Annotated in this window: 51 protein-coding genes (2 of these 51 cut by a window edge); 24 read left to right on the top strand and 27 right to left on the bottom strand. The window is 72.1% G+C overall.

Translation table 11 applies throughout. From position 1 onward, the window contains the following. Positions 1-1,392 carry the 5' portion of a BACON domain-containing protein gene (locus DN051_RS17950; RefSeq protein ID WP_199314949.1) on the bottom strand. It extends 375 nt beyond the left edge of the window, so the window shows 1,392 of its 1,767 coding nt (coding positions 1-1,392); the start codon lies at positions 1,390-1,392; its stop codon lies beyond the left edge, outside the window. A gap of 239 nt (positions 1,393-1,631) precedes the next feature. Between DN051_RS17950 and radA the strand changes: the two genes are divergently transcribed. Together radA and disA are read left to right on the top strand one after the other, a co-directional pair. Beyond that, positions 1,632-3,041, top strand: coding sequence for a DNA repair protein RadA (radA, locus tag DN051_RS17955; RefSeq protein ID WP_053762943.1), 1,410 nt, complete (start codon positions 1,632-1,634; stop codon positions 3,039-3,041). Between the two features lie 80 nt (positions 3,042-3,121). Beyond that, positions 3,122-4,246 (top strand): DNA integrity scanning diadenylate cyclase DisA, encoded by a 1,125-nt coding sequence (gene disA / locus DN051_RS17960; RefSeq protein WP_053762929.1) that lies wholly within the window; start codon positions 3,122-3,124, stop codon positions 4,244-4,246. 249 nt (positions 4,247-4,495) lie between these two features. Here the strand turns inward: disA and DN051_RS17965 are convergent, their stop codons facing one another. After that, a complete protein-coding gene (locus tag DN051_RS17965; RefSeq protein ID WP_079001828.1) occupies positions 4,496-5,335 on the bottom strand; it encodes a hypothetical protein in 840 nt (279 codons plus the stop codon). Positions 5,336-5,710: 375 nt separating this feature from the next. On the opposite strand from DN051_RS17965, the gene DN051_RS17970 reads away from it, so the two are divergent. The 5 genes from DN051_RS17970 to cseC all read left to right on the top strand — a co-directional run bounded on the left by DN051_RS17970 (position 5,711) and on the right by cseC (position 10,615). Further along, the gene (locus tag DN051_RS17970; RefSeq protein WP_053762930.1) at positions 5,711-6,646 is read left to right on the top strand and encodes an HhH-GPD family protein; all 936 of its coding nucleotides are present in this window, start codon (positions 5,711-5,713) and stop codon (positions 6,644-6,646) included. A 577-nt stretch (positions 6,647-7,223) separates the two neighbouring features. Next, the gene (locus tag DN051_RS17975; RefSeq protein ID WP_053762945.1) at positions 7,224-7,763 is read left to right on the top strand and encodes a SigE family RNA polymerase sigma factor; all 540 of its coding nucleotides are present in this window, start codon (positions 7,224-7,226) and stop codon (positions 7,761-7,763) included. 35 nt (positions 7,764-7,798) lie between these two features. Next, on the top strand, positions 7,799-8,500 hold the full coding sequence (locus DN051_RS17980; protein WP_420709232.1) for a hypothetical protein: 702 nt from the start codon (positions 7,799-7,801) through the stop codon (positions 8,498-8,500). Between the two features lie 44 nt (positions 8,501-8,544). After that, positions 8,545-9,252 carry a two-component system response regulator CseB gene (gene cseB, locus DN051_RS17985; protein ID WP_053762931.1) on the top strand — a complete coding sequence of 236 codons (708 nt, stop codon included), beginning with the start codon at positions 8,545-8,547 and terminating at the stop codon, positions 9,250-9,252. 13 nt (positions 9,253-9,265) lie between these two features. Then, complete coding sequence (cseC, locus tag DN051_RS17990) at positions 9,266-10,615, top strand: two-component system sensor histidine kinase CseC (RefSeq protein ID WP_053762932.1); 1,350 nt, start codon at positions 9,266-9,268, stop codon at positions 10,613-10,615. 170 nt (positions 10,616-10,785) lie between these two features. Here the strand turns inward: cseC and DN051_RS17995 are convergent, their stop codons facing one another. Continuing rightward, entirely contained in the window at positions 10,786-12,366 is a 1,581-nt protein-coding gene (locus DN051_RS17995; protein ID WP_053762933.1) for an MDR family MFS transporter, read from the bottom strand. Positions 12,367-12,478: 112 nt separating this feature from the next. Here DN051_RS17995 and DN051_RS18000 point away from each other — a divergent pair, with 112 nt between their 5' ends. Further along, a complete protein-coding gene (locus tag DN051_RS18000) occupies positions 12,479-13,066 on the top strand; it encodes a TetR/AcrR family transcriptional regulator (RefSeq protein WP_053762934.1) in 588 nt (195 codons plus the stop codon). Positions 13,067-13,139: 73 nt separating this feature from the next. Here DN051_RS18000 and DN051_RS18005 read toward each other — a convergent pair whose 3' ends face one another. After that, the gene (locus DN051_RS18005) at positions 13,140-13,838 is read right to left on the bottom strand and encodes a M23 family metallopeptidase (RefSeq protein WP_053762935.1); all 699 of its coding nucleotides are present in this window, start codon (positions 13,836-13,838) and stop codon (positions 13,140-13,142) included. A gap of 374 nt (positions 13,839-14,212) precedes the next feature. On the opposite strand from DN051_RS18005, the gene DN051_RS18010 reads away from it, so the two are divergent. Further along, a complete protein-coding gene (locus DN051_RS18010) occupies positions 14,213-17,314 on the top strand; it encodes an NACHT domain-containing protein (protein WP_112439068.1) in 3,102 nt (1,033 codons plus the stop codon). 128 nt (positions 17,315-17,442) lie between these two features. Further along, the gene (locus tag DN051_RS18015; protein ID WP_112439069.1) at positions 17,443-18,078 is read left to right on the top strand and encodes an HAD family acid phosphatase; all 636 of its coding nucleotides are present in this window, start codon (positions 17,443-17,445) and stop codon (positions 18,076-18,078) included. Positions 18,079-18,179: 101 nt separating this feature from the next. On the opposite strand, the gene DN051_RS18020 is transcribed toward DN051_RS18015, so the two are convergent. Then, complete coding sequence (locus DN051_RS18020; RefSeq protein WP_053762938.1) at positions 18,180-20,708, bottom strand: ATP-dependent Clp protease ATP-binding subunit; 2,529 nt, start codon at positions 20,706-20,708, stop codon at positions 18,180-18,182. Between the two features lie 430 nt (positions 20,709-21,138). On the opposite strand from DN051_RS18020, the gene DN051_RS18030 reads away from it, so the two are divergent. Further along, positions 21,139-21,765, top strand: a complete 627-nt coding sequence (locus tag DN051_RS18030) for an SCO3374 family protein (RefSeq protein ID WP_053762939.1) — start codon at positions 21,139-21,141, stop codon at positions 21,763-21,765. Here DN051_RS18030 and DN051_RS18035 read toward each other — a convergent pair. From DN051_RS18035 to DN051_RS18080, 10 genes are all read right to left on the bottom strand, one after another. Then, positions 21,744-22,079: a histone-like nucleoid-structuring protein Lsr2 gene (locus tag DN051_RS18035; RefSeq protein ID WP_030872805.1), complete on the bottom strand. Its 336-nt coding sequence runs from the start codon at positions 22,077-22,079 to the stop codon at positions 21,744-21,746. The two genes, DN051_RS18030 and DN051_RS18035, sit on opposite strands and share 22 nt — an antisense overlap. Before the next feature lie 247 nt (positions 22,080-22,326). Next, positions 22,327-22,860, bottom strand: a complete 534-nt coding sequence (locus DN051_RS18040) for an amino-acid N-acetyltransferase (protein WP_053762940.1) — start codon at positions 22,858-22,860, stop codon at positions 22,327-22,329. A 9-nt stretch (positions 22,861-22,869) separates the two neighbouring features. After that, on the bottom strand, positions 22,870-23,343 hold the full coding sequence (locus DN051_RS18045; protein ID WP_053762947.1) for a BlaI/MecI/CopY family transcriptional regulator: 474 nt from the start codon (positions 23,341-23,343) through the stop codon (positions 22,870-22,872). Positions 23,344-23,545: 202 nt separating this feature from the next. Continuing rightward, positions 23,546-23,725 (bottom strand): hypothetical protein, encoded by a 180-nt coding sequence (locus DN051_RS18050; protein WP_053762941.1) that lies wholly within the window; start codon positions 23,723-23,725, stop codon positions 23,546-23,548. 141 nt (positions 23,726-23,866) lie between these two features. Then, positions 23,867-24,550 carry a hypothetical protein gene (locus tag DN051_RS18055; RefSeq protein WP_112439070.1) on the bottom strand — a complete coding sequence of 228 codons (684 nt, stop codon included), beginning with the start codon at positions 24,548-24,550 and terminating at the stop codon, positions 23,867-23,869. Between the two features lie 739 nt (positions 24,551-25,289). Then, positions 25,290-26,087, bottom strand: a complete 798-nt coding sequence (locus tag DN051_RS18060) for a type III pantothenate kinase (protein WP_053756448.1) — start codon at positions 26,085-26,087, stop codon at positions 25,290-25,292. Between the two features lie 10 nt (positions 26,088-26,097). Further along, a complete protein-coding gene (gene nadC / locus DN051_RS18065) occupies positions 26,098-27,072 on the bottom strand; it encodes a carboxylating nicotinate-nucleotide diphosphorylase (protein ID WP_112439071.1) in 975 nt (324 codons plus the stop codon). Between the two features lie 5 nt (positions 27,073-27,077). Beyond that, complete coding sequence (locus DN051_RS18070) at positions 27,078-28,847, bottom strand: L-aspartate oxidase (protein WP_112439072.1); 1,770 nt, start codon at positions 28,845-28,847, stop codon at positions 27,078-27,080. Then, positions 28,844-29,857, bottom strand: a complete 1,014-nt coding sequence (panC, locus tag DN051_RS18075; protein WP_112439073.1) for a pantoate--beta-alanine ligase — start codon at positions 29,855-29,857, stop codon at positions 28,844-28,846. Before panC ends, DN051_RS18070 begins: the two co-directional genes overlap by 4 nt. Beyond that, positions 29,854-30,786 carry a Rossmann-like and DUF2520 domain-containing protein gene (locus DN051_RS18080; RefSeq protein WP_053756451.1) on the bottom strand — a complete coding sequence of 311 codons (933 nt, stop codon included), beginning with the start codon at positions 30,784-30,786 and terminating at the stop codon, positions 29,854-29,856. The genes panC and DN051_RS18080 overlap by 4 nt, the downstream gene beginning before the upstream one ends. Positions 30,787-30,989: 203 nt before the next feature. Here DN051_RS18080 and DN051_RS18085 point away from each other — a divergent pair, with 203 nt between their 5' ends. Together DN051_RS18085 and DN051_RS18090 are read left to right on the top strand one after the other, a co-directional pair. Continuing rightward, positions 30,990-32,150, top strand: a complete 1,161-nt coding sequence (locus tag DN051_RS18085) for a threonine aldolase family protein (RefSeq protein ID WP_425471777.1) — start codon at positions 30,990-30,992, stop codon at positions 32,148-32,150. Positions 32,151-32,296: 146 nt separating this feature from the next. Beyond that, on the top strand, positions 32,297-33,403 hold the full coding sequence (locus DN051_RS18090; protein WP_053756453.1) for a DUF5937 family protein: 1,107 nt from the start codon (positions 32,297-32,299) through the stop codon (positions 33,401-33,403). A 45-nt stretch (positions 33,404-33,448) separates the two neighbouring features. On the opposite strand, the gene DN051_RS18095 is transcribed toward DN051_RS18090, so the two are convergent. From DN051_RS18095 to DN051_RS18105, 3 genes are all read right to left on the bottom strand, one after another. After that, positions 33,449-34,108 (bottom strand): AAA family ATPase, encoded by a 660-nt coding sequence (locus DN051_RS18095; protein ID WP_053756454.1) that lies wholly within the window; start codon positions 34,106-34,108, stop codon positions 33,449-33,451. A 31-nt stretch (positions 34,109-34,139) separates the two neighbouring features. Beyond that, the gene (locus DN051_RS18100; RefSeq protein ID WP_053756455.1) at positions 34,140-34,811 is read right to left on the bottom strand and encodes a response regulator transcription factor; all 672 of its coding nucleotides are present in this window, start codon (positions 34,809-34,811) and stop codon (positions 34,140-34,142) included. Between the two features lie 73 nt (positions 34,812-34,884). Beyond that, the gene (locus DN051_RS18105) at positions 34,885-36,087 is read right to left on the bottom strand and encodes a sensor histidine kinase (RefSeq protein ID WP_112439075.1); all 1,203 of its coding nucleotides are present in this window, start codon (positions 36,085-36,087) and stop codon (positions 34,885-34,887) included. Positions 36,088-36,205: 118 nt separating this feature from the next. Here DN051_RS18105 and DN051_RS18110 point away from each other — a divergent pair, with 118 nt between their 5' ends. Further along, positions 36,206-37,201 (top strand): SAM-dependent methyltransferase, encoded by a 996-nt coding sequence (locus DN051_RS18110; RefSeq protein ID WP_053756457.1) that lies wholly within the window; start codon positions 36,206-36,208, stop codon positions 37,199-37,201. 16 nt (positions 37,202-37,217) lie between these two features. Here DN051_RS18110 and DN051_RS18115 read toward each other — a convergent pair whose 3' ends face one another. Continuing rightward, complete coding sequence (locus DN051_RS18115) at positions 37,218-38,369, bottom strand: NADH-quinone oxidoreductase subunit D (protein WP_053756458.1); 1,152 nt, start codon at positions 38,367-38,369, stop codon at positions 37,218-37,220. A 31-nt stretch (positions 38,370-38,400) separates the two neighbouring features. Here DN051_RS18115 and DN051_RS18120 point away from each other — a divergent pair, with 31 nt between their 5' ends. Then, positions 38,401-38,904 carry a PH domain-containing protein gene (locus tag DN051_RS18120; protein ID WP_112439076.1) on the top strand — a complete coding sequence of 168 codons (504 nt, stop codon included), beginning with the start codon at positions 38,401-38,403 and terminating at the stop codon, positions 38,902-38,904. Continuing rightward, positions 38,901-40,235 carry a PH domain-containing protein gene (locus DN051_RS18125; RefSeq protein WP_112439077.1) on the top strand — a complete coding sequence of 445 codons (1,335 nt, stop codon included), beginning with the start codon at positions 38,901-38,903 and terminating at the stop codon, positions 40,233-40,235. The genes DN051_RS18120 and DN051_RS18125 overlap by 4 nt, the downstream gene beginning before the upstream one ends. A 117-nt stretch (positions 40,236-40,352) precedes the next feature. On the opposite strand, the gene DN051_RS18130 is transcribed toward DN051_RS18125, so the two are convergent. Beyond that, positions 40,353-41,993, bottom strand: a complete 1,641-nt coding sequence (locus DN051_RS18130; protein ID WP_112439078.1) for a hypothetical protein — start codon at positions 41,991-41,993, stop codon at positions 40,353-40,355. A 273-nt stretch (positions 41,994-42,266) separates the two neighbouring features. Here DN051_RS18130 and DN051_RS18135 point away from each other — a divergent pair, with 273 nt between their 5' ends. From DN051_RS18135 to DN051_RS18160, 6 genes are all read left to right on the top strand, one after another. Then, positions 42,267-43,793 carry a phosphatidylglycerol lysyltransferase domain-containing protein gene (locus DN051_RS18135; protein WP_162624949.1) on the top strand — a complete coding sequence of 509 codons (1,527 nt, stop codon included), beginning with the start codon at positions 42,267-42,269 and terminating at the stop codon, positions 43,791-43,793. Between the two features lie 132 nt (positions 43,794-43,925). Continuing rightward, positions 43,926-44,879, top strand: coding sequence for a dihydropteroate synthase (gene folP / locus DN051_RS18140; protein ID WP_246041059.1), 954 nt, complete (start codon positions 43,926-43,928; stop codon positions 44,877-44,879). Then, positions 44,876-45,379, top strand: coding sequence for a nuclear transport factor 2 family protein (locus DN051_RS18145; RefSeq protein WP_053756463.1), 504 nt, complete (start codon positions 44,876-44,878; stop codon positions 45,377-45,379). Before folP ends, DN051_RS18145 begins: the two co-directional genes overlap by 4 nt. A 269-nt stretch (positions 45,380-45,648) precedes the next feature. Continuing rightward, positions 45,649-46,008 carry a dihydroneopterin aldolase gene (folB, locus tag DN051_RS18150; protein WP_053756464.1) on the top strand — a complete coding sequence of 120 codons (360 nt, stop codon included), beginning with the start codon at positions 45,649-45,651 and terminating at the stop codon, positions 46,006-46,008. Continuing rightward, positions 46,005-46,616 (top strand): 2-amino-4-hydroxy-6-hydroxymethyldihydropteridine diphosphokinase, encoded by a 612-nt coding sequence (gene folK / locus DN051_RS18155; protein WP_112439079.1) that lies wholly within the window; start codon positions 46,005-46,007, stop codon positions 46,614-46,616. Before folB ends, folK begins: the two co-directional genes overlap by 4 nt. Before the next feature lie 94 nt (positions 46,617-46,710). After that, positions 46,711-47,199, top strand: a complete 489-nt coding sequence (locus DN051_RS18160; protein ID WP_053756466.1) for a DUF3180 domain-containing protein — start codon at positions 46,711-46,713, stop codon at positions 47,197-47,199. A 23-nt stretch (positions 47,200-47,222) separates the two neighbouring features. Here DN051_RS18160 and folE read toward each other — a convergent pair whose 3' ends face one another. From folE to dacB, 6 genes are all read right to left on the bottom strand, one after another. Next, positions 47,223-47,828 carry a GTP cyclohydrolase I FolE gene (folE, locus tag DN051_RS18165; RefSeq protein WP_053756467.1) on the bottom strand — a complete coding sequence of 202 codons (606 nt, stop codon included), beginning with the start codon at positions 47,826-47,828 and terminating at the stop codon, positions 47,223-47,225. Between the two features lie 142 nt (positions 47,829-47,970). Then, complete coding sequence (gene ftsH / locus DN051_RS18170) at positions 47,971-50,010, bottom strand: ATP-dependent zinc metalloprotease FtsH (protein ID WP_053756468.1); 2,040 nt, start codon at positions 50,008-50,010, stop codon at positions 47,971-47,973. 187 nt (positions 50,011-50,197) lie between these two features. Continuing rightward, complete coding sequence (gene hpt, locus DN051_RS18175) at positions 50,198-50,758, bottom strand: hypoxanthine phosphoribosyltransferase (protein ID WP_053756469.1); 561 nt, start codon at positions 50,756-50,758, stop codon at positions 50,198-50,200. Positions 50,759-50,821: 63 nt separating this feature from the next. Continuing rightward, positions 50,822-51,871 (bottom strand): tRNA lysidine(34) synthetase TilS, encoded by a 1,050-nt coding sequence (gene tilS, locus DN051_RS18180; protein WP_112439080.1) that lies wholly within the window; start codon positions 51,869-51,871, stop codon positions 50,822-50,824. 193 nt (positions 51,872-52,064) lie between these two features. Beyond that, entirely contained in the window at positions 52,065-53,198 is a 1,134-nt protein-coding gene (locus tag DN051_RS18185; protein WP_112439081.1) for a zinc-dependent metalloprotease, read from the bottom strand. Between the two features lie 46 nt (positions 53,199-53,244). Then, complete coding sequence (dacB, locus tag DN051_RS18190) at positions 53,245-54,831, bottom strand: D-alanyl-D-alanine carboxypeptidase/D-alanyl-D-alanine endopeptidase (protein WP_112439082.1); 1,587 nt, start codon at positions 54,829-54,831, stop codon at positions 53,245-53,247. Between the two features lie 79 nt (positions 54,832-54,910). On the opposite strand from dacB, the gene DN051_RS18195 reads away from it, so the two are divergent. After that, positions 54,911-55,402, top strand: a complete 492-nt coding sequence (locus DN051_RS18195; protein ID WP_053756473.1) for an inorganic diphosphatase — start codon at positions 54,911-54,913, stop codon at positions 55,400-55,402. Positions 55,403-55,507: 105 nt separating this feature from the next. Beyond that, positions 55,508-57,169, top strand: a complete 1,662-nt coding sequence (locus DN051_RS18200) for a threonine/serine exporter family protein (RefSeq protein WP_053756474.1) — start codon at positions 55,508-55,510, stop codon at positions 57,167-57,169. A gap of 17 nt (positions 57,170-57,186) precedes the next feature. On the opposite strand, the gene DN051_RS18205 is transcribed toward DN051_RS18200, so the two are convergent. Beyond that, positions 57,187-57,671 carry the final stretch of an IS630 family transposase gene (locus DN051_RS18205; RefSeq protein WP_112438359.1) on the bottom strand. The gene runs 574 nt beyond the window's last position, so 485 of the gene's 1,059 nt are visible here — the last part of the coding sequence; the start codon falls outside the window, past its right edge; it ends in the stop codon at positions 57,187-57,189.

Raw genomic sequence — 57,671 nt, forward strand, 5'->3', positions numbered from 1 at the left:
GGTCAGCGACTCGCCGGGGCGGAGCGTTCCTGCGGACTGGCTCAGATACAGCCAGGGCGCGTCCGTGGTCGCGGACCAGCGCACCGGGGCCTGCCCGGAGGCGGTGAGCGTGATCAGCGTGGTGTCCCCGCTGTTGTCGGCGCTCACCGCGAGCTGCCCGGCTCCCTTGCGTCCGGCGCCGGCGACGCTGACGACCTCGACGGAGACGTCGGGTCCGTGGTCGTGGGAGAAGCGGCCACCGGGGCGGGTGCTGGCGTTGCCGGCGTTCTCGTAGCCGCCGCCCGCCGTCTCGCCGTCCAGCGTCGCGGCGCCGTCGTCGCGGCTCGCGGTGGCCGCACGGCCGTCCTCGCCCTCGCCGGTGAGCGGCGCCCCCCGGTAGGCGGACCACAGGGCCAGTACGGGCGCCGCCACGACGGTGGCCACCACGGTCGTGGTGACGGCACGCGCGCGCAGCCGGTCCCTGCGGGCGGCGCGGTCCTTGGGGTCCATGGGGAAGCCACGCCGGTCGAAACGCGGCGCGGCGGCGCCCCGCGCGCGCGGGTGGTGCGCCATGACCATGTGCAGCGCCGCGCGGGGCGCCTCCAGGACGTGCAGCTCGGCGGGTGTGACCCCGGCGCCGGGCCAGCGGCCCGCGGCGGCGCGCTCGGCGGTCCGCCGGCAGCGGGGGCAGTCGTCGACGTGCCGGACGAGCTCACGGCGGACCGCGGCGCTGAGCACGAGCTGGTTGTCGCCGGCCAGCCGCGCCACGCCCGGACAGCCGCTGGTCTCGACGACCGCGAGAGCGGCCCGGGTGCGTTCGACCTCGCAGGCGGCGGAGGCGAGCAGTTCGCGGGCGGCGGCGAGTTCCATGCCGAGGACGGCGCCGACCTCGTGGACGGCCAGATGGTGGCGTACGGCCAGTTCCAGCGCCTCGCGCTGCTCGGGGGTGGTGCCGGCCGCCTCCGGCCAGGCCAGCAGCCCGAGTTCGCGCCGGCGCCGCTCCTGGACGTCCTCGGATACGGGCGGCGCGTAGGGCTGTCTGCCGTGCTGCCGGTCGGTGCCGGGCCGTCCCGCGGCGTGCGTGGCCTGACGTTTCTGCTTGGCCTCGGCCAGTTTGCGCAGACACGCCCAGCGGGCCAGTGCGTACAGCCAGGCCCTGCGGTCCCCGGCGGCCTCCGGGGCGCGCTGGCCGCGGCGCTCGGCGAGCGCGAGCACCTCGCCGAGGGCGCCGGTCGCGGCCTCGTGGTCGCACAGCACGGAGAGGCAGTAGGTGAACAGGCCGTCCAGGTAGGGCTCGTAACGGGCGGGGGGACGCTGCGCCAGGGTGCGCGCCGCAGCGCGGTCGCGCGCCTCGCGTCGCGTCCGGTGTGCGCCGGTCGTGCGGGTCGAGGTGTCCTGGCTGCTGCTCATCACCCGGTGACCGTAGGCGGCGGCGGACGGCGCCTTCCGCCGCGTCGAGCTCTTTTAATTCGTACGGGTGAAACGATCCCTCATAAGAGGACAGGAACCTTCCGTTCCGTGGCCCGTTCGTGGCGGGCGTCACCGGTTCGGGGCGGGCCGGGCCCCTCCGCCGGGGCGGCTCCGGCACGGCACCGGAGGCGGCACCGCACCGCCCTTCCCCGGCTGTCGGTGGCGGGGGCTACGGTTCGTCCATGGCTGCCCGTACGAAATCCACCAAGGACCGCCCGTCCTACCGCTGCACCGAATGCGGCTGGCAGACGGCCAAGTGGCTCGGCAGGTGCCCCGAGTGCCAGGCCTGGGGGACCGTCGAGGAGTACGGCGCGCCCGCGGTGCGCACCACGGCACCCGGCCGCGTGACGAACTCCGCGCTGCCCATCGGCCAGGTCGACGGCCGGCAGGCCACCGCCCGCTCCACCGGTGTGCCCGAGCTGGACCGGGTGCTCGGCGGCGGGCTCGTGCCCGGCGCGGTGGTGCTCCTCGCGGGCGAGCCCGGCGTCGGCAAGTCCACCCTGCTGCTGGACGTGGCGGCCAAGTCGGCCAGCGACGAGCACCGCACCCTCTATGTGACCGGCGAGGAGTCCGCGAGCCAGGTCCGGCTGCGCGCCGACCGGATCGGCGCCATCGACGACCACCTGTATCTCGCCGCCGAGACCGATCTGGCCGCCGTCCTGGGCCACTTGGACGCGGTGAAGCCGTCGCTGCTGATCCTCGACTCGGTGCAGACGGTCGCCTCCCCGGAGATCGACGGCGCGCCCGGCGGCATGGCCCAGGTCCGCGAGGTCGCCGGCGCCCTGATCCGCGCCTCCAAGGAGCGCGGCATGTCGACGCTGCTGGTGGGCCATGTCACCAAGGACGGCGCGATCGCGGGCCCGCGTCTGCTGGAGCACCTGGTGGACGTGGTGCTGAGCTTCGAGGGCGACCGGCACGCCCGCCTGCGCCTGGTGCGAGGCGTCAAGAACCGCTACGGAGCCACCGACGAGGTCGGCTGCTTCGAGCTGCACGACGAGGGCATCACCGGTCTCGCCGACCCCAGCGGCCTGTTCCTGACCCGCCGCGCCGAACCGGTGCCGGGCACCTGCCTGACGGTCACCCTGGAGGGCCGCCGCCCTCTGGTCGCCGAGGTCCAGGCCCTGACGGTCGACTCGCAGATCCCCTCCCCGCGCCGTACGACGTCCGGTCTGGAGACCTCCCGTGTCTCCATGATGCTGGCGGTCCTGGAACAGCGCGGACGCATCAGCGCCCTGGGCAAAAGGGACATCTACTCCGCGACGGTCGGCGGAGTGAAGCTGTCCGAGCCCGCCGCCGACCTCGCCGTCGCCCTCGCGCTGGCGTCGGCGGCCAGCGACACCCCGCTGCCGAAGAACCTCGTCGCGATCGGCGAGGTCGGCCTCGCGGGCGAGGTGAGACGCGTCACGGGCGTGCAGCGCAGACTCTCCGAGGCGCACCGCCTGGGCTTCACGCACGCGCTCGTGCCGGGCGACCCGGGCAAGATCCCCGCCGGGATGAAGGTGCTGGAAGTCGCGGACATAGGGGACGCGCTCAGGGTCCTCCCCCGCTCCCGTCGCCGAGAGGCCCCCCGGGACGAGGAGGACCGCCGGTAGACTTTGCCCTGGTCTCGCCCGTCCGTACGAACCGAGTGCGCATACGGGAGCGCCCCAGAACCTGCGACCGGAGGAGTGCAGTGGCAGCCAACGACCGGGCAGCAGCTCCCGGAAAGTCCGGTGGGAGTGCCGGTACCGATGGCCTGATGCGCGCCTCGCTGAGCGCGGTGGCTCCCGGCACGTCGCTGCGTGACGGCCTGGAGCGGGTCCTGCGCGGCAACACCGGCGGGCTCATCGTGCTGGGCTCCGACAGAACGGTCGAGGCCATGTGCACGGGCGGTTTCGTGCTGGATGTCGAGTTCACCGCGACCCGGCTGCGCGAGCTGTGCAAGCTGGACGGCGGCATCGTGCTCTCCTCCGACCTGTCGAAGATCCTCCGCGCGGGTGTCCAGCTCCTTCCGGATCCCACGATCCCGACCGAGGAGACGGGAACCCGCCACCGGACCGCGGACCGGGTGAGCAAGCAGGTCGGCTTCCCGGTGGTCTCGGTCTCCCAGTCCATGCGGCTGATCGCCCTGTACGTGGACGGGCAGCGCCGTGTCCTGGAGGACTCCGCGGCGATCCTGTCCCGCGCCAACCAGGCCCTGGCGACCCTGGAGCGCTACAAGCTCCGGCTGGACGAGGTCGCGGGCACGCTGTCGGCGCTGGAGATCGAGGACCTGGTGACGGTCCGGGACGTCTCCGCGGTGGCGCAGCGCCTGGAGATGGTGCGCCGCATCGCCACCGAGATCGCGGAATACGTGGTCGAACTGGGCACCGACGGGCGTCTCCTCGCCCTTCAGCTGGACGAGTTGATCGCCGGTGTCGAACCGGAGCGCGAGCTGGTCGTCCGGGACTACGTCCCCGAGCCCACCGCCAAGCGTTCCCGCACGGTCGACGAGGCGCTGGCCGAGCTGGACGCCCTGAGCCACGCCGAGCTGCTCGAACTGCCCACGGTCGCCCGCGCGTTGGGGTACACCGGATCGCCGGAGGCGCTGGACTCCGCGGTGTCGCCGCGCGGCTTCCGCCTGCTGGCCAAGGTGCCGCGCCTGCCGGGCGCCATCATCGACCGGCTGGTGGAGCACTTCGGCGGACTGCAGAAGCTCCTCGCCGCCAGCGTCGACGACCTTCAGACGGTCGACGGCGTGGGCGAGGCGCGGGCGCGCAGCGTCCGGGAGGGCCTGTCGCGGCTGGCGGAGTCGTCGATCCTCGAACGATACGTCTGAGCCCGAGCGGCCGACACGCGGCGAGGCCCGGCCCCGACGGGCCCCGGTGTCCTAGTGCCGCGGCAGGCAACGTTCGCCCGTCAAGGAGCGGCGTCCGGTGCGTGCTCTCGGCGTGCCGGCCGGAAGTCCTCGTACCGGACGTACTCGGGCTTTCGGCCGGTGCGGCGAGTGGGGGCACCTCCCACGCCTTTCAGGCAGTGGGGGAGCGTGCCGGGCGTCGCGACGGGGCGGCCGTTGCCTGCCGCGGCACTAGTCGGCGGCCAGCACGAACGACGTCCGCGCCTTCTTGAACCCCGGCGCCGACGCCTCCAGCAGATACGTCCCCGCACCGGCCGCGCCGGCCGGGGGCGTCCCGCAGCCGGGGGCGCTCGGCTTGCGGTCCCACTCCACGGTGTACGTGATGCCGCTGCCCGCGGGCACGCGGTACAGCAGGCTGCCGGAGCCCTCGGGGCAGTCGTCGGACGACCAGTAGGCATCGTCACCCGACGCCTGAGTGATCGTCAGTATGGCCTTCTTCGGCCCGAGATCGACCTTGCAGTCGCTACCGGAGGAATTCTGCACGGCCAGCCGGAAGACCGGCGTCTCGTCCGGCGAGTAGGAGTTGCGCTCGCTGCGCAGCGTGAACTTCGCGGCGTTCGGGGAGCAGTTGGGCAGCGTGGACCCGGCGGGCAGGGTGTCGCCCGCTCCGGCACCGCCGCCGGACACGACGCCGCCCGACCCGGCCCCGCCACTGCCCGCGGAGCTGCCGCCGTCGCCGGACCCGCCGGAGCCACCGGCGCCCGCGCCCTCTCCGGAGCCGTCCCCGGAGCCGTTCTCGCCCGAGCCGGCGGAGTCCCCGTCGCCCGACTCGTCGCGTCCGCCGGGAGCTTCACTGATCGCGGGCCCGGAACCGGACGGTCCCGGTGTGATCGAGGGGGCGGGGTTCTTGCCGTCGGGCCCCTTCGCACCGTTGCCGCCGCCTCCGCCGCCCGCCATGAGGAACCAGGCGACCAGCAGTGCCAACAGGGCGAGCACGGACAGCATGATGGCCCTCCGTCGCCAGTAGATGGAGGAGGGAAGCGGCCCGACCGGATTGCGCAGAGATCCCACGGCGCAAACTGTACGAGAGATCGGTGCGCCAACTTGCCCCACCCGCCGCCGGGAGCCACAACTTTTCCGGATCATCATCCCGGCAACACGCCGCGGCGCCGCCTCGAAGTGTCGGCGCGAGGCCGGGGCCGCCACGGGGAGTCACCGAACTGCCCTCGCCCCCACGGTCCGTGACCGTGAGCGCCGGATGCACCGGCAAGGCCCCACGTGAACAAGGCACTTGACCGAGCGGTGCGCGAAAGGGACGGCGTTCGCGACCGCGGCCCTTGCACCTTTGGCCATGGATCGGTGCGCGGCGGAAGCCGACACCGCGGACCCGCCCCGGCCCGCGCCATCCACGCCTGCGCCCGCCGACGTGGCAGGATCGGAATCGCCATGACTGCGCCCACGAAGCCCTCGCACACCCGCCCCGCCGACGTCGTCCCCGGCCCGTTCCCCGGCGCCGAGCTGCACTCCCCCGTCATCGACTGGTTCGACGAGCACGCGCGCGACCTTCCCTGGCGGCGCCCGGAGGCCGGCGCCTGGGGAGTGATGGTCAGCGAGTTCATGCTCCAGCAGACCCCGGTCAGCCGCGTCCAGCCCGTCTACGAGCAGTGGCTGGCCCGCTGGCCCCGTCCCGCCGACCTCGCCCAGGAGGCCCCCGGCGAGGCCGTCCGCGCCTGGGGCCGGCTCGGCTACCCGCGCCGTGCCCTGCGCCTGCACGGCGCGGCCGTCGCCATAACGGAACGGCACGGCGGAGACGTGCCGACCGACCACGCCCAGCTGCTCGCTCTGCCCGGCATCGGCGAGTACACGGCGGCGGCCGTGGCGTCGTTCGCCTACGGCCAGCGGCACGCCGTCCTCGACACGAACGTCCGCCGGGTCCTGGCCCGCGCGGTCACCGGTGTGCAGTACCCGCCCAACGCCACCACCGCCGCCGAACGCCGGCTCGCCCGCACACTGCTGCCCGAGGACGAGACGACCGCCGCCCGCTGGGCCGCCGCCTCGATGGAGCTGGGCGCGCTGGTGTGCACCGCCAGGAACGAGAGCTGCCACCGCTGCCCGATCGCCGCGCACTGCGCCTGGCAGCTGGCCGGCAAGCCGGAGCACGACGGTCCGCCGCGCCGCGGGCAGACGTACGCCGGTACCGACCGTCAGGTGCGGGGCAAGCTGCTCGCCGTACTGCGCGAGGCGCACGCGCCCGTGCCGCAGGCGGCGCTCGACCGGGTGTGGCACGAGCCGGTGCAGCGCGCGCGTGCGCTGGACGGTCTGGTCGCCGACGGGCTCGTGGAGCCGCTGCCGGGCGGCCTGTACCGGCTGCCGCTCAGCTGACACCCGGCCACGACACCGGCCCGCCGGACGGGCCCACGCAACAGGCCGACACAACCGGCCGAACCGACAGGCCGGTGCGACACACGGGCCGACAGGGCCGTCGTCGAAAAGCGAACGCCGCCGCAGCACCACGCCGCACCACAAATGGCCGCACCGCGACGGCACACCACACCGCCGCAGCACTTGCCACCGCCACCGCCACCACCGCCGTCGGCACACCCCGGCGGCAACGCACCCGGGTGGCACGCACCCCGGCGACGTGACAGGACGACGTAACAGGACGACGTGACAGAGCAGCGGATGCTCGCGGCGCCGTCGTAACTCCAAATCGACCCATACCTGTTCGATCCGGTTCCCTCCTTTAACCCGCGCCTACTTCCGTTACACAACCGACGGACAGCCGAGGGCTTCCCGCAGGCTGCTCCGCACAGCCCCGTGACAACGCCTCCGTAGCTTCATCTCCGTGCCCGACAGGGCAGGGACGGCTACGGACCACAGGCGAGTGGACTCCGGCAGTGAACTCCGACAGCGCACAGGTCGGACAACGGGGACGACGGGGATACGGAGGCGGTTGATCATGGCGCAGGGCGAGGTGCTCGAGTTCGAGGAGTACGTCCGCACCCGGCAGGACGCGCTGCTGCGCAGCGCGCGCCGGCTGGTGCCGGACCCGGTCGACGCCCAGGACCTGCTCCAGACGGCGCTGGTCCGGACGTACGGCCGCTGGGACGGCATAGCCGACAAGCGGCTCGCCGACGCCTACCTGCGCCGTGTCATGATCAACACGAGGACCGAGTGGTGGCGTGCGCGGAAGCTGGAGGAGGTGCCCACCGAGCAACTGCCGGACGCCTCCGTGGACGACGCCACGGAGCAGCACGCGGACCGCGCCCTGCTGATGGACGTCATGAAGGTGCTCGCCCCCAAGCAGCGCAGCGTGGTCGTGCTGCGACACTGGGAGCAGATGTCCACAGAGGAGACGGCCGCCGCCCTCGGCATGTCGGCGGGTACGGTCAAGAGCACGCTGCACCGGGCGCTCGCCCGGCTCCGTGAGGAGCTGGAGGCCCGCGATCTGGACGCACGCGCGCTCGAGCGTGAGGAGCGGGAGCGTTGCGCGGCCTGAGGCCTGTCCGGCGGATCGTGCCGGAGACGCGGAGCTTGGCCCGCCCCACCGAAGCCGCCCCCGGCGGCACCGGCGAAGGGCCGCCCGCACCGGAACACGGCAGCCTGCGGGCGGCGAGTACGGCGGCGATCGTCCTCGCCGCCCTCTCGCTGTTGGTCGCCGCCTGCGCGACCGGCGGCACCGGAGCCCGCGACGAGGGCCCGGCCCGCCCCGAGGCGCTGGCGGGCGACACCGATGACGACGCGGTGGCATCGAAGCCCTCGGCCCTGCCGCCCACCAGGTCGCTCGACCGCGCCACGGCGGTGAAGCTGCTCATGGCCGACCCGGAGGTCTCGACGACGGTCAAACGCTCACTGAAGCCGTGCGTTGCTGACGAGTACCCGGTCGACCTGTCGTACGGCGATCTGACCGGCTCGACCGCCGACGATGTCGTCGTCAACGTCGTGACCTGCGACGATGTCGTCGGAATCGGCTCGTACGTCTACCACGAGCAGAGCGGCGTCTACCGGAACGTCTTCAAGGCGGAGGAACCCCCGGTCTACGCCGAGATAGACCGCGGTGATCTGGTCGTGACCAAGCAGGTGTACGAAAAGGGGGACCCGGTGTCGATCCCGTCCGGCGAGGACGTGATCACCTACCGGTGGACCTCGGGCCGCTTCGCCGAGAAGTACCGCACGCGCAACGACTACAGCGCCGTGGTCGGCGGCGAGGCCACCGCGATGCCCGAGAGCAACTGAGACCCCCCACGAACGCATGGCACACGAGGACTGAGAGCAGCCGGATGGCAGACCAGACCCACGTCCTTTTCGTCGAGGACGACGACGTCATCCGCGAGGCCACCCAGCTCGCCCTGGAGCGGGACGGCTTCGCGGTCACCGCGATGCCCGACGGGCTGTCGGGCCTGGAGGCGTTCCGCGCGAACCGCCCCGACATCGCGCTGCTGGACGTCATGGTGCCCGGTCTGGACGGGGTCAGCCTGTGCCGCCGGATCCGCGACGAGTCGACCGTCCCCGTGATCATGCTGTCGGCGCGGGCCGACTCGATCGACGTGGTCCTGGGCCTGGAGGCGGGCGCCGACGACTATGTGACCAAGCCCTTCGACGGTGCCGTGCTGGTCGCGCGGATCCGTGCCGTGCTGCGCCGCTTCGGCCATGCCGGCGGCGGTGCCGGCCGTGCCGACGAGGCCGGCTCCCCGGCGGACGGCCCGGTGCTCACCTTCGGCGACCTGGAGGTCGACACCGAGGGGATGGAGGTGCGCCGGGAGGGCCGGCCCGTGGCGCTCACCCCGACCGAGATGCGGCTGCTCCTGGAGTTCTCCTCCGCGCCGGGCACCGTGCTGTCGCGCGACAAGCTGCTGGAGCGGGTCTGGGACTACGGCTGGGGCGGCGACACCCGCGTCGTCGACGTCCATGTGCAGCGGCTGCGTACGAAGATCGGCCAGGACCGGATCGAGACGGTCCGCGGCTTCGGCTACAAGTTGAAGGCCTGAGCGGGGCACGGTCATGCGGGGGATCTTTCTTCGCCTGGTCCCGGAGCGGGTCGAGCGCGCGGGCATCCGTACGGGGCTGAGGTGGAAGCTCAGCGCGGCCATCGCGCTGGTCGGCGCGCTGGTCGCGATCGCGCTGAGCCTCGTCGTGCACAACGCCGCCCGGGTGTCGATGCTGGACAACGCGCGCGACCTGGCCGACGAGCGGCTGCAGATCGCGCAGCGCAACTACGAGCTGTCCGGTCGCCCGAACTTCCCCGACATCAAGATCGACGACCCTCGTCTGCCGGCCGAGCTGCGCGCGAAGGTCAAGCAGGGCCGGCGGGCGACGTTCGTGGCGGACGGACGGCGGGGCGAGCCGGACATCTGGGCGGCGGTGCCGCTCAAGGACGGGCATGTGATGTCCCTGCACACGGGGTTCACCGACCGCAGCACGGACATCCTGAAGGACCTCGACCAGGCCCTTTTCATCGGTTCCATCGCGGCCGTGCTCGGCGGCAGCGCGCTCGGCGTGCTGATCGGCGGGCAGCTGTCGGGGCGGCTGCGCAAGGCGGCGGCCGCCGCCAACCGGGTCGCCAAGGGCGAACCGGACGTACGGGTGCGGGAGGCCATCGGCGGGGTGGTCCGGGACGAGACCGACGACCTGGCGCGGGCCGTCGACGCGATGGCGGACGCGCTCCAGCAGCGCCTGGAGGCCGAGCGCCGGGTCACCGCCGACATCGCCCATGAGCTGCGAACCCCGGTGACCGGACTGCTCACGGCCGCCGAGCTGCTCCCGCCGGGGCGTCCGACCGAGCTGGTGCTGGACCGGGCGAAGGCGATGCGCACCCTCGTGGAGGACGTCCTGGAGGTCGCCCGCCTCGACAGTGCCTCCGAGCGGGCGGAACTTCAGGACATCATGCTGGGCGAGTTCGTCGCCCGGCGCGTCGCCGCGAAGGACCCGGACATCGAGGTGCTGGTGGTGCACGAGTCGGAGGTGACGACCGATCCGCGGCGGCTGGAGCGTGTGCTGTTCAACCTGCTCGCCAACGCCGCCCGGCACGGGAAGCCGCCGGTGCAGGTCACCGTCGAGGGCCGCGTCATCCGGGTCCGCGACCACGGGCCCGGCTTCCCCGAGGATCTCCTGGCCGACGGCCCGAGCCGGTTCCGCACCGGCAGCACGGACCGCGCCGGGCACGGCCACGGCCTCGGCCTGACCATCGCGGCCGGCCAGGCCCGTGTGCTCGGCGCCCGTCTGACCTTCCGCAACGTCCGCCCGCCGGGCGCCGCGCCGGACATGACGGCGGAGGGCGCGGTCGCCGTGCTGTGGCTGCCGGAACACGCGCCGACCAACACGGGCAGCTATCCGATGCTGCCGGGGGACTAGGGCAGCGTCGGCCGAGCGATCGACCGGGCTCGCCGGCGGCCCGGCTCGCGCGGTCTGTCCATGGGGCAGACGGTGACACGCACCACTGACAACGGCCCCGGGCGGCCGCTGCCGCCCGGAGCCGTTGATCGAGCCCGACCGGAAGCCCTGTCCACGCCGGCCCGCCCCCGTCAGACCGCCTCCGTCACCGCCGCCTGCGAGGGAGCGGCGTCGGACGGCTCGTCGCCCTTGTTCGGTCCCGCGCCCTTGAGGGGCACCTCCTTGACGAACAGCGCCGCCACCAGCGCGACCAGGGCCACGACGGCACCCAGCAGGAACGCCCCGTGGGTACCCGCGGACACCGCGTGCTGGTAGGCCTCCCGCGCCGCGGCCGGCAGCTCCGCCAGGCTCGCGGCGTCCAGCTGCGCCGACTGCTCGGTCACCTTCGAGCCCAGCGCGCCGGCCCGCTCGGCCATGACGTCCTGGACGCGGTCGTTGAACAGGGCGCCCATGATGGCGACGCCGAAGGACGAGCCGAGGGTGCGGAAGAGGGTGGTGGACGAGGACGCCACGCCCATGTCCTTCATCTCCACGCTGTTCTGCGCGACCAGCATGGTGATCTGCATCAGACAGCCCATGCCCAGGCCGAGGACGGCCATGTACACACCGGAGGTGAACTGCGAGGTCCCGGTGTCCATCAGGGACAGCAGGTACAGCCCGATGATCAGCAGCACGCCGCCCACGATCGGGAAGATCTTGTACCGGCCGGTGTTGGTGGTGACCCGTCCGGCGACCATGGACGTGACGAGCATCGCGCCGAGCATCGGCAGGAGCAGCAGCCCGGAGTCGGTCGCGGACTGGCCCTGCACCGACTGCTGGTACAGCGGCAGGAACAGCGTGGCGCCGAACATCACGAAGCCGGTGATGAAGCCGATCACGGACATCAGCGTGAAGTTGAGGCTGCGGAAGATGTGCAGCGGCAGGATCGGCTCGGCGGCCCGGGTCTGCCAGAGGACGAAGCCGACCAGCGAGACCACGCCGATACCGATGAGTTCCATGATCCGCGCGGACGTCCAGGCGTACTCCGTGCCGCCCCAGGTGGTGACGAGGACGATCGCGGTGATGCCGACGGTGAGCAGCCCGGCGCCCAGGTAGTCGATCCGGGCCTTGGCCCGCTTCTTCGGCAGGTGCAGTACGGCACTGACGGCGAGCAGGGCGACCGCGCCGAGCGGGAGGTTGATGTAGAACGTCCAGCGCCAGCCCCAGTGGTCGGTGATGGTGCCGCCGACCAGCGGTCCGCCGATCATGGCCAGCGCCATGACGCCGGCCATCATGCCCTGGTACTTGCCCCGCTCACGGGGCGGAATCAGATCACCGATGATCGCCATCACACCGACCATCAGGCCGCCCGCGCCGAGGCCCTGCACCGCGCGGAAGGCGATCAGCTGGCCCATGTCCTGGGCCATGCCGCTGAGCGCGGAGCCGATCAGGAAGATCACGATCGAGGTCATGAACGAGCCCTTGCGCCCGTACATGTCGCCGAGCTTGCCCCACAGCGGGGTGGAGGCGGCGGTCGCGAGGGTGTACGCGGTCACCACCCAGGACAGATGCTGCAGACCGCCGAGATCACCGACGATCGTCGGCATCGCGGTACCCACGATCATGTTGTCGAGCATCGCGAGCATCATCGCGATCATCAGGGCGAGCAGGACGACCCGCACGCTCCTGGACTGCTTCCCGGTGTCCGTGTCATCGGTCGCTATGTCCGCCACCGCTCCCCCAACTTACTTGCCGCCCGGCTAGTTCCCTGGGAACGTAGCTCGCGTACTAGCCGGGCGTCAAGTAAGTTTTTGTCCACCAGGAGTCACGAGGACGGGCGGCAGGATGGTCGGCAGCAGGCAGCAGCGACGCGGCAACACGCGCCAGCGCATCCAGGACGTGGCACTGGAGCTCTTCGCCGAGCAGGGCTACGAGAAGACGTCGCTGCGCGAGATCGCCGAGCACCTGGACGTCACCAAGGCGGCGCTGTACTACCACTTCAAGACCAAGGAAGAGATCCTGGTCAGCATCTTCGACGACTTGATGCAGCCGATCGACGAACTGGTCGAGTGGGGCGGACACCAACCCCACACGCTGGAGACGAAGCAGGAGATCGTCCGGCGCTACAGCCGGCTGCTCACCGACGCCGAGCCGCTGTTCCGCTTCATGCACGAGAACCAGGCCACCGTACGGGACCTGCGCATCGGCGAGTTGTTCAAGGAACGCCTGCGGGGGCTGCGCGCCATCATCATCGACCCGGACGCGACCCTGGCGGACCAGGTCCGCTGCGTCAGCGCGATCTTCACGCTGCACGCGGGCATGGTGTTCGTGATGGGGGAACTCGAAGGCGACCCCGAGGAGAAGCGCAAGGCAATCCTCGAGGTCGCCGTCGACATGGTGACCCAGGCGCACCGGGGTGGGCCGGAGGGCTAGGCCGTGGGGCCGCGGGCCGGTACGACTGTTCGGTCGTCGGCCGCCGGCCCCGCCGGCGAGGCGGTCAACCGCCTCAGAGCGTCACACCCTTGCCGCGCAGGAAGGCGACCGGGTTCATGGCGGAGCCGTAGTTGGGGCTGGTGCGGACCTCGAAGTGCAGGTGCGGGCCGCTGGAGTTGCCGGTGTTGCCGGACAGGGCGATGCGCTGGCCGGCACCCACGGACTGGCCGACGCTCACGTTGACGCTGGAAAGGTGGGCGTACTGGGTGTAGACGCCGTTGGCGTGCCGGATGACGACGGCGTTGCCGTACGCGGGACCGTCACCGGCGCCGTTGCCGCCGGCCTTGACCACGGTGCCGGCGCCCGCGGCGACGACGGGGGTACCGGTCGGGACGGCGAAGTCCTGGCCGCTGTGGGTGGACTGCCACATACCGCCGGCCTGCGCGTAGCTGGCGCTGAGCTGGTAGCTCTTGACCGGGGCGGTCCAGCCCGCGGCCTTCTTGACCGGGGCGGACTTGACCTGGGTCACCTTGGCGGTCGCCTTGGTGTTCGCGGCGGCGGCGACCGCGGCCGCCTTCGCCTGAGCCGCGGCCTGCGCCTTGACGGCGTTCGCGACACCGACGGTGGCGGTGGTGGGAGCCGTGGCGGTGTTGGCCGCGGCCGCGACCCCGGTTCCCAGCACGACCGAGGCGCCGAGACCGGCGGCCAGCACGGCCGCGCGGTTGCGGAGCTGGAACGTACGGGAAGAACGGGACGTGACACGCGAGAACATGCGAAACCTCATGGGGCCGGGGACTGGGAAACCACCCCGCGAACGGACGTCCGCCGAAGTGGCCATCCCTTGGTAACCCGCCGACCCCGAAACCCCAAAGGGTGTGATCTACGACGGAATCTAGTACTCCGCCACAAAACCCCCGGACCATTGACAGAGGCGATATTCGGGACAAATCCCCCCAGAACAACCCTCTCTATCCCAGAACACGGGGCTAATTGTCTGTTTTGCCCTTATCACCCTCTCTACTATTCCTGCTAGTACCCTCCAAATCGCCTGTGCGGCATGTCACCGGGGGCCAAGATCGAAGGACCCCTGAATGTGACGGGCGCTACGCTGCGGTTTCCTGCCAACGGGGCTCAGGGGGAGGCCGGGTGGAACCGTCGGTCATCGGCATGCGGCTGGCGTCCGCAGTGGTCGCACCGCTCGTACGGAAGCTGTTCAGGGCGGAGGGACCGGGCGCCGGGCTGGTGGACCGCCCCGTACGGATATCCGGCTACGTGTCCTTCCGGGGCGAGCAGTGCCTGCTCGGCCGCGACGACGTGACCGGACTGGCCGCCGAGCTGGTCCGCCGGGCCCTGAAGGACGCCGGTGAGCGCCCGCTGCCCGCCGGTGAGGAGGTGGCCGTCGTGCACGCCCTCGCCGACAGCCTGCACGCCCTCGGCGACCTCACCATGACGGACGTCCAGGCCGTGGAACTGGGCCACGAGGCCCTCGCCGCCCGCCTGGGCGCCGCCGCCGGCCACCCCGAGCGGGAGCTGTCCCTCGACGCCGGCCACTTCCACGACCGGCTGCTCGCCACGGCCTGTCTGCACGTCCTGCACTTCTTCACCCAGCGCTCCACCTTCGTCGCCCGGACCCTGGTGGAGCAGACCCGGCGACAGCGCGAACTCATGGCCAAGGTCGACGAACTCATCGCCCGCACCCCGCCCCCCGGCGGCCGGGACACCGCCTTCGAGCACCGCTACCTGACCCACGTCACCACCACGCACAGCCGGCTCACCATCTACGGCATCGACCTGTACGACTCCCCGGACCGCTGGCCCCTGGACGCCGCCTATCTGAGCCTGACGGCGCTCCGCCCCGGCGAGGACGACGACACCGCCGACCCCGACGGCCGCGGCCTTCCGGCGGCCGCCACCGCGATCCCCGCCGAACAGGCCCTCGCGGAGCACGACCGGGTACTGCTGCGCGGGGTGGCCGGCGCCGGCAAGACCACCCTGGTGCAGTGGCTGGCGGTGACCGCCGCCCGGGGCGACCGGATCCCCTTCGTCCTGCCGCTGCGCACCCTCGTCCGCCGCCCCGACGGCCTCCCCGGCCCCGACGCCTTCCTGGCCGCCGCGCGCGTCCCGTTCCACGCCGCCCAGCCGGACGGCTGGGCCGACCGTGTCCTCGGCGCCCGCCGCGGGCTGCTGCTGATCGACGGACTCGACGAGATCCCCGAACGGGAGCGGGCAGGCACCCGGCACTGGCTGCGCGGCCTCCTGGACGCCTATCCCGGCAACCAGTGGCTCGTCACCTCCCGCCCCTCCGCCGTACGGTCGGACTGGCTCACCGAGGACGGCTTCACCGAGCTGATGCTCACCCCCATGAGCGGCGACGACGTGACCGCGTTCGTCGACCGCTGGTACACCGCGGCCCGGACCGGCGCGGCCGACCCCGACCGCCTCGACGGCCACCGCCGCTCCCTCCTCGACGCCCTGCGCACCAAGCCCGACCTCGGCCGCCTCGCCACCAACCCGCTGATGTGCGGACTGATCTGCGCCCTGCACCGGGACCGCCGGGGCCATCTGCCCGGCGGCCGGCAGGAGTTGTACGACGCCGCCCTGTCGATGCTGCTGGCCCGGCGGGACGAGGAACGGGACATGCTCCCGCACGGGAGCGGTGTGCACCTCACCGAGCTCACCCGGATCCAGCTGCTCCAGCGCCTGGCGTACTGGCTGATCCGCAACAACCGGTCCGAGCTGGACCGCGACCGCGCCGAACGGATCGTCGCCGACGTACTGCCGTCCCTGCCGGGCGCCGCGGCCCAGGGCGACGCCGCGCGGATCCTGCGGCATCTGCTGGTCCGCAGCGGCCTGCTGCGTGAACCCACGGCCGGGACGGTCGAATTCACGCACCGCACCTTCCAGGACTACCTCGGCGCCCGGGCCGCCGTGGAGGACGGCGACTTCGGGCTCCTGGTGCGCGGGGCCGCGGACGAGCAGTGGGCGGACGTGGTCCGGATGGCGGTGGCGCACGCCCGGCCCCGCGAGCGGGCCGCACTGCTGCGGGACCTGATCGGATCGGCGGACCGGCTGGAGGCGGGCGCCGGCACGCGCGTCCGGCTGCTCGCCCTGGCCTCGCTGGAGCACGCGACGGAGCTGGATCCCCGGGTGCGGGCCGAGGTCGAACAGAACGCCGCTCCGCTGATCCCGCCCCGCACCACCGACGAGGCACGCGCCCTCGCCTCGGCCGGCCCGCTGGCCCTGGAGCTGCTGCCCGGTCCCGAGGGCCTCGGCGACGGCGAGGCCCGTGCCGTGGTCGTCACGGCGTCGCTCATCGGCACCGAGGCCGCGCTGCCGGTCCTGGCCCGCTACCGCGACCACCCCGCGCTGGACGTCAGGGCCCAACTGAGCTGGACCTGGCACCGGTTCCCGGCCCGGCGGTACGGCACGGAGGTCATCGCCCATCTGCGACCGGACGGCCTCTTCTTCGCCGCGCACTCGGCGGAGCACCTGCGCGTCCTCGGCGAACTCGGCGGGCGGCGTTCGCTCCAGCTGGCCGGCGGCCTCGACCCCGCCGCGCTGCCCGACGACGTCGCCGAGCTGATCGTCCGCGGCAACGACCGGCTGCGGGACCTGGCCTGCCTGGCCGGTCTGAACCGGCTCACCCATCTGGAGCTCACCAGATGCCCGCACGTCCAGGACGTCGCCCCGCTGGCCCGCCTCCCGCTGAGCCGGCTCTCGCTCGGCGTCCTGCCCGGACTGGAACGGCCGGGCGCGCTGTCCCCGCTGTCCGGCTCCGCGGCCCTGTCCCAGCTCGACCTCGGCATCACCCTGCTCGCCGCCTCCCTCGACGAGGCCCTGCCCCGGGACCTGCCGCTGCGCCACCTGCGGCTCACCGGGAACGCCACGGCGCACACCGGCCTGCGCGGCCTGCACCGGCTGTCGACGCTGCGGCGGCTGACCCTCGCCGCCCCGGCAGCGGCACTGGCCCCGGAGGACTTCGAGGAGATCGCCCGCCTCCCCGCCCTGGAGGAGCTGCGGACCGACTGGCGGGCGGTCGGGCGGCAGGGCCCGCCCCTGACCGGGGTCACCGCTGTGCGCTTGAACAACGTCGACGGCGGCGCGGACCTCTCGGCCGTCCCGGCCCTCTTCCCGGACCTGCGCGAGGTCACCGTCAACCTCGCCGCCGGTGTCACCGAACTGCCGGAGCACGTCCTCGAACCGCTCCCGGTGCGGCCGACTGTCGCGAAAATGCGCGGAGTTGTGTGACGCACACCCCTGTTCACCTACCGTCCAGTAACCCTACGGTTCCCCTCAGGCCATCCACACCTACGAGCATGCCCACGACACGTAGACATGCCGTGCGGAGACACCGCACGGGCGTGAAGGGACCCCCCATGACGAGACGACGCCCCTGGGCGAGCCGCACCGCCGCTACCGCCGTCGCCGCGGCCGCCCTCGTGACCGTCGCCGCACCCGCCCAGGCCGCGACCGGCACCGGCACCGGCACGACGAAGGCGACCACCGCAGCCGCGGCGGACGTGGACTACGACACCTGGCAGCGGGACTGCCGGGCCGTGATGGACCAGGCGCTGCCGTACGTGAAGCAGCGGATCGCCGAGGCCGGGCCGGGTGAGAGGCCGGCGATCGTCTTCGACATCGACAACACCACGCTGGAGACCGACTTCGGCTTCCGCTACCCCCAGCCCGCGAACCAGCCGGTCCTGGAGATCGCCGAGTACGCCCAGGACCGCGGCGTCGACATCTTCTTCGTCACCGCCCGCCCGGGCATCCTGCACCTGCCGACCGAGTACAACCTCGAAAAGGTCGGCTACGAGGTCGACGGCCTCTACGTCCGCGGCTTCTTCGACCTCTTCAAGAACGTCGCCGCGTACAAGACCGCCCAGCGCGTCGACATCGAGTCGAAGGGCTACACGATCATCGCGAACATCGGCAACAACACCACCGACCTGTCGGGCGGCCACGCCGAGAAGACCTACAAGCTGCCGGACTACGGCGGCCAGCTCTCCTGACCCGGGCCGTGACCGGCCGCCCGCTCCCACCGGCCGGCGCCCGCACGGCATGACGAAGGGCCGGTGCCCGAAGGCACCGGCCCTTTGTCATGACCCGAGGCTTACGCCTCCTTGCTCAGGTTCGGCCCGGCTCCGCCGCCGGCCGCCTGCTCGATCGGCGGGACGTCCGGCAGCGCCGACTTCTCCTCACCCCGGAAGGTGAAGGTCTTGGCGTCGCCCTCGCCCTCCGTGTCCACGACCACGATGTGGCCGGGACGCAGCTCGCCGAAGAGGATCTTCTCCGACAGGGAGTCCTCGATCTCGCGCTGGATGGTGCGGCGCAGCGGCCGGGCACCCAGCACGGGGTCGTAACCCTTCTGTGCCAGCAGCTCCTTGGCGGACTGGGAGAGCTCGATGCCCATGTCCCGGTCCTTCAGGCGCTCGTCCACCTTGCCGACCATCAGGTCGACGATCCGCAGGATGTCGTCCTGGGTCAGCTGCGGGAAGACGACCACGTCGTCGACGCGGTTGAGGAACTCGGGCCGGAAGTGCTGCTTGAGCTCGTCCGAGACCTTGTTCTTCATGCGCTCGTAGTTGGACTTCGTGTCACCCTGCGCCGCGAAGCCCAGGTTGAAGCCCTTGGAGATGTCCCTGGTGCCGAGGTTGGTCGTCATGATGATGACCGTGTTCTTGAAGTCCACGACCCGGCCCTGGGAGTCGGTCAGGCGACCGTCCTCCAGGATCTGCAGCAGCGAGTTGAAGATGTCCGGGTGGGCCTTCTCCACCTCGTCGAAGAGGACGACGGAGAACGGCTTGCGGCGGACCTTCTCGGTCAGCTGGCCGCCCTCTTCGTAGCCCACGTAGCCGGGGGGCGAACCGAAGAGACGCGACACCGTGTGCTTCTCGCTGAACTCCGACATGTCGAGGGAGATCAGCGCGTCCTCGTCACCGAAGAGGAACTCGGCGAGGGCCTTGGACAGCTCGGTCTTACCGACACCGGACGGGCCGGCGAAGATGAACGAACCACCCGGACGCTTCGGGTCCTTCAGACCGGCACGCGTACGGCGGATCGCCTTCGACAGCGCCTTGACGGCGTCGACCTGGCCGATGACCCGCTTGTGGAGCTCGTCCTCCATGCGCAGCAGACGCGAGGACTCCTCCTCGGTCAGCTTGAAGACCGGGATACCGGTGGCCGTGGCAAGGACCTCGGCGATCAGCTCGCCGTCGACCTCGGCGACGACATCCATGTCGCCGGCCTTCCACTCCTTCTCCCGCTTGGCCTTCGCGGCGAGGAGCTGCTTCTCCTTGTCGCGCAGGGAGGCGGCCTTCTCGAAGTCCTGCGAGTCGATCGCGGACTCCTTGTCCCGGCGGACTCCGGCGATCTTCTCGTCGAACTCGCGCAGGTCCGGCGGCGCGGTCATCCGGCGGATGCGCATCCGGGAACCGGCCTCGTCGATCAGGTCGATCGCCTTGTCGGGCAGGAAGCGGTCCGAGATGTACCGGTCGGCCAGGGTGGCGGCCTGGACCAGCGCCTCGTCGGTGATCGAGACACGGTGGTGCGCCTCGTACCGGTCGCGCAGACCCTTGAGGATCTCGATCGTGTGCGGCAGGGACGGCTCGGCGACCTGGATGGGCTGGAAGCGGCGCTCGAGGGCCGCGTCCTTCTCCAGGTGCTTGCGGTACTCGTCCAGCGTGGTGGCGCCGATGGTCTGCAGCTCACCACGGGCCAGCATCGGCTTGAGGATGCTCGCGGCGTCGATGGCGCCCTCGGCGGCACCCGCACCGACCAGCGTGTGCAGCTCGTCGATGAACAGGATGATGTCGCCGCGCGTGCGGATCTCCTTGAGCACCTTCTTCAGGCGCTCCTCGAAGTCACCGCGGTAGCGGGAGCCGGCGACCAGCGCGCCGAGGTCCAGGGTGTAGAGGTGCTTGTCCTTGAGGGTCTCGGGCACCTCGCCCTTGACGATGGCCTGAGCGAGGCCCTCGACGACGGCGGTCTTGCCGACGCCGGGCTCACCGATCAGGACCGGGTTGTTCTTGGTACGGCGGGACAGCACCTGCATGACCCGCTCGATCTCCTTCTCGCGCCCGATGACCGGGTCGAGCTTGGACTCACGAGCGGCCTGGGTGAGGTTCCGGCCGAACTGGTCGAGGACCAGGGACGTGGAGGGGGTGCCCTCGGCAGGACCACCGGCGGTGGCGGTCTCCTTGCCCTGGTAGCCGGAGAGCAGCTGGATCACCTGCTGCCGCACCCGGTTCAGATCTGCGCCCAGCTTGACCAGGACCTGGGCGGCGACGCCCTCGCCCTCACGGATCAGGCCGAGCAGGATGTGCTCCGTGCCGATGTAGTTGTGGCCCAGCTGAAGGGCCTCGCGGAGCGACAGCTCCAGGACCTTCTTGGCACGGGGGGTGAAGGGAATGTGCCCGGACGGGGCCTGCTGGCCCTGGCCGATGATCTCCTCCACCTGCTGGCGGACCGCCTCGAGCGAAATCCCGAGGCTCTCAAGGGCCTTGGCGGCGACACCCTCACCCTCGTGGATCAGGCCCAGGAGGATGTGCTCGGTGCCGATGTAGTTGTGGTTGAGCATCCGGGCTTCTTCCTGAGCCAGGACGACAACCCGCCGCGCGCGGTCGGTGAACCTCTCGAACATCGTTAATCGCTCCTCAGAGCGGTCAGGCAGTAAGGGGAACTTCCCCTCCCTGTCCTTCCGCAGCTTAGTCCCGCAAGCGGGGACCGCTCATTCCAACTGCCGACACCGTCGATGGCCTCCTGACCCCGAACGCCGACATATGCTCCAACCCGATGGTGCGAGACGATGTTCCCGCAGGCCAGGCAGTTACCCTCACCACCAGTACGCCGATGGCGAACGTGAGACGGCCTTTCCTGCGTGTCGCCCCCTCCCACTAGGGATGTCTTACCCGCTCGGACTGACAGTCCATGCCGCGCGCACTGGTTCCCTCCGCTACGGGCGAACAACATTGCGCCTCCCCGCACCCCCACACGCCCCCCATTTCCGCACGCCGCGCGTTCGAGTGGCCACCCAGCGTAACTTGGGAGACTTTTTCATGGTTGCGCCGGGCATGGTTGGCTCCGCGCCCCCCGCGCACACCGTCCCGCCGCCCCGTCGGCCGCCCGATCCGAGCGGTCAGGTCCGACGGTGGTACGAGGACGGGCTCGGCTGGGCCACGGTGCCCGGCTCTCCACTGCGGCTGGCCGTGGGGCTGCGCTTCGACGTCCTGGACGTCCCCGAGGAGGCGGGCCGGGCCGCGCTGCGGCACCTGCGGCAGGACTCGCCGGTCGCGCTCCAGGACGGCCGCATGCGGTTCCTGGTCGCCGCGGACAGCGCCCGGGAGCTGCCGGGGCTGCTGAGCTGGCTGGAGTGGGGCTCACTGGCCCTGGACCTGACGGCCGTGGGCGAGGGCGGGGTCATCGACGCGCCGCTGCCCCCGGCGGGGCCGGCACGGAGGGATCCGGCGCCCGGTGCGCCGCGGTCCGGGACCGCGGGGCCCGAACCTCTTCAGGGGGCCGCCGTGTGGCTGCGGCCCCCTGAACCGGGGTGCGAGGTCGAGGCCTCGCTGCCGACGCTGTCGGCCTTGGGGGGCGGCGGAAGCGCCCCCGATCTCGTACGGCTGGTGGAGACGGTGGCCACCCACTGCCACCGGATCCGACTGCGGCGCGCGAGCGCTCAGCCGTTGGCCTTCTCGTAGGCCTCGCGAATGGACGCCGGCACGCGGCCACGGTCGTTGACCTCGTAACCGTTCTCCTTGGCCCAAGCACGGATCGCAGCGGTGTCCTGGCTGCCACCCGAAGCGGCACGCGCCTTTCCACGCCCGCCGGAAGCACGGCCACCGGTACGCCGGCCGCCCTTCACATACGGGTCGAGAAGGCCGCGAAGCTTGTCCGCGTTGGCGGTCGTGAGGTCGATCTCGTACGTCTTGCCGTCCAGCGCGAACGTCACCGTCTCGTCCGCCTCGCCGCCGTCGAGGTCGTCGACAAGAAGGACCTGAACCTTCTGTGCCACCGGATTTCCTTTCATCGATAACGTGAGGGCCGGGGTTGTGCGGCGTCCGCCCGTTTCGCCGCCCCCTGTTATATGCACTACAGCAGTACGTCGGAAAGCAAACCGCTTTTGCGGGAAAAACACAAACCCCCGACAGAGACCAGTCCGCGCTCACCGACCCGGAAACATGCGCGTTTCGGACATAGGGAACCCGGGCAGCGTGACCGCGCGGAATACTCTTCGCATACCGTCGGCATACCCCGGGCGATCACAGATGCAGAAGCATCCGGCTGTTGCCCAAGGTGTTCGGTTTCACTCGTTCGAGTCCGAGGAACTCCGCGACACCCTCGTCATAGGAACGCAGCAGCTCGGTGTAGACATCCGTGTCGACCGGCGTCTCACCGATCTCCACGAAGCCGTGACTGCCGAAGAACTCCACTTCGAAGGTCAGGCAGAAAACGCGCCGAACGCCCAGCCAGCGTGCGGTCTCGACCAACTTCTCCAGCAACTGATGGCCGACGCCGGCGCCCTTCAGACCGGGCTTCACGGCGAGAGTGCGGACTTCCGCGAGGTCTTCCCACATCACGTGCAGGGCACCGCAGCCGACCACCTCGGCGTTGCCGTCCCGTTCCGCGACCCAGAACTCCTGGATGTCCTCGTAAAGCGTCACCGTGGCTTTGTCGAGCAGGATGCCCTTGCGGACGTAGGCGTCGAGCAGCCGGCGCACGACCGGGACATCGCTGGTCCGGGCCCGGCGGACGGTGATGGCTTTTGCGGTGACTTCGGGACTCTCTGCGGACATGAGCGGACGCTATCGCCCGTGGGCCTCCGGTGCGGAGCCGGGGTTCTCGCGCGGGTTCTCACCGGGGCTGCCGGGCTTCTCGTCCGGGTTCTCGTCCGGGTTCTCGCCGCCGGTATCCGAGGCGGGGGCGGAATCCGGGACTTGGGGCTCGGCTGTTTCCGGTCCCTCGACGATGCGTACGGCGTCCCGGAGGGCCTGTCGCTGTTCCTCGCTCATCATGCCGAAGAAGGCGACGAGCGCGGCCGCGGGGTTGTCGCTCTGCGTCCACGCGTCGTTCATGAGGGCGGCGGCGTAGGCGGCTCGGGTGGAGACCGCCTCATATCGATAGGCCCGGCCTTCCGCTTCGCGGCGTACCCAGCCCTTCTGATGGAGATTGTCCAAAACGGTCATCACCGTGGTGTAGGCGATGGACCGATCCTGCTGGAGGTCTTCCAGGACTTCTCGAACGGTCACCGGGCGGTTCCACTTCCACACCCGCGTCATGACCGAGTCTTCGAGTTCTCCCAATGGGCGAGGCACAACTCAGCACAATAGTGGGAGTTCCGCCTACTCGCGTGCCGAACCGGCAGGATTAGTTATTTTTCGGCGCACTTCAGAACAAATGGGGCAGATGTGATGTCGCGCCGAGGGCCCGCGAGGTGCGGGACGCGGGCCCTTGCCGGGGTGGGACAGCGCTCGCGTCGGCTCAGCCGTCGCTGCGCACGGAGGGCTGGTGGGAGTCCTCCATCCGCGCCAGGGCGGCGTCGACGGCCGCGTCCTCCTTGGCCTTGTTGGCCCCGCCCTGGGTCTTCACGATCACCCTGATCACGCCGATGAAGAACACGGCCATGACGACCGGGGGCAGGAGCGCGGAGACGTAGTCCATGGCCCCAGGGTAGAGGGGCGGACCGGGACGGTTCGGGCGGGGGGTGCGGAGTTCGGGCGCGGTGAAAACAGGCGTGGTGAGGGGCTGGTCGCCGCGGGGCCGTTCGGGTGGGACGGCCGCGGCGGGGGCCGTTCGGGTGGGTCAGCCGACCGCCAGCCGCTGCGAGGGGGGCGCGGGAGGCCGGGGCGGTTTGCGGCGGGGGAACACCTCGCCCGGGGTGGGAACGGGGCGGCGGGCGGGCTTGGGGGCCGGGGACGCCGGCTGGGCGGGGCCGGGCTTCTGCGCGGGCTTCTTCTCCGGTTCGGACGCGGGGTCGTCGGCCGCGCCGGCACCGGAGTGACCCCCCGGGGCACCGGCGGACCTGCCACCGGGGAGGGCCTGGAGGTGGCTGCGCGAGGCCGGCACGTGGGGAGTGCGGCCGGCGGGAACGAGGGGGGTGCGGAGGGCGGCCGCACCGCGGGCGGGACGCGCGCGTACGTCCTGTTCGGCGAGGGCCTGGCAGCGGTCCAGGAGGGCGGCTCCGGCGGGGTTGCCGCGCAGGGCGCGCAGGGCGGCGAGGTCGTCGGGCAGGGGGCGGTACCCGGCGCTCAGCGCCTCCTCCAGAAGCGTGCAGTAGCCGGCCGCTGTGCCGGGCAGGGTGGCGCGGTAGCGGGCCAGGTCGGCCACGAGGAAGGCCGCCAGGCGGACGCCCTCACGTACCGCCTCGTCGAGGGACTCGGCGAGGCGGAGACAGTCCTGGACGTCCTCGGCCGAAGCCTGGCCGGGGTGAAGGGCGAGGGCGAGAGCGCGGCGGAGCACACGCAGCTCCTGCGCACCGAACGCCATGCCGCCGCGGGATCCGTGAGGCGTGGGCATGGAGGGGACGGTACGCGCTAATCAGACAAACCAGGCGGTAGGGGCGGGCGTGGCGCGATCACGCCACCCGGGTGGTGGCGCCCACGGTCCGCCCCGACCTGGGGCGTTCGCGCCGCGGGGGCGGCATGGGCGGGGGTGGTGGCTCGCGCCGGGGGGGGGGCGGCATGGGCAGGGGTGGTGGCTCGCGCCGCGGGGGCGGCATGGGCAGGGGCGGTGGCTCGCGCCGCGGGGGCGGCATGGGCAGGGGCGGTGGCTCGCGCCGCGGGGGCGGCATGGGCAGGGGCGGTGGCTCGCGCCGCGGGGGCGGCATGGGCAGGAACAGCGGCGTGCCGCAGGCGCTGGGCCCGGGGCGCGGGCGAGCCACACGGGCGGACGCGACCCTGCCCCGCAAGCACCAGGCCGCCACGGGCCTTCGAGCCGCACGGGCGACACGCACAGACAAGGCAGCACCCGCAGGCCCGAGCCACTGCGGCCGGCACGGCAGCACCCCGCAGACGCCGGACCGCGCCGCGGGGGCGACCCGAGCCGGCTCGGCGGCACCCCACAGGTGCGGGACCGCGCCACCCCCCGGCACCGGCGCCGGACCGCGCGACCCCTCCCCCTCCCGACCGCGGCGCCGAGAGGCAACGCGGCCCCCGGCGAACCCCGGCGAACCCCGGCGGCGGAGCCGCACCCCCTGCCGCCGCGGCGGGCAGTTCCTGGACCCGGGCTACATCCGGGACACGTTGCGTTCGTAGACCAGGCGGAGACCGACCAGCGTCAGCCACGGCTCGTGCTCGTCGATCACCGACGACTCCCCGAGCACCATCGGCGCGAGCCCGCCCGTGGCGATCACCGTCACGTCGTCCGGGTCTTCGGCCAGCTCGCGTGCCATACGGTTCACCACGCCGTCGACCTGGCCGGCGAAGCCGTAGATGATGCCCGACTGCATCGCCTCGACCGTGTTCTTGCCGATCACGCTGCGCGGCCGGGCCACCTCGATCTTGCGGAGCTGGGCGCCCTTGACGCCGAGGGCGTCGACCGAGATCTCGATGCCGGGGGCGATGACACCGCCGATGTACTCCCCGCGCGCGCTGACCGCGTCGAACGTCGTCGCCGTACCGAAGTCGACGACGATCGCGGGGCCGCCGTAGAGCTCGACCGCGGCGACGGCGTTGATGATGCGGTCGGCGCCGACCTCCTTGGGGTTGTCGGTGAGGATCGGGACGCCCGTCTTGACGCCCGGCTCCACGAGGACGGCGGGGACGTCGCCGTAGTAGCGGCGGGTCACCTCGCGCAGTTCGTGCAGGACCGAGGGGACGGTCGCGCAGATGGCGATGCCGTCGATGCCGTCGCCCAGCTCCTCACCCAGCAGGGGGTGCATGCCCATCAGGCCCTGGAGGAGGACCGCCAGCTCGTCGGCGGTGCGGCGGGCGTCCGTGGAGATGCGCCAGTGCTCGACGATGTCTTCGCCGTCGAACAGGCCGAGCACGGTGTGCGTGTTGCCCACGTCGATCGTCAGCAGCATGTCCGGTTCCCTACTCCGCCGCTCGCAGGTCCAGGCCGATGTCGAGGATCGGCGAGGAGTGGGTGAGGGCTCCCACGGCGAGGAAGTCGACGCCGGTGTCCGCGTAAGCCCTGGCGTTGTCGAGGGTCAGGCGGCCGGACGCCTCCAGCGCCGCGCGGCCGCGCACCAGGGCGACGGCCTCCTCGCACTCGCCCGGCGTGAAGTTGTCCAGCAGGATCAGGTCGGCACCCGCGTCGACGGCCTCGCGCAGCTGGTGCAGGGTGTCGACCTCCACCTCGATCGGCACGTCCGGGAAGGACTCCCGTACGGCCTTGAAGGCCTGCGCCACGCCGCCGGCGGCGACCACGTGGTTGTCCTTGACCAGGGCCGCGTCGGAGAGCGACATGCGGTGGTTCACGCCGCCGCCGCAGCGGACCGCGAACTTCTCCAGGGAACGCAGGCCCGGCGTCGTCTTGCGGGTGTCCCGGACCTTCGCCACGGTGCCCTCCAGGACGTCCGCCCACGCGCGCGCGGCGGTGGCGATGCCGGACAGCCGGCACAGCAGGTTCAGCGCGCTGCGCTCGGCGGTGAGGAGGTCGCGGGTGCGGGTGGTGATCGACAGCAGTGTCCGGCCCTCGGTCACGCGCTCGCCGTCCTCGACGTGCCGTTCGACCTCGAACTCCTCCTCGCAGACCACCGACATGACCGCCTCGGCGACCCGCAGGCCGGCCACGACGCCGGGTTCGCGGGCCACGAAGTCGGCGGTGGCCACCGCGTCCTCGGGGATGGTGGCGACCGTCGTGACGTCGACGCCGCCCGCGAGGTCCTCCTGGATGGCGACGTTGGCGATGTCCTCGACCTCCAGGGGGTCGAGTCCGGCGTCGGCCAGCAGCTGGGCGAGCGCGGGGTCCAGGCCGCACTCCAGGTACGCCTCGTCGTCCGCGCCGCAGGCGCAGCCGTCACCGCAGCCGTCGGACGGGGCGAGGGGAAGATCGGGGGTGCTCACTGCTCTCACTGCTCCTGGGGACGGTGCGCCGGGTGGTGCGTGGGGATGCCCCCGGCTCGAGCGGAGCCGAGAGATCGGGGGTGGGTCGGGGGGAAGTCTGCGGTATCGGTGGTGTGTACGGCGAGTGTGCGGTCCGGATTCAGCCGCACGACGAGGTGGCGGGCCCACCCGGCGTCGTCGCGGTCGGCGTGGTCCTCGCGCCAGTGGCAGCCCCGGGTCTCCTCCCGCTGGAGGGCGGCGGCGACCAGCACGCGCGCCACGCACAGCAGGTTGGTGGTCTCCCAGGTGTCGACGCCGGGCTCGGCCGTCTTGCCGTTCTCGTCGAGGGCGTCGCGTGCCTCGCTGTGCAGTCGCTGGAGGCGCTCGGCGGCCCGGGCGAGGGACTCGGCGGAGCGCAGGACGCCCGCGCCCCCGGTCATGATCCGCTGGATCGCGAAGCGGTCCTCCGGGGCGAGCAGCGGGTGGGCGGGCTTCTCGGGCTGCGGTTCGGGAACGGGCACGCGCGCGTGGGGACCGTCGTGCCGGAGGCTCACCGCGATGTCGTGGGCGATGCGCTCGGCGTAGACCAGACCCTCCAGGAGGCTGTTGGAGGCCAGCCGGTTGGCGCCGTGGACACCGGTGCAGGCGACCTCACCGCACGCGTACAGGCCGGGGACCGTCGTACGGCCGCGGGAGTCGGTGCGTACGCCGCCGGAGGCGTAGTGGGCGGCCGGGGCGACCGGGATCGGCTCGTGCACGGGGTCGATCCCGTGGGCGCGGCAGGCGGCGAGGATCGTGGGGAAGCGCCGCTCCCACATCTGCGCGCCGAAGTGCCGGGCGTCGAGGAACATGTGCTCGGCGCCCTGCTCCTGCATACGGCGCATGATCGCCTTGGCCACGATGTCCCGGGGCGCCAGCTCGGCCAGCTCGTGCCGACCGAGCATGAAGCGCACGCCGTCGGCGTCCACCAGGTGGGCGCCCTCGCCGCGCACCGCCTCGGAGACGAGCGGCTGCTGGCCCTCGGCGTCCGGGCCGAGGAACAGCACCGTGGGGTGGAACTGGACGAATTCGAGGTCGCTGACCTCCGCCCCGGCGCGCAGGGCGAGTGCCACGCCGTCGCCCGTGGAGACCGACGGGTTGGTGGTGGCCGAGAAGACCTGCCCCATGCCGCCGGTCGCGAGGACCACCGCGGGGGCGTGCACGGCGCCCACGCCGTCGTGCTGGCCCTCGCCCATGACGTGCAGGCTCACACCCGCGCTGCGGCCCTCGGCGTCCGTGAGGAGGTCGAGGACGAGCGCGTTCTCGATGGTGCGCAGGCCACGCGCGCGTACCGCCTCGACGAGGGCGCGGGAGATCTCCGCGCCGGTGGCGTCACCGCCGGCGTGGGCGATCCGGCGGCGGTGGTGGCCGCCCTCCCGGGTCAGCGCCAGCTCGCCCTCGGCGGACTCGTCGAAGTGCGCGCCGGTCTCGATCAGCCGCCGTACGGCGTCGGGGCCCTCGGTGGCGAGGATCCGTACCGCCTCCGCGTCGCACAGGCCCGCACCCGCCACGAGCGTGTCGTCCAGGTGCTGTTCGGGGCTGTCGCCCTCGCCGAGTGCCGCGGCGATGCCGCCCTGGGCCCAGCGGGTGGAGCCGTCGTCGAGGCGGGCCTTGGTGACGACGACCGTCCTCAGGCCCGCCGCCTCGCAGCGCAGGGCGGCGGTGAGGCCGGCGACGCCAGAGCCGACGACCACGACGTCCGCGGAGATGGACCAGCCCGGAGCGGGCGCGTGCAGTCGTATGCCTGTGCTGGTCACGAGGCGGCTCCGAAGGTGAGGGGGAGGTTGTCGATCAGCCGGGTCGTACCGACCCTGGCGGCGACGGCGAGGACGGCCTCGCCCGTGAAGTCGTCCCCGATCTCGGTGAAGTCGGACGGGTCGACGAGGGCCAGGTAGTCCAGCGCCAGGGGCGGGTCGAGCCGGGCGGCCTCGTCGATGACCGTGCGGGCGGCGGCACGGACCGCCGCGGGGCCGCCGGGCGCCGCCTTGGCGACGGCGTGCGCGTCGGCCGCGGCGCGGGACTCGCCGATCGCGCTGAGCGCCTCGGCACGCGCGCGTGTGGCGGGTACCTCCCGCGCCCGCGCGCGCAGCGCCTCCTGCGCGGCGTGCCGGTCGCGGCCCGCGAACAGGGCGCGGGACAGCGTGAGCGCCGTGCGCCGCTCCTGAGGGGAGAGGTAGCGGTTGCGGCTGGACAGGGCCAGGCCGTCGTCCTCGCGGACGGTCGGTACGCCGACGATCTCGACGCCGAAGTTCAGGTCCCGGGACATGCGGCGGATCAGGGCGAGCTGCTGGGCGTCCTTCTGCCCGAAGAACGCCACGTCGGGCCGGGTGAGGTGGAGCAGCTTGGCGACCACGGTGAGCATCCCGTCGAAGTGGCCGGGGCGCACGGCGCCCTCCAGGCGCTCCCCCATGGGGCCCGCGCTGATCCGGACCTGTGGCTCACCGCCCGGGTAGACCTCCTCCACGCCCGGGGCGAACACGGCGTCGGCGCCCGCCTGCTCGGCGACCTTGAGATCGGCCTCCAGCGTGCGCGGGTAGCGGTCCAGGTCCTCGCCGCGGCCGAACTGGAGCGGGTTCACGAAGACCGTGACGACGACGAAGCCGTCCCGGCCCACCCGCTCGCGTGCCGCGCGGACGAGGGTGGCGTGGCCGTCGTGCAGGGCGCCCATGGTCATCACGACGGCGGTGCGGCCCGGCACGGCGAGGTGCTCGCGCACGTAGGTCAGGTCGTCCACCGTGGGGACGAGTTCGAAGGTCCGGCGGCTCATCGGTCTCCCCCGTTCTCGGGCAGGTTCGCGTCCGCGGCGAGCACTCCGAGCAGGTCCTCCGCGAACTCCGGCTTCAGCAGCCCGTGGGCGAGTGCCCGGTCGGCGGTGGCGCGCGCCATCGCCAGATAGCCGGCGACGGCCTGGGGCGCGTGCCGGCGCAGTTCGGTGACGTGCGCGGCGACCGTGCCGGCGTCACCGCGTGCCACGGGGCCGGTCAGGGCCGCGTCGCCGGAGCGCAGCGCGTTGTCCAGGGCGGCGCCGAGCAGCGGGCCGAGCATGCGGTCGGGGGCCTCGACGCCCGCCGTGCGCAGCAGCTCCATGGACTGGGCGACCAGGGTGACCAGGTGGTTGGCGCCCAGCGCGAGCGCCGCGTGGTACAGCGGGCGGTTCTCCTCGGCGATCCACTCGGGCTCGCCGCCCATCTCGATGACGAGCGCCTCGGCGGCCAGCCGCAGTTCGTCGGGCGCGGTGACGCCGAAGGAGCACCCGGCGAGCCGCTGGACGTCCACCGGGGTGCCCGTGAAGGTCATGGCGGGGTGCAGGGCCAGCGGCAGTCCGCCGGCCCGCAGGGCGGGCTCCAGGACCTTGGCGCCGTACCGCCCGGAGGTGTGCACCAGCAGCTGCCCCGGCCGGACGGCACCGGTGCCGGCGAGGCCCTCGACGAGGCCGGGCAGGGCGTCGTCCGGGACGGTCAGCAGCACCAGCTCGGCCCGCTGGAGCACCTCGGCGGGGGTGAGCACCGGCACGTCGGGCAGCATCAGGGCGGCCCGCCTGCGCGAGGCGTCGGAGACACCGGAGACGGCCACCGGGCGGTGCCCGGCGAGCTGGAGTGACGCGGCGAGTGCGGGGCCCACACGACCGGCGCCGACGACGCCGACGGTGAGGCGCGCGGGGCGGTCCCTGGGGTCTGGTTGTTGGCTTGTACTCACGCGACGGCGGCCTTCCCGTTCCAGTCCGCTCCGGGTACCGGACGATTTCTCGTCATGTTAACGCGATCGGTTCGAGCGGCGTTCGGTTGTCCACAGGCTGTGGGCGGAGCGGCGGCACATCGCCCACCGAGGAAGCGGGGCCCAGGAGCCGCGTGCGCGAAAGCGGCTGCCCCCGCGAATCGCCAGGAGGCATGATCCGGGGCATGAGCGATACGGCGGAGGAAGAGCGCAAGCTGCGCTACGAGCGGCGCAAGGCCGCGTACCGGAGCGCGCGGCGTGTGCTCGCACGCTCCAGCGTGCTCAGCACGCTGCGGGAGCGCCTGGCGCGTCTGGAGAACGCCCACGAGCTGTACGACCTGGACGAGACCGCCGACCTGTACGGCAACGGCGTCGTCGAGGCCCTGGAGGACAAGGTCGCCGGACTGCTCGGCACCCAGGCCGCGGCGTTCTTCCCGACGGGCACGATGGCCCAGCAGGTGGCGCTGCGCTGCTGGGCGGGCCGCACCGGCGACCCGAGGGTCGCCCTGCACCCGCTCGCCCACCTCGAAGTGCACGAACGCCATGCTTTCACGCAGGTCAGCGGCTTGCGACCGGTGCGGCTGAACAGTGCGCCGCGGCAGCCGACCGCCGCCGAGATCCGCGACCTCGACGAGCCGTTCGGCACGCTGCTGCTGGAACTCCCGCTCCGGGACGCCGGTTTCGTGCTGCCGTCCTGGGAGGAACTGGACGAACTGGTGGCGGCGGCGCGCGAGCGCGACGCGGTGGTGCACTTCGACGGCGCGCGCCTGTGGGAGACCACCGTGCACTTCGGGCGCCCCCTGAAAGAGATCGCGGCCCTCGCGGACAGCGTGTACGTGTCGTTCTACAAGTCGCTCGACGGCTTCGGCGGCGCGGCCCTGGCCGGTCCGACAACCCTGGTGGACGAGGCGAAGGCATGGCGCCACCGGTACGGCGGCCAGGTCTTCCAGCAGTTCCCGACCGCGCTGTCGGCGCTCGCCGGACTGGAGCGGGAACTGCCCCGGCTGCCCGGCTACGTGCGGCACGCGCGCGTGGTGGCGGCCGCGCTGCGCGAGGGATTCGCCGCGGCCGGTGTGCCCTGGGCACGGGTGCACCCCGAGCAGCCGCACACCAACGAGTTCCAGGTCTGGCTGCCGTACGACGCCGATGCCGTCGCGGAGGCGGCGGTCCGCCAGGCCGAGGAGACGGGGACGCTCCTGTTCGCCCGCCCCTGGGACGCCCCGGGTCCGGGACTCGCCGTGACGGAGATCGACGTACGGGCCGCGGGCCTGGAGTGGACGCCCGAGGACGTGAAGGCGGCGGTGGCGGAATTCGTCGCACGGGTGCGCCGGGGGGCTGACGGGTAGGGGGCGAGCGGGTCGCGCCGAGCCGCTCGGGCGGAAGGCCGGCCGCACGTCTCGGGCGCCGTCGGTGTCGCTCGGCGTGCCGTGTCGATTGACGGCCGCCGTCAATCGAGGGCGGCGTTGTCGGTGGCGGGGTGCACCATGTGGCCATGAGCGTGCGCATCGACATCGCGGGGCTGCGGCAGGAGAGGGTCGCCGTCGTGCCCTCCCCCCTGGCCGAGCTCGGCATGGCACTGCACGCGCTGTCCGAGCCGGGCCACCATCCGGGACTCCAGGGCTGGGTGACGGCGGTCACGGCCCGGTTCGACACCCATCTGGCCGACCGCATGTGCGAGGCCGACTTCCTGTGGCGCTCGACGTTCTCCGACCTCTTCATGCCGTTCGCCGGCATCCCGGGCCGCGGCACGCTGCCGGGTGCCACGCTCGCCGAGGACCTGGACCTCCTGGACAAGCTGACCGACGAGCAGTTCGTGGACGCCGCCCTGGAGTTCACCTGCGCCATGCCCTACGACACCGAAGCCGCCGGCACCCTCTCCGACCCGGAGCTGCGCGACCGGGCCCTGGCGCTGGCCGCCGCGCGCGGGCCGCAGCAGATGCGCTTCACCCAGCGGCTGCTGGCCGACCCGCCGCGGATCCGCGCCTGGCTGCGGCAGTTCCTGGAGGACTGCGACGAGGCGTTCTTCGCCGAGGCCTGGTCCCGGCTGCGCCACCAGCTGGCGAGCGACGCCCGCCACAAGACCGACCTTCTGCACCGCAAGGGGCTGGGCGAGGCACTGGCGTCGGTCTCCCCGTCGGTGACGCTGGACGAACCGGCCGCGCGGATCACGATCGACAAGCTCGGCATCGGGCACACGGCCACGCTGGACGGCGGCCTGCTGCTGGTGCCGACGAGCCTCGGCTGGCCGCACCTGAGCGTCCTGCACCGGTACGGCTGGCAGCCGGTCCTGCACTACCCGATGGGTTCCCCGGAGCCGGTCGCCCCGCCGTCGGTGGAGCAGCTGACGCTGCGGATGACGGCCCTGTCCCACCCGGTGCGGATGCGGTTGTGCCGCAGCCTGGCCCGCAGCGCGTTCACCACCAGCGAGCTGGCCCAGGTGCACGGCATGACCGCGCCCGAGATATCCCGGCACGTGAGCGTGCTGAAGAAGGCGGGCCTGGTCACCACCCGCCGCCGCGGACGGTACGTCCTGCACCAGCTGGACGTGACGGTGGTGGCCCGGCTGGGCAGCGACTTCCTGGAAGGCATCCTCCGCTGAACGGGCCGGGCGGGCGCGCGAGCCGCGGTCCCGCCCGATGCCCGCTCAGTCGAACCGGATGTGCTTCATCCCGACCCGCGCCTGCCTCAGCCTGGTCCGCAGTGCGCCCTCGTTGTTCGGCTTGAGGGTCAGCCCGGCCAGCACGGCGATGCGGTCGGCGGTCTTCGGCACGGTGGTGTGGTCCGTCCACAGGTGCTCGGCGAACTCCGGTCCGCTCAGCCGCTCCAGGCAGTGGTCGAGCCGCCGCACCGCCCAACTCTCGCGGCGCAGCCCCGTGTTCCTTCCCGAGACGTGGTGAAGGAGGTGTCCCGGCCCGCGTTCGCGCAGTCGCCTCAGCACGGTCTCCCGCTCGGCGAGCAGCGTGAAGTGCCGTACGTCGTGGCCCAGTTCCCCGAGCCGGCCGACGGTCTCCGCGAAATGGCCGGGGTCGGTGACGGTCATGGGCGCGATCACCACGCCCTCGTGCTTGCCCAGGGTGAGGTCGAGGACCTCGACGACGCCCTGCCGCCAGGCGACCAGGTCCTGGAAGTCGTCCACGAGCGGCTCCCGGCCGCCGGCGCCGCGCAGTTCGGGCGGCAGCATCCGGCGCAGGCCGAAGCCCGCGTGCTCGGGGTCGCAGACGACGCTGCCGGGCAGTCGGCGCCGGATCTCGTGTGCGGTCTGTGTCTTGCCGCCCCCGAAGGGGCCGTTGATCCACAGGAGCATGCGCAGACCCTACCGACGCTCGCGCGCTCGGTCAGCCGTGTCCGCCCGCCCGGACGAGACCCGTCTCGTAGGCGAGGACCACCACCTGCACCCGGTCCCGCAGACCGAGCTTGGTCAGGATGCGGCCGACGTGCGTCTTGACGGTCGCCTCGGACAGCACCAGCCGGGCGGCGATCTCCCCGTTGGACAGCCCCTGCGCGACCAGCACCATGACCTCGCGCTCACGCTCGGTGAGCCGTTCCAGCTCCTTGTGCGGGGCCTCCTTGCCGGCGCTGGGCAGCATCGGCGCGAAACGGTCCAGCAGACGCCGGGTCGTGGACGGGGCCACGACGGCGTCACCGCTGTGCACGGAGCGGATCGCGGCGAGCAGTTCGCCGGGCGGCACGTCCTTCAGCATGAATCCGGAGGCACCCGCCTTCAGCGCGGAGAAGGCGTACTCGTCGAGGTCGAAGGTGGTCAGGATCAGCACCTTCGGCGGGTTGGGGTCCGCGCAGATGCGGCGGGTGGCCTCCACTCCGTCGAGCCTCGGCATGCGTACGTCCATCAGCACCACGTCGACCGCGGTCGCGCCCAGCACCTCGATCGCCTCGGCCCCGTCGCCCGCCTCCGCCACGACCTCCATGTCCGGCTGGGCGGCGAGCACCATCCGGAACCCGGTGCGCAGCAGCACCTGGTCGTCGACGAGCATCACTCGGATCGTCATCGGGGCCTCTTCCGTCTCTTCCGGGTCGTTCCACTGCGGTGTTACAGGTGTCAACAAGGGGCGTGCGTCGGCGTCAGTGCACCGGTTTGAGCGGCAGCAGGGCACTGATGCGGAATCCTCCGCCGGGACGCGGTCCCGCGTCCAGGGTGCCGCCGACCATGCCGACGCGCTCGCGCATACCGATCAGGCCGTGGCCCCGGCCGTCCACGCCGCCCTCCTCGTAGAGCTCGTGCGGGGCGCCCTTGCCGTCGTCCTCGACGAGCAGTCCGAGACCGTCGTCGAAGTACACCAGCCGCACGCTCGCGCCCGCGTTGGGCCCGCCGTGCTTGCGCGTGTTGGTGAGCGCCTCCTGCACGATGCGGTACGCGGTGAGCTCGACGCCGCTCGGCAGCGGCCGGGGGGTGCCCTCGACCCGGAAGTCGACGGGCAGACCGGCGCTGCGGCACTGCTCGACCAGGTCCTCGATCTGCTCGACGTCGGGCTGCGGAACGTACTCGCCGCCCTCCCGGTGCTCGCCGGTGCGCAGGACGCCGAGCAGGCGACGCATCTCGGCGAGCGCCTGACGGCCGGTGGAGGAGATGGTCTCCAGCGCCGCTTTCGCCTGGTCGGGCGCGGAGTCGAGGACGTACGCGGCACCGTCGGCCTGGACCACCATCACCGAGACGTTGTGCGCGACCACGTCGTGCAGTTCCCGGGCGATCCGGGCCCGCTCGGCGGCGACGGCGACCTTGGACTGCGCCTCGCGCTCCTTCTCCAGCCGGGCGGCCCGCTCCTCCAGCTGCGCGAAGTACGCGCGGCGGGTGCGGATGGAGTCGCCGAGCACCCAGGCCAGGGCGAACGGCACCGTCTGGAAGACCGCCACCGCGATGTTCCCCGCGGTGCTCGCGTCGTACTCGGGCCAGCGGAGCTGGGCCAGCGGAGCGGCGCACAGCCCGCCGACGAGCGCGAGCCGGGAGGCCCAGCGGGCGCCGACCGCCGCGACGGTGTAGACGATCACCAGCAGCGCGAAGTCGGCGACCGTGGTCGCCACGTCCAGCACGAGCTGGGCCACGCCCACCACGCCGGCCAGCACGAACATCCGCTCCGGCACCCGGCGGCGCAGCGCGACGACCAGACACAGCAGCAGCATGGCCGGGACGACGAGCCACGGCTCGTCGGTCCCCGCGCCCTCCTGCTGGACCGTGCCGCCCACGACCGAGATCCCGAACAGGACAAGGGCCCAGAAGCCGTCCACCCACGTCGGGTGCCTGCGGAGGAAGTCGTAGAGGCGCTGCACGTAACCCAGCGTAGGGAAGCGTGATGCGTGGGGGAGTCAACCGGAGGATCGATCCGTAGCCGATACATGTACTCCGCAAGGTGGAGGTCGCGTTCCCGTGTTGCCCTAGCCTTGCCCTGTGACGGGCGGGACGGCGGGCGAGGAGTGGCGGGGCTGGCGGGCGGCCGCACAGGACGCGCTCTACGGTCCGGGCGGCTTCTACCGCGGGCCCGAGGGGCCCGCAGGGCACTTCCGTACCTCCGTGCACGCGTCGCCGCTGTTCGCCGGTGCCGTGGCGCGGCTGCTGTGCCGGGTCGACGAGGCACTGGGCCGCCCGGCGGAGCTGGACCTGGTCGACATGGCCGCCGGCCGCGGCGAGCTGGTCCTCGGCGTGCTCTCCGCACTGCCCTGCGACGTGGCCGCCCGCACCCGCGCGTACGCCGTGGAGATCGCCGACCGCCCGCCCGGCCTCGATCACCGCGTCGAGTGGCTGGCCGAGCCCCCGGCGCACGTCACGGGCCTGCTGTTCGCCAACGAGTGGCTGGACAACGTACCGGTGGACGTCGTGGAGGTGGACCCCGCCGGCGTCCCGCGGCTGGTCCTGGTGCGGCCGGACGGGACCGAGCGGCTCGGCGAGCCGGTCTCCGGGGCGCAGGCGAGCTGGCTGGCCCGCTGGTGGCCGCTGCCGTCCGAGGAGGGTGCGCGGGCCGAGATCGGCCTGCCCCGGGACACGGCCTGGGCAGCGGTCCTCGACGGCGTCGACCGGGGACTGGCCGTCGCCGTCGACTACACGCACACGACGGACACCCGGCCCTCGTTCGGGACGCTCACGGGTTACCGCGAGGGGCGCGCGACGGCGCCCGTTCCGGACGGGTCGTGCGACATCACGGCGCACGTCGCGCTGGACGCGTGCGCGGTGGCCCCGGCCCGGGTGCTGACCCAGCGGGAGGCACTGCGTGCCCTGGGCGTCACGGGCGCCCGCCCCCCGCTGGCGCTCGCGTCCACCGACCCGGCGGCCTATGTACACGCCCTCGCGAGTGCCGGACAGGCCGCGGAGCTCACCGCGGCGGGCGGCCTGGGCGACTTCGGATGGCTGCTCCAGCCGGTCGGGATCCCCGACCCGCTCACCGGCTGACCCGGCCCCCGCGGCGCTACTTGTCGATGTCTCCCACCACGAAGAACATCGACCCCAGAATCGCCACCATGTCCGCCACCAGCGTGCCCGGCAGCAGCTCGGTCAGCACCTGGACGTTGTTGTAGGACGCCGAGCGCAGCTTGAGCCGGTACGGCGTCTTCTCACCCTTGCTGACGAGGTAGTAGCCGTTGATGCCGAGCGGGTTCTCGGTCCACGCGTACGTGTGCCCCTCGGGCGCCTTGAGGACCTTGGGGAGCCGCTGGTTGACGGGACCGGGCGGCAGCTCCGCGAGCCGGTCCAGGCACGCGTCGGCGAGGTCGAGCGCGTTGTGCGTCTGCTCCAGGAGGCACTCGAAGCGGGCGAGGCAGTCGCCCTCCTGCCGGGTGACCACCTTCAGCGTGTCCTGCAACTCCGGATAGGCCAGGTACGGCTCGTCGCGGCGCAGGTCGAAGTCGACGCCCGAGGCGCGCGCGATCGGCCCGCTCACCCCGTAGGAGTGCACGGCTTCCGGCGTGAGTCTGCCCACGTCCCGCGTACGCCCCCGGAAGATCTCGTTGCCGAGGACCAGGTCGTCGAAGACGTCCGTACGGGAGCGCACGGCGGCGACCGCGGCACGCGCGCGTGCGGTCCAGCCGGCCGGCAGGTCCTCCTTGAGGCCGCCGACGCGGTTGAACATGTAGTGCATACGCCCGCCGGAGACCTCCTCCATGACGTTCTGGAGGACCTCGCGCTCCCGGAACGCGTAGAAGACGGGCGTGATGCCGCCGAGCTCCAGCGGATACGAGCCGAGGAACATCAGATGGTTCAGCACCCGGTTCAGCTCCGCGAGCAGGGTGCGCGTCCACACCCCCCGCTCGGGCACCTCCATGCCGAGCATCCGCTCCACCGCGAGGACCACACCCAGCTCGTTCGAGAAGGCCGACAGCCAGTCGTGGCGGTTGGCCAGCATGATGATCTGGCGGTAGTCGCGCGCCTCGAAGAGTTTCTCCGCGCCGCGGTGCATGTAGCCGATCACCGGCTCCGCGCTGGTGATGCGCTCGCCGTCCAGCAGCAGCCGCAGGCGCAGCACCCCGTGCGTGGACGGGTGCTGCGGGCCGATGTTGAGCACCATGTCGGTGCTCTCCGCGGCGCCACCGATACCGACCATGGTCTCCGTCGTGGGAGTCATGGACCCAGTCTCCCCTACGTAGGCTGGCCGTATGGAGACGGGGAGCCCGCAGGGCGGCGCGACGGTGGAGAACGAGCCGGTGTGGACCGCCCTGCCACCGGGCCTGCTGCGCATGCGACGGATGCTGTTGGTGGTGTGGCTGGGCCTTGCCGCCCTGGCCGCGGGGCTGGTGCCGGGGCTGCTGGCCGGTCCCGGCTGGGCGGCGTTCGCGCTGCTGCCGCTGGCGCTGATGGTGTGGGGATGGGATCTGATCGGCCGCAACTGGCGCTCCTGGCGGTACGCCGAGCGCGCCGACGACCTGCTGATCAGCCGGGGCGTGCTGTGGCGCGCGGTGACGGTGGTGCCGTACGGGCGGATGCAGCTGGTCGAGGTCACCTCGGGGCCCGTCGAGCGGCACTTCGGGCTGGCCAGCGTGCAGCTGCACACGGCGGCCGCCGCGACCGACGCGACCATCCCGGGCCTGGACCCCGCCGAGGCGGAGCGGCTGCGGGACCGGCTCACCGAGCTGGGCGAGGCCCGATCGGCGGGGCTGTGACCACCCCGGGCACCGACGACGCCGTCCGGTCCGGCCCGCCCGTGACCGAGCGGCGGCTGCATCCCGTGACACCGCTGCGGCGAGCCTGGGCGCCGGTCGCCGTGCTCATCGGATGGGCCCTGCACGACCCCGACGGCGCGCAGCGCCAGCTGACCCGGCTGACGACGACCACCCTGCTGACAGCCCTCGGCGTGCTCATACCGGCCGCCGCGCTCTACGGCTTCCTCAGCTGGTGGTTCACCCACTTCGCGGTGACGGAGACCGAACTGCGGATCCGCACCGGCCTGTTGTTCCGGCGCACCGCGCACATCCGGCTGGAACGGATCCAGGCCGTCGACGTCACCCAGCCGCTGCTCGCGCGCGTGGCGGGGGTCGCGAAACTCAGACTCGACGTCATAGGGGCCGACAAGAAGGACGAACTCGCCTTCCTCGGCGAGTCGGAGGCGCGGGCGCTGCGCGCCGAACTGCTCGCGCGTGCCGCCGGCTTCGCTCCCGAGACCGCGCGCGAGGTCGGCGAGGCACCGTCGCGCCGCCTGGTGAACGTCCCCCCGCGGGTACTGGCCGTCTCCCTGCTGCTGACCGGCGCGACCTGGGGCACGCTGATCGCCGCGCTCGTCGTACCGCTCGTGCTGTGGCTGTTCACCCACAACCTGTGGACGGTCCTGGCGACCGCCGTGCCGCTGATCGGCGCGGCCGGCGCGAGCAGCGTGGGCCGGTTCGTCACCGAGTACGACTGGACGGTCGCCGAGTCCCCCGACGGGCTGCGCATCGACCGGGGGCTCCTCGACCGCGCCCACGAGACGGTTCCGCCGGGACGGGTCCAGACCGTACGCATCGTGGAACCGCTGCTGTGGCGGCGGCGCGGCTGGGTGCGGGTGGAACTGGACGTGGCCGGCTCGTCCAACTCGGTGCTGCTGCCGGTCGCCCCGCGCGAGGTGGCCGTATCGGTCGTCACACGCGTGCTGCCGGGGGTGACCGTGCCGGTCCCGGCGTCGATGTCGCCGTCCCCGCGGCGGGCGGCCCGGTGTGTGCCCGTGTGGTGGCGGGGTTACGGCTTGACCGTCACCGACGCCGTGTTCGCGGCCCGGCACGGGCTCCTGCGGCACACCCTGGCCCTCGTACCGCACGCCAAGGTGCAGAGCGTACGGCTCACCCAAGGGCCCTGGATGCGGCTCTGGAAGGTCGCGGACGTCCATGTGGACAACGGCGCGGGCAAGGCCGTCACCGCCCGGCTGCGGGACGCCCAGGAGGCGGCGGAACTGCTGCGGGCGCAGGCCGAGAGGTCACGGACGGGGCGCAAGGGGGCGCTGCCGGACCGCTGGATGGCGTGACGCCGGACCGGGCACGGCATGCGGAACGCCGTGCCCCGCGTGCGGCGCCGGGCACGGCGTTCTCCGAAACGATGTCCGGCACGGGCCTCGAACGGCCCGTGAACCGGAGGGCGGTGCTCAGGAGACGGCGCTGCGCAGTCCCTGCATGTCGATGTGCTCCGTCTCGTCGTGCTCCGTCAGGTCGATCACCTGGCCGACGCCGCGCGACTGGGCGTTCGCGGGCTTGAACTCGGCTTCGGCCTCGGCCTTGTGCAGGTCGAGCGCCTCCTGGCCGACGACGTCGGCGAGGTCCTGGTTCTGCACGGACTCCAGCGCGGCGGACGTGTCGGTCTTCGACCCGAAGAAGTCGAACCCGCCCTCGGTCACGGGCCGTCGCACCGGAGCGGAGGCCGGTGCGACGGCCACCGCGGTCGGCACGGTGAAGTGACCCGACGGCCGCTGCACGGGCGCGGCTGCTCTGGCCGCGGCCGGCACGGGCCGCACGGGCTGCACCGGGGAGTGGGCTGCGGTGTCGTCCACCCGGGACGGGGCGGCCGTGGGGGCGGCGGCCGCGTGCTCGTGCCCGTCGACCGCCCCGGAATCCCCCGGCGCCTCGTCCTCCAGCGCGGACTCCGCGCCGCCGGCCCGCTCGGCACCGGCGGTCACCGGCTCCTTGGGGGCCGCCGCGTCGTCGGCCCGCTCCTCGGCGGACGGCGCCTTGGACGCCGACTTGGCGGCCGGGTTGACGGCCGACTCCTTGGCAGCCGGTTCCTCGGCAGCGGGCTCCTCGGAGACCGACTCCTGGGAGGCCGGTTCCTGCTCGGACCCTTCCTCGGCGGACGGCTCCCGGTCGGACCCTTCGTCGTCGGACCCTTCGCCCTCGGACGGCTCCTCGTCGGACGGCTCCTGGTCGGCGTCCAGCCGGCCCAGTGCCGTGCTCGCCCGCAGGAACAGCCGGGAACCCTCCGGGGAGAACAGGCCGGAAGTCGACCCCTTCACCTCGTCGGCCGCGTCGGACTCGGCACCCTCTTCCGCGCTTTCCTCAGCGTCTTCACCGCTTCGGGCGTTACCGCCGGCTTCTCCGGCTTCGCCCGTTTCACCGGATCCCGTGTCACCCGCATCGTCGCCGTCGCCGTTCTCTACGGTCTCGGCAGTGTCGGCGTTCTCAGCGGCCTCGGCGCTCTCGGCACTGTGGTCGTCGCCGCCGTCGCGGGCGTCGTCGTCCCTCTCGATGGCGTCGCTGTCGATGGCGTCGCCGTCGGCCGGGGCTGCCACGGCCTCGACCCCGCCCGTCGGCCCGGGCGGCAGCGCGGGCGCGGGAGTTGCGGCCTCTATCTCCAGCAGTCGCCGGCCCTCCAGCGCGGTCGCCCGCTCGGCCTCCGCGGTGGCGTACCGACGCAGCAGCGCCGCGTGTTCGTTGCGCAGCCCCGCCAACTCGGTGCGCTTCGCCCGCAGCCGCTGCTCCAGTTTGACGCGCAGCTCGCGCGACTCCTCCAGATCGGTCTCCAGTTCGGCGACGCGTTCCTCGTGCCGCCACTCGTCGCTCGCACGCGCGCGCGTGAGATCGGCGACCTGCTTGCCCGCCTGGCTGTCCCAGCGGCGCATGACAAAAGCGCCGGCGACCGCCGTGAGCGCGGCGGCAGCCGCGAGAACGCGGAGCACGACCGGCTCCGTGAGCACCCAGGGGCCGAGTGCGCAGACTAGGGAGACGCCTGCGATCGCCGACGGGGGGAGCATCCTGTGCAAGGGCGGTGAATGGCGATGACGTCCACGTGGCATGGCCAGAAACTTACCGCGCGTAGGCGAATCTTGGTGCCCCGGGCGGTAAAAACACAGCCACTCGGAAACATTCCCTGAGCATCGGACGCCGGCGATACGGGAGTTCACGGAGATCACCCAGATCACCGGGATCCCTTTTCCCCGGACTTTTGAATCGCCTTTGGGGATCGGGAGTGAACCTGCCCCCGAATCCCGCCGTCCTAGAGGGCGCAATGTCGCCGGATGCCCGAATCGGCACCGGTTTCAAGATCTCTTGCGGAGCGACGGGATGCGATGTCTGTCAAGGAAGAGGGGGAAAGGACACCGCGTCTGCTGCGGGTTCCACGCCCTGAGGCCGTTCCCGTCCTCATCGCGGGGGCGTGCGCCCTCAGCGGCCTCCTGAACATCGCCACGGGCGTCCTTCCGCGCTTCGGGCACCTCCGTGTGCGCGCCCTCGCGGAAGTACTGCCCGGCGCACTCGGCCCGTTCGCGGCCGCGCTCCCGCTCGGCACGGGGGTGCTGTTGCTGCTCCTCGCCCCCGCGCTGCGACGGGGCGAGCGCCGGGCCCGGCGGGCGGTGGTCGCGCTGCTGCCGGTCGGCGCGGTCGCCCAGTTCGCGTACGGGCCGTTCCTCGTCGGTGTCGTCGTACCGCTCGCGCTGCTGGCGCCGCTGCTGCGCCATCGCGACCGGTTCACGGTCCTGCCCGAGCCGAGCGGCCGGTGGCGCGCGCTCGCCAACTTCGTACTGATGGGCGCCGGTTCGCTCACCCTCGGGCTGATCGTCGTCGGCGCGCGTTCCCGTGCCGTGATCGGCGACCCGTCCCTGGCCGACCGCATCACCCATGTCCTGCTCGGGCTGTTCGGCTTCGACGGCCCGGTCCGGTACCGCGGCGACACGTCCTGGAACGTCGCCGTGTCCCTCGGCACGCTCGGTCTGATCACCGCCCTCACCACGGCCCGTCTCGCCCTGCGCCCCGCGCGCCCGGCCGCCCGGCTGACACGGGACGACGAGGCACGACTGCGCGCACTGCTGGACCGGCACGGCGCCGCCCGCGACCCGCTCGGCCGCTTCACCCCGCGCCGCGGGAGGGCCGTGGTCTTCTCCCCCAGCGGCAGGGCGGCCGTGATCTACCGCGTGGTGTCCGGGGTGATGCTCGCCGACGGCGATCCGCTCGGCGACGTGGACGCCTGGCCGGGCGCCATCGAACGCTTCATGGACGAGGCACGCGCGCGCCAGTGGACCCCGGCCGTCACGGGGTGCTCCGAACAGGGCGGCCGGGTGTGGACCCGCGAGACCGGCCTGGACGTCCTCGGACCGGGCGACGAGGTGGTGACGGACACGGATTTCTCCCTGCCCGGCCGCGCACTGCGCGCCGTGCGCCGTGCGGTCCGGGGCGCCCTGAGCCGGACGGTCGGCAGCACCGTGGGCCGGGTGGCCGGCAGACCCGTACGCCGGACCTGGGGGAGCGCCGTGCGCCGGACGGTGGGCAGCGCCCTGCGCCGGGCGCTCGGGCGCATCGGTTGCGTGGCTTACACGAATTGCTCGGATTGCTCGGATTGCTCGGATTCCGTGGGTCACGGTGATTGCGCCATCCGCGTCCCACACGCCCGTGAACCCCGAAAGAGCGGGCCGGGGCTGATCCGCCGCTCCGCCGACCGTCCCGTCTCCGGCGACCGGCCGCGTACCGGCTTCGCCGCCCTGCGGGCCGAGGGCCTCCTCCGCCTCGGCCGCGCGTTCCCGCGCCCCACGATCCACCACCCGGCCGCCGCGCCCTGCCCCCGCGCGCCCGCCCGCGCGGGGCGCGACATGCGCGCGGCCTGACCGGACAGGCCCGAGCGGAGGCCCCAACCCCCTCCAGCCCCTCGGGGCGTCCGCTCGGGCCGCTCCACCCGGCACGGAACACCGTCGGCCCACATGAAGAAGCCCCACCCACCGTGGGCCTACGCTGAACATATGAGCAAGCAGAGCGGACGCGGGCGCATCGCGGGCCTTCCGGAATGGGACCGATGCGCGGTCATGGGAGTCGTGAACGTGACCCCCGACTCCTTCTCCGACGGCGGCCGCTGGTTCGACACCACCGCGGCCGTCAAACACGGCCTCGACCTCGTCGCCGAGGGCGCCGACCTGGTGGACGTGGGCGGCGAGTCCACCCGCCCGGGCGCCACCCGCGTGGACGAGGCCGAGGAACTGCGGCGTGTCATCCCCGTGGTGCGCGGTCTCGCCTCGGAGGGCGTCGTCACCTCCGTCGACACGATGCGGGCCAGCGTCGCCGAGCAGGCCCTCGCCGCCGGAGCCGCGCTCGTCAACGACGTCAGCGGCGGCCTCGCCGACCCCGCCATGGTCCGTGTCGTCGCGGAGGCGGGCGCCCCCTTCGTCGTCATGCACTGGCGCGGATTCCTGGAGGGCGGGAACGTCAAGGGCGTGTACGACGACGTCGTCGCCGAGGTCGTCGACGAACTCCACGCGCGCGTGGAGGCCGTCCTGGACGGCGGCATCGCCCCCGACCGCATCGTCGTCGACCCCGGTCTCGGCTTCTCCAAGGAGGCCGAGGACGACCTCACCCTGCTCGCCCACCTCGACCGCCTGCGCGTGCTCGGCCACCCGCTGCTCGTCGCCGCCTCCCGCAAACGGTTCCTGGGGCGGGTGCTCGCGGGCCCCGAGGGCGCCCCGCCGCCGGCCCGGGAGCGCGACGCCGCGACCGCCGCCGTGTCCGCACTCGCGGCACACGCCGGGGCATGGGCGGTGCGCGTGCACGAGGTACGCGCGACAGCCGACGCCGTACGGGTCGCGCGCGCCGTGGAAGCGGCGCGCACCGCGGAACACGCGCCTGGGGCACACGACAACGCCTACTCCCCCCGAACAGCGCCGCCGGCGGCCGGCACGCGCGGCGCAGAAGGAACCCGGTGAGCGCCCCCCACACCGACGTCGAGCAGGTCGAACTCGCCAACACCGCCTTCTACGAGGCACTGGAACGTGGCGACTTCGACGAGGTGTCCTCCCTCTGGCTCACGCCGACCGACCTGGGTGTCGACGAGACGTACCACGATCCCGCCGACACCGGGGTGATCTCCTGCGTGCACCCGGGCTGGCCCGTCCTCACCGGCCGCGGCGAGGTCCTCAGGTCGTACGCGCTGATCATGGCCAACACGGACTACATCCAGTTCTTCCTCACCGACGTGCACGTCTCCGTCACCGGCGACACCGCCCTGGTGACCTGCACCGAGAACATCCTCAGCGGCGGGCCCGCCCCCGAGGACGGCGACGGTCCCGGCCCGCTCGTCGGCCAGCTGGTGGTCGCTACCAACGTGTTCCGGCGCACACCCGCGGGCTGGAAGCTCTGGTCGCACCACGCCTCGCCCGTGCTGGCCGAAACCGACGAGGACGAGGACGACGACACCCCCGCCTGAGGGGGTAGGCGGCCCATGAGGGCGTCGGACGGGGCCCGAAGGAACCAAGAAGTGGTTGGAATCACGAACCCGGGGGTATGGGCGGCTACCAACCCATGAGCCCCCGGGTTCCCCGGGGAAAACGCCCGATGAAACCTCCGACCCCCGACCCGGGCCCGAGCCCCGTGGCCCGGTCCTGTCAGTGCCCGCAGGTAGATTCGGTTCAGGCCGGTGTGCCGTCCGCACACGGTTCGAACCGGCCGCAACCGACGATTGCAGGAGTGATTCGCGTGGATCGTGTCGAGCTGCGCGGCCTGAAGGCCCGCGGGCACCACGGTGTGTTCCCCAAGGAACGCGAGGAGGGCCAGACCTTCATCGTGGACCTCGTCCTCGGTCTCGACACCCGGCCGGCCGCCGCCGACGACGACCTGGCGAAGACCGTGCACTACGGCATCGTGGCGGAGGAGGTCGTCGCCATCGTCGAGGGCGAGCCCGTCAACCTCATCGAGACGCTCGCCGAGCGCATCGCCCAGGCCTGCCTCAAGCACGAAGGGGTCCAGGAGGTCGAGGTCCGCGTCCACAAGCCGGACGCGCCGATCACCGTGCCCTTCGACGACGTGACCGTCACCATCACCCGGAGCCGAGTATGACTGCCTCGTTCACCGAGGGTCACAGCGACCCGACCGTTCAGCCGGTACCCGCCTCCGTCGTCGAGAAGGTCGACGCCGCCGACACCACCCTGCACAACCCGAAACGCGCCGTGATCTCCATCGGCTCCAACCTCGGCAACCGCCTGGAGACCCTCCAGGGGGCCATCGACGCCCTGGAGGACACCCCGGGCGTGCGCATCAAGGCCGTCTCCCCGGTCTACGAGACGGAGCCGTGGGGCGTCCAGCCCGGCAGCCAGCCCTCGTACTTCAACGCGGTCGTGGTCCTCAAGACCACCCTGCCCCCGTCCTCCCTGCTGGAGCGGGCGCACGCGGTCGAGGAGGCCTTCCACCGGGTCCGGGACGAGCACTGGGGCCCGCGCACCCTCGACGTCGACATCGTCGCGTACGCCGACGTCGTCTCCGACGACCCGCACCTCACCCTCCCCCACCCGCGCGCCCACGAACGGGCCTTCGTCCTGGCGCCCTGGCACGACGTGGACCCCGAGGCCCAGTTGCCCGGCCGCGGCGCGGTGGCCGAGCTCCTCGGCGCTGTCACCCGCGACGGCGTCGCCCCCCGCGCGGACCTGGAACTCCGGCTGCCCGAGTAGTCGTTAAGGTCGAGACGGCCACGTCGAGACGACACAGGGAGAGCCGGACCGGTCAGGCCGACCGGACCCCGGCCCGGGGAGCTGAAGGGACACCGTGAGAGAGCTGCGCATCAGGGTGCTGGTCGGGCTGTTCGTCGTCTCGGGGGTGCTCTCCTGGGCCGGCGCCCGCCTGTGGAACTCGGTGGGCACGCTCCCCAGCGTCCCCTTGGCCGCGCCCATCGTCCTCGCCCTGATCGCCGTGGTCCTGCTCGCCACGGCGCTCTCCTTGCGCGGCCGGCTGAAGGCCCAGCGCGAGCGCCGTCCCGGCGCCAAGGGCGTCGATCCCCTGATGGCGGCCCGCGCCGTCGTCTTCGGCCACGCCAGTGCCCTGGTCGCCGCCCTGGTCGCCGGGGTGTACGGCGGCACCGGCGTCTTCCTGCTGGAGTCCCTGGAGTTCCCCGCCCGCCGCGACCAGGCCATCTACGCCGGCTTCTCGGTCCTGGCCGCCATCGGCGTCATAGCGGCCGCCATCTTCCTGGAGCGCGTGTGCAAGCTCCCGGAGGACGACGACCACGACAACACGGGAGCGGCACCCGCCGAGTAACGTCCACGCGCGCGAGCGCGCGGTCAGCGCGCCATGATCAGGCTCATCGCCTCGTTGCGCGTCGCGGCGTCCCGCAGCTGACCGCGCACCGCCGAGGTGATGGTCTGCGCGCCGGGCTTGCGGATCCCCCGCATCGACATGCACATGTGCTCGCACTCGACCACGACGATCACCCCGCGCGGCTCCAGGATCTCCATCAGGGAGTCCGCGATCTGCGTCGTGAGCCGCTCCTGCACCTGCGGTCGGCGGGCATAGACATCCACGAGCCTGGCCAGCTTGGACAGACCGGTGATCTTGCCGCTGGTCGCCGGAATGTAGCCGACGTGGGCGACACCCCGGAACGGCACCAGGTGGTGCTCACAGGTCGAGTACACCTCGATGTCCTTCACGAGCACCATCTCGTCGTGCCCGATGTCGAAGGTGGTCGTCAGCACGTCCTGGGGCTTCTGCCACAGTCCCGCGAATATCTCCTTGTACGCCCGCGCCACTCGCGCCGGCGTCTCCCGCAGGCCCTCGCGGTCGGGGTCTTCGCCGACCGCGATCAGGAGTTCGCGTACGGCGTTCTCGGCGCGCTTCTCGTCGAACTCGCCGATCGTGCCCTCGCCGTCCAGCGTCACGGGGTCGGTCATGTGGTGCCTCGTTCCTGTCCTGTCACGCGTGGGAGCACGCGTCCTGTCTGCGGGCATACGACGATGCCGCGCCTCCCCAGGCTAGAACCAGGGGAGGCGCGGCATTCATTCCGGGCCTTTCGGGCCGCCGAGGCGGCTCGGCTCAGGCTTCCGGGCGGTCCTCCGGGGTTGCCGGTTCCGCCGCGGGCGCGGGCTCGGCCGCCGTCGTCTTCGCGGTGATCGCCGCCGTCGCGCCGTTCGCACCGTTCGTCAGGGCCAGCTCCTTGGGGGAGAGCACCGGCGGACGGGTGGAGGGCGTACGCCGGGAGGAGCCGGTCCACGCGGGACGCGGCGGACGCTTGACGATCGGGGCGAAGACCTCGGCGATCTCCTCCTTGCCCAGGGTCTCCTTCTCCAGCAGGGCCAGGACGAGGTTGTCCAGGACGTCGCGGTTCTCGACCAGGATCTCCCAGGCCTCGTTGTGCGCCGTCTCGATCAGCTTCTTGACCTCTTCGTCGACGAGCGCCGCGACCTCCTCGGAGTAGTCGCGCTGGTGCGCCATCTCACGTCCGAGGAACGGCTCGCTGTTGTCGCCGCCGAACTTGATCGCGCCCAGCCGCTCCGTCATGCCGTACTGCGTGACCATCGCGCGGGCCAGGTTGGTGGCCTTCTCGATGTCGTTGGCGGCACCCGTGGTCGGGTCGTGGAAGACCAGTTCCTCGGCCGCGCGGCCGCCCAGCATGTAGGCGAGCTGGTCGAGCATCTCGTTGCGCGTGGTCGAGTACTTGTCCTCGTCGGGCAGGACCATCGTGTAACCGAGGGCTCGGCCGCGGGACAGGATCGTGATCTTGTGGACCGGGTCGGAGTTCGGTGAGGCCGCCGCGACCAGGGCGTGTCCGCCCTCGTGGTACGCGGTGATCTTCTTCTCCTTGTCCGACATGATCCGGGTCCGCTTCTGCGGGCCCGCCACGACGCGGTCGATGGCCTCGTCGAGCATCTTGTTGTCGACCAGCTTCTGGTCGCTGCGGGCCGTCAGCAGGGCGGCCTCGTTCAGCACGTTCGCCAGGTCGGCGCCGGTCATGCCGGGGGTGCGGCGGGCGACGGCCGACAGGTCGACGTCCGGAGCGACCGGCTTGCCCTTCTGGTGGACCTTGAGGATCTCCAGACGGCCCTGCATGTCCGGGCGGTCGACCGCGATCTGGCGGTCGAAGCGGCCGGGACGCAGAAGCGCCGGGTCGAGGATGTCGGGCCGGTTCGTCGCGGCGATGAGGATCACGCCGCCCTTGACGTCGAAGCCGTCCATCTCGACGAGCAGCTGGTTCAGGGTCTGCTCACGCTCGTCGTGACCACCGCCGAGGCCGGCGCCGCGGTGGCGGCCGACCGCGTCGATCTCGTCGACGAAGACGATCGCGGGGGCGTTCGCCTTGGCCTGCTCGAACAGGTCACGGACACGGGAGGCACCGACACCGACGAACATCTCGACGAAGTCGGAACCCGAGATCGAGTAGAAGGGGACGCCCGCCTCGCCCGCGACGGCGCGCGCGAGCAGCGTCTTGCCCGTACCGGGCGGGCCGTAGAGCAGCACGCCCTTGGGGATCTTGGCGCCGACGGCCTGGAACTTGGCCGGCTCCTGGAGGAACTCCTTGATCTCCTGGAGCTCCTCGACGGCCTCGTCGGCACCCGCGACGTCCGAGAAGGTCGTCTTCGGGGTGTCCTTGGTGATGAGCTTGGCCTTGGACTTGCCGAAGTTCATGACCCGGGAGCCGCCGCCCTGCATCTGATTCATCAGGAACAGGAAGACGACCACGATGAGGACGAAGGGGAGCAGCGAGAGCAGGATCCCGACCAACGGGTTCTGCTTCGACGGCGAGACGGTGTAACCGTCCGGGATCTGCTTGTCCTGGTACTTGGTCTGCAGCGTGTTGGCGATGGTCACGCCCTGGTCGCCGATGTAGCTCGCCTGGATCTTCGAGCTGTTCTCGACCTTCTCGCCGTCCTTGAGCGTGACCTTGATGGTCTGCTCGTCGCCGGTGGTCAGCTTGGCCGCTTCGACCCGGTTGTCATTGATCGCCTGGACGACCTGGCCGGTGTCCACCGTCTTGTAGCCGCCGGACGAGCCGACGACCTGCATCAACACGACCACGGCAAGGACGGCCAGCACGATCCACATGACCGGCCCACGGAAGTATCGCTTCACGTCCATCCATACGGAGCGGTGTCGCCCCGTCCCTCCTGCCATAGTGAGTTTGATAAAGACAGTTCTTCTGACGGTACCCCAGCATTGTTGCCCGAAGCCGCACGGGACGGCTGGCAATCCCGTCTCTGCATGCTCCAACGGCGCGGAACCCGCTGGGGTTCCCGGTCGTCTTCCAGGGCTTGGCCCGAGTGACTCAGCCGCCGTAGACGTGGGGCGCGAGCGTACCGACGAACGGGAGGTTGCGGTACTTCTCGGCATAGTCGAGGCCGTAGCCCACGACGAACTCGCTGGGGATGTCGAAACCGACCCATTCCACGTCGATCGCCACCTTCGCGGCCTCCGGCTTGCGCAGCAGCGTGCACACCTTCAGGGAGGCGGGCTCGCGCGAGCCGAGGTTGGAGATCAGCCACGACAGGGTCAGGCCGGAGTCGATGATGTCCTCGACGATCAGGACGTGCTTGCCCTTGATGTCGGTGTCGAGGTCCTTGAGGATCCGCACCACACCGGAGGACTGGGTGCCCGCGCCGTACGACGAGACGGCCATCCAGTCCATGGTGACGGGGGTGGACAGCGCCCGGGCGAGGTCCGCCATCACCATCACCGCGCCCTTGAGGACACCGACGATGAGCAGGTCCTTGCCCGCGTACTCAGCGTCGATCTTCGCGGCCAGCTCGCCGAGCTTCGCGTCGATCTCTTCTTTGGTGATGAGTACCTGCTGGAGGTCGGCACCCATGTCTTTCGCGTCCACCCGCATCACTTTCGGTCGTCCCACCGGCTGTCCGTCCCCTTTGTCGGGGCCGTCAGCGGGGGTCCGGATTCAGCCTTGCCGAATCACCAGTCTGCCACCCTGCCGCTGGGCGACGACTTTGCCCGGGAGATTGATGGCCCCCTGGCCGCGCCAGCCCGTGATCAGCCGGTCCACTTCCTCGATGTGGCGGGCGAACAGCGAACCGGCCGGGGCCCCGGCCTCGATGGCCGCCCGGCGCAGGATCCGGCGCCGTACCGCGGGGGGCAGCGCGTAGAGCTTGGCGCACTCCAGCAGGCCGGCCGCGTCCCGGACCGAGGCCTCGGCCTGACTGGCCCAGGTGTCGAGGGCGTCGGCGTCGTCGCGGGACAGCTGTGCCGTACGGGCGAGCGCCTCCACGACCCCTTTGCCCAGCGCCTTCTCCAGGGCGGGCAGGCCCTCGTGCCGCAGCCGCGACCGGGTGTACGCCGGGTCCGCGTTGTGCGGGTCGTCCCAGACCGGCAGGGACTGGACCATGCAGGCCTTGCGGGCGGTCTGCCGGTCGAGCTGGAGGAAGGGGCGGCGGTAACGGCCGTCGGCCCCCGAGACCGCGGCCATCCCGGACAGGGAGCGGATGCCCGAACCGCGGGCCAGGCCCAGCAGGACGGTTTCGGCCTGGTCGTCGCGGGTGTGGCCGAGCAGCACGGCGACGGCCGAGTGGCGCTTCGCGGCCGCGTCGAGGGCGGCGTAGCGCGCGTCGCGGGCCGCGGCTTCCGGGCCGCCGTCACGGCCGACGCGCACGGTGATGGACTCGACCGGTTCCAGGCCGAGTTCGCGCATCCGCAGGGCGACCTCCTCGGCCCGCACGTCGGAGCCGGCCTGGAGGCCGTGGTCGACCGTGATCCCGCCGGCGCGCATGCCGAGCTTGGGCGCCTCGAACGCGAGTGCGGAGGCGAGCGCCATGGAGTCGGCACCGCCGGAGCAGGCCACGAGCACGAGCGGCGACGCGGGACGCCCGGGGGCAGTCCGCTCGGAGTCGTGAGGGCTCGGCTCGGAGGTGCCGGAGAAGTATTCGGTGAGGATGTCGTGGAGGACGCGGCGGACGGCCAGGCGTATCGCCGCGACCGCAGGATGGGGACCCATGTCCGGTTCCCTTCATGAAGTTGTCGGGGGGTGAGCCCGAGTGTCGGTCACTCAGAGTGTGTAGATGGTGACAGAACCGGGCCGTTCCCCGAGCATTGCACGCCTACCCATGGCTCACGGTCCCTCGGACGGGTGATTGGTGGGGCGTTCGCCTGCCGCCCGCAGGATCCGGTTCACCACGTCTCCCCCGGGCTCACGCCTCGCCCTTGCGGTGCACCCGCGCGATCCAGTCCGCCGGTTTGGAGATCTCCGCCTTGGTGGGAAGGGTGTTCGGGGAGGTCCACACACGGTTGAAGCCGTCCGTACCGACCTCGTCGACGACGGCCCGCACGAAGCGTTCACCGTCGCGGTACTGCCGCAGCTTGGCGTCCAGTCCGAGCAGCTTGCGCAGCGCGAGGTCCAGCCGGGAGGCGCCCTTGGCGCGGCGCTGCTGGAACTTCTCGCGGATCTCCGCGACGCTGCCGACGACCTCCGGACCGACCCCGTCCATCACGAAGTCGGCGTGGCCCTCCAGCAGGGACATCACCGCGGTGAGACGGCCGAGGATCTCCCGCTGCGCGGGCGTCTGCACGATTTCCACCAGGGACCGGCCGCCGTCCTCCTCCTCGCCCTCGGGGCGGCCCCCGGCCAGGGACTGGGCGGCCTCCCGGATGCGCTCCAGGACGGTCATGGGGTCGACGTCGGTCTCCCCGAGGAAGGCCTGGATCTCGCCCTCCAGGTGATCGCGGAGCCAGGGCACGGCCGAGAACTGCGTGCGGTGGGTCTCCTCGTGCAGGCACACCCACAGGCGGAAGTCGTGCGGCTGCACGTCGAGTTCGCGCTCCACGTGCACGATGTTCGGCGCGACCAGCAGCAGCCGTCCGCCGCCGTTCGCGCCCGCCGGGAGCTCACGGGTGGCCGGCGCGAAGGTCTCGTACTGGCCGAGGACCCGGGAGGCCAGGAAGGAGAGCAGCATGCCGAGTTCGACACCGGTGACCTTGCCGCCGACGGCGCCGAGGACCGCTCCGCCGGGCGAGGTGCCGCGCCGTTCCTGCATCTTGTCCAGCAGGGGCTTGAGGATCTCCCGGAACCCGGCGACGTTCGCCCGGACCCAGCCCGGACGGTCGACCACGAGGACCGGGGTGTCGTGGGTCTCCTCCGTGCCCATCCGGGTGAATGCGCGGACGTGTTCCTCGGAGGCCTTGGCGTGCCGGCGAAGCTCCGCGACGACGGCCCGGGCCTCGTCGCGGGTCACCTCGGGGCCCGGCCTCACGAGCCGGGTCGCGGTCGCCACCGCGAGATTCCAGTCGACCATCCCAGCAGATGCCGCACCACCGATGCTCGTCATGCGTCAACGGTACGTGAGCGTTCCCGCTCGGGGCAGGCCGTGACGGTCAGCGGCAGGCGCAGTTCGCCAGGGCGGTGGCGGTGCGGTCCAGGGCCGCCTGGGCGGTGACCGGGTCGGTCGTCCCGGAAGCCAGGAAGGCGAAGGCGAGCAGCCGGCCGTCCCGGTTCACGACCGTTCCGGCGAGGGCGTTCACCCCGGTGAGGGTGCCCGTCTTGGCGCGCACGAGGCCGGCCGCGCCGTCTCCGTAACGGGCGCTCAGCGTGCCGGTGAAACCGGCGACCGGCAGGCCCGTGAGGGTGGCCCGCAGGTCGGGGCGGGCGGGGTCGGCGGCCTTCAGCAGCAGAGCCGTGAGCAGGTCCGCGTTCAGCCGGTTGTCCCTGTTCAGGCCGCTGCCGTCGCCGAACACCGCCCCGTTCAGCGGCAGACCGAGTTTCTGGAGCCGGGCCAGCGTCGCGCGGCCCGCTCCCCGGAAGTCGGCGGGTTCGCCGGCGGCGACGGCGACGTGCCGGGCCAGGGCCTCGGCGATGTCGTTGTCGCTGTTGGTCATCATCCGCTCGACCAGCGCCGACAGCGGCGGCGAGGCGACCTCGGCGAGGGCTTCGGCCCGGCTCGTCGCCTTGGACGGCCCGGGTGAGGTCGTGGTGATGCCGTGGGTCTCCAGGAGCTCCGCGAACGTCCGGGCGGCCTCCGCCGCGGGGTCGGCCACGCGGGGCGCCGGACCGTGCGTGGAGTCGTCCGTCCGGGCCTCGTCGACCATCAGGGCGCTGACGAGCGCGATGTTGTCGTTGACGCCGATGGGGTGAAGTTCCTGACCGGCGAAGAGGGTCGTGTCGTACGAGAGGGTCGCCTCGCGCACGCCGGTCCGCTTCAGGGCGGCGGCCGTCTCCCGGGCGAGGGTGCGCAGGTCGGCCTCGCCGGCGCCGTCCTCGCGGGCCGTGAGGGTGGGGTCGCCGCCGCCGACCAGGATCAGCTCGCCGGTGTCGGGCTCGTAGACCGTTCGGGTGGTGAGGCGGTGGTCGGGGCCCAGGGCGGACAGGGCCGCCACCGCGGTGGCGATCTTCGTGGTGGAGGCCGGGGTGACCGCTTCGCCGGCGCGGGAGCCGTACAGACGTCTGCCGGTCGTCACGTCGACGACCGCGGCCGTGCGCAGGGAGCCGAGGGACGGATCGTTCAGCAGCGGGTCCAGGACGTCGGCGAATGCCTTGCCGCCGGGCGCCGACCGCACCGTGTGCGTACCGCCGCCGAGGCCGGTCAGGACGGATGCCGCACTCGGGGCGGGCTTCGGCGCGCCGGCCGCCGCGCCGGGCCGGTCGCCGTGATCTGCGCCACCCCCGCCGGCACGGGCGGCGGCCCGGTCCCGCTCGGCCTTACGCTGGCCTGAGGAGTCCCAGGGCCCCGCGGCGGTCACCACGACCGCGGCCAGCGCCAGGCCGACGGTGGCGGCGCCCGTGGTGTACTGCCAGGTCTTCGCCCGCGTGACCCTTGTGACCTGCGGTTTCGCGGCTCGTGCCAGCCGCGCGACCCGCGGCCGTGCCGCGGTCGTGACCCGCGCGAGGCGAGGTCGTACGGCGTTCGCGACCCGCGTCACATGCGGCCTCGCGACTCGCCAAGGCTTCAGCTCAGGCACGACCACCAGCCCCTTTCGCGATCACACAGCGGCGTGAGGGACACTTAACCACCAGAACTGTGTGTTGATCATGGAGGAGCCACCGGTGGAGTTCGACGTCACGATCGAGATTCCGAAGGGTTCGCGGAACAAGTACGAGGTGGACCACGAGACCGGTCGTATCCGCCTGGACCGCCGCCTGTTCACGTCGACCAGCTACCCGGCCGACTACGGCTTCGTCGAGAACACCCTCGGCGAGGACGGCGACCCGCTGGACGCGCTGGTCATCCTGGACGAGCCGACCTTCCCCGGCTGCCTCATCCAGTGCCGTGCGATCGGCATGTTCCGCATGACCGACGAGGCCGGCGGCGACGACAAGCTGCTGTGCGTGCCGGCCCACGACCCGCGGGTGGAGCACCTGCGGGACATTCACCACGTCTCCGAGTTCGACCGCCTGGAGATCCAGCACTTCTTCGAGGTCTACAAGGACCTGGAGCCCGGCAAGTCCGTCGAGGGCGCCAACTGGGTGGGCCGGACCGAGGCGGAGGCCGAGATCGAGCGGTCCTACAAGCGCTTCAAGGAGCAGGGCGGTCACTGACCCCCGCCCCCTGTGAACGGGCCGCACGCGCACGCGTGCGGCCCGTTCACGTGTCTGTGCGCATACTGAGGCCTACTGGGTGTCGTACAGGAAGAGCTGCTTCAAGTGACGGAGGCGGAGGACCGCAAGCCGCAGTCGGACGAGGCGCGGACGGCGTTCGATCCCGAGATCACGTCCGAGTTCGCGATCCCGCGGGGGCTCGACGTCCCCAGAGGTGTCGCCGAGCCGGAGACCACGTCCGAGTTCGCGGTCCCGGACGGGCTGGACCCCCCGCAGGGGGCCGCCCACGAGGCCGAGGGTTCGGCGTTCAGCCCGCCGCGCACCTACGACGCCCGAACCGCCCCGGCGGCGTTCACCCCGGCCGAGGGCATCCAGGTGGTCAGCCTGACCAAGGACGTGCCCTGGCAGGACCGGATGCGCACGATGCTGCGGCTGCCGGTGACCGAGCGGCCCGCGCCGGAGCCGGGTCCGAAGGCGGAGGAGGGCGGTCCCGCCGTTCCGCGCGTGCTGGACCTGACGCTGCGCATCGGCGAACTGCTGCTGGCGGGCGGTGAGGGCGCCGAGGACGTGGAGGCCGCGATGTTCGCGGTCTGCCGCTCCTACGGGCTCGACCGCTGCGAACCGAACGTCACCTTCACCCTGCTGTCGATCTCCTACCAGCCCTCGCTCGTCGACGACCCGGTGACGGCCTCGCGGACGGTCCGCCGGCGCGGCACCGACTACACGCGCCTCGCGGCCGTGTTCCAGCTCGTGGACGATCTGAGCGACCCGGAGACCCACATCTCGCTGGAGGACGCCTACCGGCGCCTCGCGGAGATGCGCCGCAACCGGCACCCCTACCCCACCTGGGTACTGACCGCGGCGACCGGCCTGCTCGCGGGCGCGGCCTCGGTGCTGGTCGGCGGTGACGTGATCGTGTTCTTCGCGGCGGCGCTCGGCGCGATGCTCGGCGACCGGCTCGCATGGCTGTCGGCGGCCCGCGGGCTGCCGGAGTTCTACCAGTTCACGGTGGCGGCGATGCCGCCCGGCGCGGTGGGGGTCGCGCTCACGCTGGCGCACGTCGACGTACGGGCGTCCGCGGTCATCACGGGCGGGCTGTTCGCCCTGCTGCCCGGACGGGCGCTGGTGGCGGGCGTACAGGACGGCCTGACCGGCTTCTACATCACCGCGGCGGCACGGCTGCTGGAGGTCATGTACCTCTTCGTCGGCATCGTCGTCGGGGTGCTGGTGATGCTGTACTTCGGCGTCCAGCTGGGCGCCCAGCTCAACCCCGAGGCGGCACTGAGCATCGCCGAGCGGCCCGTCGTGCAGATCGCCGCCTCCATGCTGCTGTCGCTGACGTTCGCGGTACTCCTCCAGCAGGAGCGGGCCACCGTGCTCGCGGTGACCCTCAACGGCGGTGTCGCCTGGTGCGTGTACGGCGCCATGCACTTCGCCGGCGGTCTCTCTCCGGTCGCCTCGACGGCCGTCGCGGCCGGGCTCGTGGGCCTGTTCGGGCAGTTGCTCTCCCGCTACCGCTACGCGTCCGCGCTGCCGTACACGACCGCGGCGATCGGGCCGCTGCTGCCCGGTTCCGCCACGTACTTCGGTCTGCTGTCGATCGCGCAGAACGACGTCAACGAGGGTCTGGGCTCGCTCACCCAGGCCGCGGCGCTGGCGATGGCCATCGCCATCGGGGTGAACCTCGGCTCCGAGATCTCCCGGCTGTTCCTGCGGGTCGGCTCGGCCGGCCGCCGCAAGGCGGCCAAGCGGACCCGGGGCTTCTAGTGTCGTGTGCTTGAAGTCTATTTACGATTGATCTTCGTGAGGATCTGGTCGGCGGTTTTGGTCCAGGTGAACGGCTCGCAGCGGGTGTTGTAGCCGTCGATGAAGGCGCGGATGGCGGCCTTCAGGTCGGGAACCGACTCGAAGGTGCCGCGCCGTATGGCTTGCCGGGTGATGATCCCGAAGAAGATCTCGACCATGTTGAGCCAGGAGCAGGAGGTGGGGGTGAAGTGCAGGGTCACCCGCGGGTGCTTCGCCAGCCACGCCTTCACGTTCGGGTGCTTGTGGGTGGCGTAGTTGTCGACCACGACGTGCAGTTTCACCCTGGGGTGCGCCTTGGCGACCTGCTTGAGGAAGTGCAGGAACTCTTTGTTGGTGTGCCGCTCGTAGCAGGCATCTGCGCTGATCCTGCCGGTGGCGACCTCCAAGGCGGCGAACAGCGAGGTGGTGCCGTTGCGCCTGTAGTCGTGGGTCTGGCGTTCCGGCAAGCCAGGCCGCAGGGGCA

The sequence above is a fragment of the Streptomyces cadmiisoli genome (assembly GCF_003261055.1).
GTDB lineage: Bacteria > Actinomycetota > Actinomycetes > Streptomycetales > Streptomycetaceae > Streptomyces > Streptomyces cadmiisoli.

Bases quoted from the DNA above. Each gene is read 5' to 3' on its own strand.
- DN051_RS18090 (WP_053756453.1), top strand. From the start codon at position 32,297: ATGAGCGTGCGCATCGACATCGCGGGGCTGCGGCAGGAGAGGGTCGCC.
- DN051_RS18115 (WP_053756458.1), bottom strand. From the start codon at position 38,369: ATGACTCCCACGACGGAGACCATGGTCGGTATCGGTGGCGCCGCGGAG.
- tilS (WP_112439080.1), bottom strand. From the start codon at position 51,871: ATGGGTCCCCATCCTGCGGTCGCGGCGATACGCCTGGCCGTCCGCCGC.
- folP (WP_246041059.1), top strand. From the start codon at position 43,926: ATGAGCAAGCAGAGCGGACGCGGGCGCATCGCGGGCCTTCCGGAATGG.
- hpt (WP_053756469.1), bottom strand. From the start codon at position 50,758: ATGCGGGTGGACGCGAAAGACATGGGTGCCGACCTCCAGCAGGTACTC.
- DN051_RS18055 (WP_112439070.1), bottom strand. From the start codon at position 24,550: ATGGCGTTCGGTGCGCAGGAGCTGCGTGTGCTCCGCCGCGCTCTCGCC.
- DN051_RS18120 (WP_112439076.1), top strand. From the start codon at position 38,401: ATGGAGACGGGGAGCCCGCAGGGCGGCGCGACGGTGGAGAACGAGCCG.
- DN051_RS18085 (WP_425471777.1), top strand. From the start codon at position 30,990: ATGAGCGATACGGCGGAGGAAGAGCGCAAGCTGCGCTACGAGCGGCGC.
- DN051_RS18015 (WP_112439069.1), top strand. From the start codon at position 17,443: ATGACGAGACGACGCCCCTGGGCGAGCCGCACCGCCGCTACCGCCGTC.
- DN051_RS18030 (WP_053762939.1), top strand. From the start codon at position 21,139: ATGGTTGGCTCCGCGCCCCCCGCGCACACCGTCCCGCCGCCCCGTCGG.
- cseB (WP_053762931.1), top strand. From the start codon at position 8,545: ATGGCAGACCAGACCCACGTCCTTTTCGTCGAGGACGACGACGTCATC.
- DN051_RS18130 (WP_112439078.1), bottom strand. From the start codon at position 41,993: ATGCCACGTGGACGTCATCGCCATTCACCGCCCTTGCACAGGATGCTC.
- panC (WP_112439073.1), bottom strand. From the start codon at position 29,857: ATGAGCCGCCGGACCTTCGAACTCGTCCCCACGGTGGACGACCTGACC.
- DN051_RS18000 (WP_053762934.1), top strand. From the start codon at position 12,479: ATGGTCGGCAGCAGGCAGCAGCGACGCGGCAACACGCGCCAGCGCATC.
- folE (WP_053756467.1), bottom strand. From the start codon at position 47,828: ATGACCGACCCCGTGACGCTGGACGGCGAGGGCACGATCGGCGAGTTC.
- DN051_RS18060 (WP_053756448.1), bottom strand. From the start codon at position 26,087: ATGCTGCTGACGATCGACGTGGGCAACACGCACACCGTGCTCGGCCTG.
- DN051_RS18005 (WP_053762935.1), bottom strand. From the start codon at position 13,838: ATGTTCTCGCGTGTCACGTCCCGTTCTTCCCGTACGTTCCAGCTCCGC.
- DN051_RS18050 (WP_053762941.1), bottom strand. From the start codon at position 23,725: ATGGACTACGTCTCCGCGCTCCTGCCCCCGGTCGTCATGGCCGTGTTC.
- DN051_RS18040 (WP_053762940.1), bottom strand. From the start codon at position 22,860: ATGTCCGCAGAGAGTCCCGAAGTCACCGCAAAAGCCATCACCGTCCGC.
- folK (WP_112439079.1), top strand. From the start codon at position 46,005: ATGACTGCCTCGTTCACCGAGGGTCACAGCGACCCGACCGTTCAGCCG.
- DN051_RS18185 (WP_112439081.1), bottom strand. From the start codon at position 53,198: ATGACGAGCATCGGTGGTGCGGCATCTGCTGGGATGGTCGACTGGAAT.
- DN051_RS18135 (WP_162624949.1), top strand. From the start codon at position 42,267: ATGTCTGTCAAGGAAGAGGGGGAAAGGACACCGCGTCTGCTGCGGGTT.
- DN051_RS17970 (WP_053762930.1), top strand. From the start codon at position 5,711: ATGACTGCGCCCACGAAGCCCTCGCACACCCGCCCCGCCGACGTCGTC.
- DN051_RS18095 (WP_053756454.1), bottom strand. From the start codon at position 34,108: ATGCTCCTGTGGATCAACGGCCCCTTCGGGGGCGGCAAGACACAGACC.
- DN051_RS18045 (WP_053762947.1), bottom strand. From the start codon at position 23,343: ATGACGCGGGTGTGGAAGTGGAACCGCCCGGTGACCGTTCGAGAAGTC.
- DN051_RS18100 (WP_053756455.1), bottom strand. From the start codon at position 34,811: ATGACGATCCGAGTGATGCTCGTCGACGACCAGGTGCTGCTGCGCACC.
- cseC (WP_053762932.1), top strand. From the start codon at position 9,266: ATGCGGGGGATCTTTCTTCGCCTGGTCCCGGAGCGGGTCGAGCGCGCG.
- radA (WP_053762943.1), top strand. From the start codon at position 1,632: ATGGCTGCCCGTACGAAATCCACCAAGGACCGCCCGTCCTACCGCTGC.
- DN051_RS17975 (WP_053762945.1), top strand. From the start codon at position 7,224: ATGGCGCAGGGCGAGGTGCTCGAGTTCGAGGAGTACGTCCGCACCCGG.
- DN051_RS18020 (WP_053762938.1), bottom strand. From the start codon at position 20,708: ATGTTCGAGAGGTTCACCGACCGCGCGCGGCGGGTTGTCGTCCTGGCT.
- ftsH (WP_053756468.1), bottom strand. From the start codon at position 50,010: ATGGACGTGAAGCGATACTTCCGTGGGCCGGTCATGTGGATCGTGCTG.